This is a genomic window from Stenotrophomonas sp. YJH_SMC_12-1 (assembly GCF_059370935.1).
In genome coordinates this window covers 113,965-168,874 of the sequence record NZ_JCAFUD010000010.1, presented here as the reverse complement: position 1 = coordinate 168,874, position 54,910 = coordinate 113,965, and the positions used below count along the sequence as shown (strand labels likewise).

The following is a 54,910-nucleotide window of genomic DNA, read 5'->3' as shown; positions in this document are numbered from 1 at the left end:
CAGCGAAAGCGTTCCATTCACCGCTGGGCACCTGGTGGCACTACTTCAACATGGCGCGCTCGAACCATCGCGGCTACCTGCGTGGCGAAACGGTGCGCACCAAGAAGTACCTGTACGTGCTGCGCCCACTGCTGGCCTGCCAGTGGATAGAGCACGAACAGACACCCCCGCCGATGGCCTTCGAGGATCTGCTGGACCGGCTGCTGCCAGACGGTGCGGTGCGTGAAGTCATCGATGCCCTGCTGGCGGTCAAGCGGGCCAGCGCCGAGGTCGCCGCCGGGCCGCGCATTGCGGCGATCAGCGACTACATCGATCGTGAACTGGCCATCCGGACTGCGCAGGCGCCACAGCTGCCCGCCGGACGAGGTGATGCTGCGTGGCTGGATGAGCTGTTCCGGCAGATGCTGGCCGAGCACGCGCCTGAATGAAGAGCCGCACCTGCCTCTGGTAGTGCCGGCCGCTGGCCGGCAACCGCGCGGCACGCCTGGATTTCCGTGGTTGCCGGCCAGCGGCCGGCACTACCCGCGGCAGGCACGCGGCGTGCGGACCACGCGGGTATCATCGTCGCGAACGCCCTGATTTCCGGAAACCCCGATGAACCCGCTGCGCCCCTTCCGCGACAAGATGCCCGTTCTCGGCGAGCGCGTGTACATCGACCCGTCGTGCACGATCATCGGCGACGTGGAACTGGGCGACGACGTGTCGGTGTGGCCGGGCACGGTCATCCGCGGTGACGTCAATTACGTACGCATCGGTGCACGCACCAACGTGCAGGACGGCACCATCATCCACGTCAGCCACCACAGCCCGTACAACAAGGCCGGCTACCCGACCCTGATCGGCGAAGGCGTGACCGTCGGCCACGGCTGCATCATCCACGCCTGCACGATCGGCGATTACAGCCTGATCGGCATGGGCGCCTGCATCCTCGACGGTGCCCGCGTGGAGCGCCATGGCTTCGTCGGCGCCGGTGCGGTGATCGGCCCCGGCAAGGTGGTGGGCGAAGGCGAGCTGTGGGTCGGCAACCCTGCCCGGCCGGCACGCACGCTGAGCGACAAGGAGATCGAGTCGCTGCAGTACTCGGCCGACCACTACGTGCGGCTGAAGGACGAATACCGGGGCTGAGCAGCCAACGCTGCCGCGCGGCTCTGCTAAAGTCTGGGCCCGACCAGGATCTGTCGAGACCCCCATGCCTGTGGTTGCCAGCCGGAGAGGACTCCGGCGCCCACAACGAAGGCCACCGCGCTGATGGCCGCACCGATGCTCGATACCTACCGTGAGGTGGTGACGCCAGAGGGTGTGCTGCTTCAGTTGCCGGTAGCCGGACCGCTGCCGCGGGCCATGGCCTGGCTGGTCGATCTTGGCGTGCGCATCGCGGTACTGGTGCTGATGGCGATTCCGCTGGCGGTGCTGGACGAATTCGGCTCCGGCCTCAACCTGGTGCTGATGTTCCTGGTCTACTGGGTCTACCCGATCGTGTGCGAGGCACTGTGGGGCCGCACACTGGGCAAGCGCGCGCTGGGCCTGCGCGTGCTGTCCCGCGATGGCGCGCCCGTGGGCTGGATGGCGGCGATCACCCGCAACCTGCTGCGCACGGTGGACATGCTGCCGTTCGGCTATGCACTGGGCCTGGTCAGCAGCCTGTTCGATCCGCACGGCCGCCGCCTCGGCGACCTGGTGGCCGGCACCGTGGTGGTGCACGCGCCTGTGCTGTACCTGCCGCCGCCACCTACCATCGACAGCGTGCTGGCCCCGCCGCAGCCACTGCGGCCGGAGGAACAGGCCGCGCTGATGGCCTTCGCCGAGCGCGCGCCACGGCTGTCGGCGGCCCGCCAGCAGGAGCTGGCCGGCATTGCCGAGCCCCTGACCGGTACCCACGGCCAGGTCGCCGTGCTGCGCCTGTACGCCATGGCCAACTGGCTGCTGGGGCGGCGATGAAACAGGAACAGTTCGTCGCCCGCTACCAGCAGGAATGGCAGGAGCTGGAACAGTGGCTGCTGCTGCGTGCCGGCGCCTCGCGCCGCGCGCGCCGCAAGGCCAGCGGCCTGGCACTGGACGATACCGCCGTCCCGCAGCGCTACCGGCGCCTGTGCCAGCAGCTGGCGCTGGCCCGCGAGCGCGGTTACAGCCCGCAGCTGCTCCAGCGCCTGCAGCAGCTGATGCAGCAGGGCCACAGTGTGCTGTACCGCACACGGCCGACGCGCTGGCGCGCCGCGCTGGAATTCCTCGTGGCCGACTTCCCGCTGCTCGTGCGCAGCCAGGCACGCAGCATGTGGGTGGCGCTGGCGATGTTCGCGCTGCCGGCAATCGCCTGCTTCGTGCTTGTACAGGTCTACCCGGACCTGATCCACACGTTGATGGACAACCGCCAGATCGCCGCGATGGAGCGCATGTACGACCCTGCCGCCGAACGACTGGGCCGCGACAGCGGTACCGACTGGATGATGTTCGGCCACTACATCCTCAACAACATCAGCATTGCCCTGCGCACCTTCGCCAGCGGCCTGCTGGCCGGGCTGGGTACGCTGCTGGTGCTGCTGTTCAACGGCGTCACCATCGGCGCGGTGGCCGGCCACCTGCAGCACATCGGACACGGTGGACCATTCTGGCGCTTCGTGGCCGGCCATGGCGCGTTCGAGCTGACCGCGATCGTGATCGCCGGCGGTGCCGGCCTGCAGCTGGGCATGAAGCTGCTGGCACCGGGCCGGCGCAGCCGCCTGGACGCGCTGGTCGACGGTGGCCGCATCGGTGCGCGGCTGTGCCTGGGCGTGGCGTTCATGCTGCTGGTCGCAGCCTTCATCGAAGCGTTCTGGTCGTCGATCGCGGAAGTCCCCGCATGGACCAAGCTCGGCGTCGCCGGAGTGCTCTGGACCGGCGTGCTGCTGTGGCTATGGCGTGGCGGGCGTGGAGGCGGCCATGCGCATTGACCGTCTGGACGTAGTGCTGCGTGCACGCAGCGGCTGGGAAGCGATGGAGCTGGGCAGTGCCCTCGCCCGCCGCCATGCGCGCGCCGTGTGGGGCAGCTGGCTGCTGGCCAGTGCTCCGTTGTTCGTGATCTTCAACGCGCTGGGATGGTGGCTGGATGCCTTCGGCTGGGCCTGGCTGGCGATGTGGTGGTGCAAGCCACTGTTCGAGCGTGCGCCGCTGTATGTGCTATCGCGCGGCATCTTCGGCGAACCGGTCAGCACACTTTCGGCCCTGCGTGCGCAGCGCCACTGGGGCAACACTGGTTCCTGGGGCTACCTGGGCTGGCGTCGCTTCAGCGTGCTGCGCAGCCTGTGCCTGCCGGTGAACCTGCTGGAAGGCAACGCACCGGGCCAGCGCGGTCCACGCCGCCGTGCGGTGGCTGCCGGCGCCGCAGGTGCGGCGACAGTGCTGACCGTGACCTGCATGGCGTTCGAAGCGGTGCTGGTATCTGGTGCCATCGGTGCAGTGTTCATGTTCATGCCACTGGACCTGATGTCCGAATCCTGGCGTGCGGCGTGGGACATGATCGGCAAGGACACGCCGGCATGGGCACGCTTCGGTTTCAATCTGGCCTGCTGGCTGGCCTCGGCGCTGATCGGCCCGTTCTTCGTCGGTGCGGGCTTTGGCCTGTACTTGAACCGGCGTACGCAGATGGAAGCCTGGGACGTCGAAATCGCCCTGCGCCGCCTGCGCGATCGCCTGCTGCCGGCGGCATCGACGCTGGCGCTGCTGCTGTGCCTGGCACTGCCGCTGGTCTCCGCCCCGGTGCATGCGCAGGACGCAGATGCCGAGCCCGGGCGCGCAATGGGCAAGCCCAACGCCAATAACATCGCCGCCGAAGACGACGACGATGAACCGACCATCGACCCGGCCAACACGCCGGCCACCATCTTCGGTGGCACGCCGGTGGACACCGCCGGTTTCCGTCAAGCGGTTAACCGCGCCTATGAGGACCCGCTGCAGCGCCCGACCCGCGAGGTCACCCGCTGGAAGCCGATCGAGCAGGCCGAGGAAAAAAAGAAGGAAGACAAGCAGCTGCAGCGTGACACCAACAGCAAAGGTGAACGCAAAGCGCGCAGGGACGGCATCGCCTGGCTGGCACGGCTGGCCGAATGGGGCCTGTGGGGCCTGCTCGGCATCCTGCTGCTGGTGCTGCTGCTGACCGCGCGGCTGTGGCTGCCATGGCTGCGTGGCAGTGGCCGGCGCAAGGCCGACGCTGCACCGAAGGTGCTGGAGGAACAGGTGGAGTTGCCGGTGGTGCTGCCGCCGGACGTGGCCACCCAGGCTGGCCTGCTCTGGGACCAGGGCCGGCCGCGGCAGGCGCTGGCCCTGCTGTACCGCGCCAGTGTGCGCACGGTGGGCGAGCGCAGCGGTATCGCGCTTCCACCTGGTGCCACCGAAGCGCAATGCCTGCGCGCGTCGCGGCGCATGCCTGATGCCACCGATCGTGACCTGTTCGCGCGCATCGTGCGCATGTGGCAGTACGCCGCCTACGGTGGCCGCCTGCCCAGCCGCGCCGATTTCGATGCATTGGCCGATACCCTGCGCCAGCAGTACGGGTGGCAGGCATGAGTCCGCGCCTGTTCTGGTCGCTGCTGCTCGGTGCATTGGTGCTGTTCGGTGTACCGCTGACCATCCTCTACCTGCGCACGCACGAACGGGTGACCGAGACGATCCGGCTGCCGCCACAGGGCGAAGCCGCCTACAACCCGCTGTACGTACTCGGCCAGGCCCTGCGCGCCGATGGCATTGACGTGCACTCGCGGCCACGGCTGGAACTGCAGCAGATGGCACTGGGGCCGAACGATACGGTGGTGCTGCTGCAGGACAGCAGCGAACTGCCGCCGCCCGTTGCCAGCGCGCTGCTGGACTGGGTCGACGGTGGCGGCCACCTGCTGGTACGTACACCGCCGCCGGCCGAGGACGATGCCGGCAGCACGCAGGGCCCCTTGCTGGACCGGCTGGGCGTGGACAGCCTGTTCCAGCGCAGCGACTGCCAGCCGTTCCATGTCGACGACGATCCTGGCCACGTCGAATTCTGCGGTGGCCGTCGCTTCACCCTGGGTTTTGCCGCCAGTGCGCAGGCCGAACGTCGCTGGGGCACGGATCGCGACCTGGTGTTCGCGCGCCTGCGCCATGGCCAGGGCAAGGTGAGCGTGCTGGCCGACATGGAGTTCATGCGCAGCGAGGTGGACTCACCGGCGGCGCGCCTGGCCTCCGCAGGGGGCAAGGCCAGCGACGGCCTGCACGACGCGTCGCATCGCGACCTGACCCGCTACCTGCTCGATCCGAACTACGGCAAGGGTGCGGTCTGGCTGGTCTATGCCAGCCGCCCGCCGTCGCTGTGGTCGCGCATGTTCTATCAGGGTTGGCCGCTGTGGGCACCGTTGCTGCTGGCCCTGCTGGGTTGGCTGTGGGGCCGCTCGCAGCGCTTCGGCAGCCTGCTGCCGTCGCCGGTTCTGGAACGCCGTTCGCTGCTGGAGCACGTGCGCGCCAGTGGCGAACTGCTGCTGCGTTTCGGCCACGGCGCGCGCCTGTACGAGGCCGTACTCGCCCTGTTCCTGCACCGCCTGCGCCTGCGCGCACCGGTTGCCGCCGCACTCGATGGCGCGCCGCGCGATCAGGCCATCGCCGAGCTGCTGAAGTGGCCGCAAGGCCGCGTTGCCAGCGCGCTCACGCCCCCTCCGCCGCACGATTCCTCCGCCCTGCGCGAGCGCATCCGCTTGCTGCTCCAGATGAGATCCCTGCTATGACCGAAGTCCCCGAGCTGCCGGCGGCCGCCAACGCCCGCCTGATCGAACGCGTCGATGCCATCCGCGATGCCGTCGGCCACGCCTTCATCGGCCAGGCTGATGTGCTGGACCAGATCCTGGTGGCCCTGCTGGCCGGTGGCCACGTGCTGATCGAGGGCGTGCCCGGGCTGGGCAAGACCCTGCTGGTGCGCGCGCTGGCCCAGGCACTTGAGCTGGACTACGGTCGCGTGCAGTTCACCCCCGACCTGATGCCCAGCGACGTCAGCGGCCACGCGGTGTACGACCCGAAGACCGAGAGCTTCAAGATCCGTCGTGGCCCGGTGTTCACCAACCTGCTGCTGGCCGACGAGATCAACCGCGCACCGGCCAAGACCCAGTCGGCGCTGCTGGAAGTGATGCAGGAAGGCCAGGTGACCATCGAAGGCAAGGCCTTCACCCTGGCGCCGCCGTTCATGGCGCTGGCCACGCAGAACCCGCTGGAACAGGAAGGCACCTACCCGCTGCCGGAAGCGCAGCTGGACCGCTTCCTGCTGAAGGTGCTGATCGACTACCCGCAGCTGGAGGACGAGAAGCGCATGGTGACCGCGATCACCAGCGGCCGCGCCGCCAGCGATTTCGACCTGAGCCAGGTGCCGCGCGTGCTCGGCGCCGGTGAGCTGCTGGAACTGCAGCGCGCCACGGCGGCGATCACCGTCGATGACGAAGTGATCGACTACGCGGTGCGGATTGTGGCGGCCACGAGGCAGTGGCCGGGTATCGCGGTCGGCGCTGGCCCGCGTGGCAGCATCGCGCTGGTACGTGCCTCGCGCGCGCAGGCGGTGTTGGCCGGCCGTGACTTCGTCACCCCCGACGACGTGCGCGACATCGCGCGCCCCGCGCTGCGCCATCGCATCGCGCTGGCACCGGAACTGCAGATCGAAGGCCAGGACGCCGACGACGTGCTGGGTGCACTGCTGGCCAAGGTGGAAGCACCGCGCCGATGAGGCCGGCCCCGCTGCTGCTGGCGCTGCTGCTGGCCTGGGCCGCCCTGGGTGGCCTGGTGCTGGGCGGCATGCTGCCGCGCTGGAGCTGGGCGCTGGCCGCGGTGGCGATTGCCGTGCCAGCGTTGATGGATCTGTGGCGGCAGACGCGGCGTCCATCGCCGCAGATCCAGCGTGAGCTGCCCGAAGCACTGGCACTGGGCGTGCGCCGCGAGGCCGCGCTGCGGCTGCAGGCGGACGCATCGATGACGGTGCAGGTGTTCGACCTGGTCCCCGGCGGCTGGCCGCTGGAATCGCTGCCGCAGCGCGTGCGCCTGAAGCCCGGCAGCGCCTCCACCCTGCACTACCACCTGCAGCCGCTGCAGCGTGGGCGCTTCCGCTTCGACGGCGTGCATCTGCGCATGCGCTCGCCATGGCGCCTGTGGTGGCAGCAACGCACGCTGCCTCCCGCGCTGGACGTGCGGGTCTATCCGAACTTCGTACCGCTCACCCGCTTCGCCCTGTTCAGTGCCGACCAGGCCTCGCGGCTGGTCGGTGCACACGTGAAGCGCCGCCGCGGTGAAGGCACCGACTTCCACCAGATGCGCGAGTACCGCATCGGCGACAGCCTGCGCCAGCTGGACTGGAAGGCCACCGCGCGTGCGCGCAAGCTGGTCTCGCGCGAGTACCAGGACGAGAAGAACCAGCAGCTGCTGCTGATGCTCGACAGTGGCCGCCGCATGCTGGCCAGCGAAGGCGGGCTCTCGCACTTCGATCATGCATTGAACGCCTCTCTGGTGGTGGCCTACCTGGCGCTGCGCCAGGGCGATGCTGCCGGCCTGTTCGCCACCGGTGGCGAGCGCCGCTGGGTGGCACCGCAGCGTGGCATGGGCACGGTCGAGCACCTGCTGCGTGCCAGCTACGACCTGCAGCCGCGCGCGGTGGCCACCGACTACCTGGCCGCCGCCACCGAAGTGTCGCTGCGCCAGCGCCGGCGCGCGCTGGTGATGCTGGTCAGCAACGTACGCGATGAGGACATCGAAGACCTGCTGGCGGCGGTGCGCCTGCTGCAGAAACGCCACCTGGTGTGCGTGGCCAGCCTGCGCGAGCGCGAACTGGATGCTGTCCTCGATGATGAGGTGCAGTCGCTGGAGGACGCGGCACAGGCCGGCGCCGCGGCGCTGTACCTGCAGCAGCGCGCGAAAGCGCATGAAGCGCTGCGCAGCGAGAAGGTGATGGTTCTGGACGTGACCGCCGACGCCCTGCCCGGTGCACTGGTGGAGCGCTATCTGGCGGTGAAGCGCGAAGGGTTGCTCTGATACCAGGAACGATTGCCGGCCAGCGGCCGGCACTACCCCCCCTGTAACAACCGCCACATCGCCCTGGTGGGTGCCTACCTTGGTTGGCACGAAACTCACGGCGCCGACCAGGGCCGGCATCTACCAACGGCGGTTGCCGGCCAGCGGCCGGCACTACCCCTGCAACAATCGCCGCTGCAATCGCTCCACCGCGCGCTGCAGCAACACCCGGTTGCGGGCCAGCTTCATCCACTGCGGCAGGCGCGAGAACATGGATCGGTGATGGCCGCGGCTTTCGCGCAATGTCGCGCTCGCGTACTCGTGCAATGCCTGCAGATGTTCAGCGTTATAGGCCCAGAGCAGGCCTGCGCGGGTCGGTTCGACCAGGCACAGCGGCAATCCGAAGTGCGGATCGGCAGGCTCGGCATCACGCAACGGACGCACCGAGACCGAAACATCGGTACTGCGATCACATTGCGCACATCGAGCAGCGAAGGACGCCGGCGCAGGGATGCCAGCGGGAACCCGACGACGCACGTGCAGCCACTGATGCCCACAGAATCCACAAGGTTGGCGGCCCAGCATGTAGACCGCACCGACCCAGTCACCACTGTCCAGTGCAGAACTGCAGCCGGTGCAGCGGAATCGCGCGGTCCACCGGTAGGGTTTCCAGCTGGCGACCACCCAGCCGGGGGTATCGCAGCGATGGCAACGCACCGCGACGCGGTCCGCGAAGGCCTGCAGGCTGCGCCCGTCATCGAAATGCCGGCCCGGCACGGGCGTGGGACGCCCATGCCGGCCAGGCCAACGCCGCACCGTCATCAGACGTAGATCCGCGTCGGCGCCTCGTCAACGATCGCATGCGGCACGAAGCGCGCACTGTCACGGGTGATCGCGCTGTCGTCCTCGCGGATGCCAATGCCGCAGGCGTGGTCACCCACCACCCAGCTGCCGATCAGCGGATAGCCGCCTTCGAAGCGGGTGAGCGGATGGGCGCGCTGGATGATCGCCGGGCCATCGTAGGGACCGTCGCTGCGCTGGGTGCTGCCATCGGCCAGATGCATCTCGATGTTCGCGCCTTCGCGCGAGAACAGCGGCTTGCGCACCCAGCCCGACGCCAGCGTGCTGCCGTCATCGAAATGCGCTTCCAGCAGGTTCGGATGGCCCACGTTACGCTGCCACAGCAGCGGCAGGATGCCCTTGTTGCTCAACACCGCCTTCCACGCCGGCTCCAGCAGCTGCACGCCCGAACCGGGCAGCGCGCGACCGAATTCCTCGGCCATCAGGTCTTCCAGCGGGTACAGCTTGAACAGCGTGCCGATCACCGAATCGTCCAGCGCGGTGAAGCGGCCGTCCTCGGACAGGCCAATGTCCTCGATGGCGATGGCCTGGCCATGCAGGCCGGCCTGCGATGCACAGTCGCGCAGATAGTCGACGGTGCCGCGGTCTTCTTCGGAGCTGCCCACGGCACTGAAATACAGCGGCGGCGGCAGCTGCGTGGCCAGTTCGCCGAAACGCTCGACCAGCGTTTCGTGGATCGCGTTGAACTGGTCGGCGTGCTGCGGCAGGCGACCGGCGTTGCGCTGGTCTTCCAGCCACTGCCATTGGAAGAAGCTGGCCTCGAACAGCGAGGTCGGCGTGTCGTAGTTCAGTTCGTACAGCTTGGCCGGACCGGTACCGTCGTAGGCCAGGTCCAGGCGACCGTACAGATGCGGCTGGCGCTGGCGCCAGCTGTCGGCGATCCAGTCGCGGTAATGCGACGGAATCGCCAGCTGGTCCATCAGCCGTTCGCTGGCGATGACATCGCCGACCAGGTCCAGCGCCATCTGGTGCAGCTCGGCGCTGGGGTCTTCGATGTCCTGCTCGATCTGGCGCAGGGTGAACGCGTAGTACGCGCTTTCGTCCCAGTACGGCTGGCCGTCGATGGTGTGGAAGCGGAAACCCGCCTCTTCCGCGCGCGCCCGCCATTGGGCACGCTCGGCAATCCGGATGCGCTGCATGGGTCGATCAGCCGCCGTAGCTGCCGCTGCTGCTGCGGCGCGCGCTGGTGTTGCCGAAGCCACCACGGCTGGCAGTGACCGCACGGTTCGGTTCGCTGGTGACCGGGGCCAGGCCGGCCTTGCCCGCGCCGATGCCGCTGGCGGTGTTCAGGCCACCAGTGCCACCCGGTGCCGGGCGCGCCCAACCCGCGTTCTTGTCCTGGTAGGCCGGCGCCGACGCCGGTGCCTGCGGTGCCAGGCCTCCGCGGTTACTCAGCATCTGCGACATGAAGAAGCCCATCATCATCGGGCCGATGAACGAGGTACCGGCCGAGGTGTGCTGCTGCACGCACTGCTCCGGCTTGTAATCCTTCTCGCAGGCTTCCCTGCTGGCGTACTTCGGCGCCGCATCGGCGGCCTGCTTCTGCGCTTCGGCGAAGGCATTGCGGCACGACGACGGATCGCCGGTGGCCTCGGTGCAGGCCTCGACCGACGTGTACAGGCCTTCCTGCACCTTCACCTCCGGCTCCTTCTGGCAGGCGGTGAACAGCAGCGGCGCGGCGCTCATCAGCAGCAGCGCGGTGGTGCGGGAACGTTTCATGGCCTCATGCCCTGTCGACGGATCAATGCCCCAATGATGCCAAATCCGGGCCAGCAACCGGAATCGGCAAAGTCCGAAAGATGAACGGACTTTCATTTTCGTCGGCATTGGGGTCAGAGCCCATCGCGCCGCGATGGGATCCGACCCCAGGCGACGCACCGCTCTGGTAGGTGCCAACCTTGGTTGGCACACATCCCGCGGCGCCCGGTCATGCCCGGCGCGCGCAGCCAAGTCTCCGGCAAGAAGCCCCCTTGTTGTTCAAGGGGGGCGCGCCGAAGGCGCGGGGATAAGGGGAAATGCGCGGACCACCAAGCCGCTGCAAGCGGTGAAGGTGGTTGCAGCAGCAACCGAAAAAATTGGCCATGATCGGCTGACCCCCACGTCGTACGGCCCGCCCGTTCCGCCAGCCATGCCCGAATACCGTTCCCGCACCTCCACCGCCGGCCGCAACATGGCCGGCGCCCGCGCCCTGTGGCGCGCCACCGGCATGAAGGATGGAGACTTCCACAAGCCGATCATCGCCATCGCCAACTCCTTCACCCAGTTCGTGCCCGGCCACGTGCACCTGAAGGACCTCGGCCAGCTGGTCGCGCGCGAGATCGAGCAGGTCGGCGGCGTCGCCAAGGAATTCAACACCATCGCCGTGGACGACGGCATCGCGATGGGCCACGACGGCATGCTGTATTCGCTGCCCAGCCGCGAGATCATCGCCGACGCCGTGGAGTACATGGTCAACGCGCACTGTGCCGACGCGCTGGTGTGCATCAGCAACTGCGACAAGATCACCCCCGGCATGCTGATGGCAGCGCTGCGCCTGAACATCCCGGTGGTGTTCGTTTCCGGCGGACCGATGGAAGCGGGCAAGACCAAGCTGTCCGAGCACAAGCTGGACCTGGTCGATGCGATGGTGGTGGCTGCCGATGACAGCGCTTCCGACGAGAAGGTGGCCGCGTTCGAACGCAGCGCCTGCCCCACCTGCGGCTCCTGCTCGGGCATGTTCACCGCCAACTCGATGAACTGCCTGACCGAAGCACTGGGCCTGTCATTGCCCGGCAACGGCACCACGCTGGCCACCCACGCCGACCGTGAGGCGCTGTTCCGCCGTGCCGGCCGCCTGATCGTCGAACTCTGCCATCGCTGGTATGGCGGCGAAGACCCGAGCGCGCTGCCGCGCGGCATCGCCACCCAGGCGGCGTTTGCCAATGCGATGACCCTCGACATCGCCATGGGCGGCTCCACCAACACCATCCTGCACCTGCTGGCCGCCGCGCAGGAAGCGGAGGTCGACTTCAACCTGACCCACATCGACGCGCTGTCGCGGCGCGTCCCGCAGCTGTGCAAAGTGGCGCCGAACACGCCGAAGTACCACATCGAGGACGTGCATCGCGCCGGCGGTGTGTTCGGCATCCTCGGTGAACTGGACCGCGCCGGCCTGCTCGAAACCACGGTGCCGACCGTGCACAGCGCCAGCCTGGCCGAAGCACTGGAACGCTGGGACGTGGTGCGCAGCGACAACGACACCCTGCATACCTTCTTCAAGGCCGGCCCGGCCGGCATCCCCACCCAGGAGGCCTTCAGCCAGGCCACGCGCTGGCCGACGCTGGACGTAGACCGCGCCGAGGGCTGCATCCGCTCGCTGCAGCATGCGTATTCGCTGGAAGGTGGGCTGGCCGTGCTGCGCGGCAACCTGGCCGTGGATGGCTGCGTGGTGAAGACCGCCGGCGTGGACGAGTCGATCCATGTGTTCGAAGGCCCCGCGCGCGTCTATGAAAGCCAGGACGCCGCCGTCGCCGGCATCCTCGCCGACGAAGTGCAGCCGGGCGAGGTGGTGGTGATCCGCTACGAAGGCCCGAAGGGCGGCCCCGGCATGCAGGAAATGCTGTACCCGACCAGCTATCTGAAATCGAAGGGGCTGGGCAAACAGTGCGCACTGCTCACCGATGGCCGCTTCTCCGGCGGCACCTCCGGCCTGTCGATCGGCCATGTCTCGCCGGAAGCCGCCAGCGGGGGTGTCATCGGCCTGGTGGAAGATGGCGACCGCATCCGCATCGACATTCCGGCCCGCCGCATCGACCTGCTGCTGGATGAGACCACGCTGGCCCAGCGCCGCAGCGACGCCGATGCGCGTGGTTGGAAGCCGCGCGCACCGCGCCCACGCAAGGTCACCAGCGCGCTGAAGGCTTATGCACTGCTGGCCACCAGCGCCGACAAGGGTGCCGTACGCAACACCGCGCTTCCGGGCGATTGACCGCCATACGGTAGTGCCGGCCGCTGGCCGGCATCTGGGAAAAGGGGCTGAGGGAATTAAGTCGTTTGTGCCTAAATCGACTTAATCCCCTCCGTCCCCTTTTTGCCGGCCAGCGGCCGGCACTACCGGTCAGCCGATCACACGCTTGAACGGTGGCAGCGCGTCGATGATGCGCTTGCCGTAGCGGCGGGTCAGCAGCCGCGAATCGAGGATGATCACGCGGCCGGTGTCGGTGGAAGTGCGGATCAGGCGGCCTGCGAACTGGGTCAGCGTGCGCAACGCATGCGGAATGGCGATCAGATTGAAGGCATTCAGCCCACGCCCCTCGAACCATTCGCTGAGGGTGGCGGTCTGCGGATCGGTCGGCACCGCGAACGGCACCTGGGTGATCACCACCGTGGTGCAGGCTTCACCGGGCAGGTCGAGACCTTCGCCGAACGAATTCAGCCCGAACAGCACCGAACCCTCGCCTGCGGCCACGCGGCGCAGGTGCTCGTCGATCAGGCGGGTCTTGGACATCTCGCCCTGAACCAGCACCTGCTTGCGGCGCGCGGCCGACATCAGCCCGGCCACCTTCTCCATCTTCCAGCGCGAGGTGAACAGCACCATCGAGCCTTTGGCCCAGTCCAGCTCGGTGTCGAGGTAGCGCGCCACTTCGCGCGGATGGCCTTCGCGGTCGTCCGGAGTGACCGGGAACTTCGGCACGATCAGTTCGGCCTGGTTGGGCAGGTCGAACGGTGACGACAGCGAGACCATCTCGGCCTCTTCGGGGATGCCGTTGTCGATCGCCAGCGACTGGAAATCGCCGCCACCGGTCAACGTCGCCGAGGTCATCACCACCGAGTCCACTTCATCCCACAGCAGCTTGCGCAGCACGTGCGCGGCCGACACCGGCGAGCCGTGCAGCACCAGATCGCCGTCGCGGGTGGCGGTGACCCAGCGCGCCATCGGCGGCGCACCGTCCTTGTCTTCGCGGCGCCAGGCCTGCCACAGGTTGTACTGCTGCTCGATCATCTCCAGCGCCATGCCCAGGTTGCGCTGCAGGCGCTCGCGCGCGGCATCGTCCGGCTTGCCCTTGGCTACCTGGGCGGTGGCGGCGTGCGCCCAGTTGTAGAGGCTGCGGGTATCGTCAGCCAGTGCTTCGATCGGCTCGCGCCAGGCCTCGGGCAGTCGCCCATTGGCCGCGCGCCACATCGGCTCTTCGTCCGCCGGCGCCGGCATCCACACGCGCTCGATATGATCGCGGAACGCGCGCAGCTGCTTGGCCACGTTGCTGGCCACCTCGATCGCTTCGTTCGGCAGCAGGTTGCCGAGGCGATCCTTGTCGACCGCGCGGTAGGCGCCGGCGATCAGGATCTGCAGGCGACCGGTGCGTTTGGCCATCTCGTCCAGCGCCAGGCTGGCCGCGCCCTGGTCGATCGCCACGTTGCCGATGTGATGGCCTTCGTCCAGCACCAGCAGCATGTCCGACGGCGGTGCGATCAACGGCTGGCCGTTGTCGCTGTCGCCGATCGACAGCGCCGACAGCAGCAGCGCGTGGTTGGTGACCACGATCTGCGCATCGCGCACGGTGTTGCGCGAACGCAGCACCGCACACTGCGCCGAATAGGCACAACGGCGCCCGGCGCAGCCCGAAGCCGGCGTGGTGATGCGGCTGCGCAGGCCGGGGCTGATCGTCTCCGGTGCGTTGTCGATGTCGCCATCCCAGCTGCCGCCGGTGAAGGCATCGGTCAGGCGCTTGGCGATGTCCATCTCGATCGGCGCCAGTGGCCGGTCGAACAAGGGCGCGTCGTCCTCGAACATTCCGCCCTGCGAGCCCTCGCCCTGCGCCTCGGCGGCATTGCGCGTGCACAGGTAGCGGGTACGGCCCTTGGCCAGCGCCACGGTCGCCTCCAGGCCGGTGGCTTTCAGGAAATTCGGGATATCGCGCTCGACCAGCTGCGACTGCAGCGCCACGGTGCCGGTGCTGATCACCAGCTTCTTCTTGCTGGCCAATGCGATCGGCACGCCTGCGGTGAGGTAGCCCAGGCTCTTGCCGACGCCGGTGGGCGCCTCGACCACGCCGACGCCACCACTTTTCGACAGCGCACGCGACACCACGCCGATCATCTGGCTCTGCGAGCGACGGGTGGAGAAGCCGGGGGTATTGGCCTGCAGCGTCGTGTACGCCTTGCGGATCGCGTCCTTCAAGGTGTCATCGAGGGTGCGCGGAGCGGCGACGGTTTCGGTCACGCCGGGAATTACCGTAGCTGGATCAGGCCGGGCATTGTCGCATGGCCGGCCGCATTCACCGCCGCTGGGACCCTGAACGGGCCAGCGACGACGCCCGCTGGCGGTCCCGGTCCAATGGCCGGACCATCCAAGGGGCAGATACGCCGGGCATGGCCCGGCGCGACCGGTCAGGCGGCCGGGAGCGTACGGGTACGCAGCAGGCGCACCAGCGCCCACACCACCAGCACCACACCGATGGCCTCGACCATCGCCAGCGCGAAATGCAGCACGCCGAGGATGGCACTCAAGCTCGACACGGCACTGAAATCACCGCTGCGGACCATCCACATCGGCAGGATGCCCGCCGCCATGCCGCCGAGGCTGGCCAGCAGCAACAGCAGCAGGCCGACCAGGGCACCGGTGCGGGTGGCATCGCGCGGTGCGCCGACCACCCAGACCAGGCCCACGCACAGCGCGATCAGCACCGGCAGGCGCACGCCCACCATGCTCAGCACCGTGACCAGCAGGGTTGTGCCGTCCATCGATCAGTCCTCGCCGGCCAGCACGGCCGAGCCCTGGCGCAGCGACTGGTAGACCTCGTCGGTCTGCGGGCGCACACCGTGCCACTGCAGGAAACTCTCAGCGGCCTGCTCGACCAGCATGCCCAGGCCATCGACCGTATTGCGGCACTCTGCGGCGCGCGCCCAGGCCAGGAAGGCTATCGCCACTTCGCCGTAGTTGAGGTCGACGGCGGTGGTCATCGAGTTGACCAGCGACAGCGGCAGCTTGAACTCGACGTCGCGGTCGCGGCCGGCCGAGGTGGCGTTGACGATCAGTTCGAAGTCACCCAGATCACGCAGGTCTTCCCAGTAGCGGCTGATCGCGCGACCCGGCTCACCCATCGCATCGATCAGTTCATCGGCGCGTTCCGGTGTGCGGTTGACCACCACCAGCTCGGTGATGCCGGCATCAAGCAGCGCCGGGGCGACGCTGCGCGCGGAGCCACCGGCACCGATCAGCAACATGCGGCGGCCACGCAGGTCCAGGCCATGGCGGTCGGTCAGGTCACGCACCAGGCCGATGCCGTCGGTGGTGTCGCCATGCCAGCGGTCGCCCTTGCGCAGCAGCGTGTTGACCGAACCGGCGCGGCGCGCGCGTGCGGTCAGGGTGGTGCACACCGAGAACGCGGCCTCCTTGTGCGGCGAGGTGACGTTGGCGCCGACACCGCCGTCGGCGGCGAAGGCCTCCAGGCCGGCCAGGAACGCCTCCGGGGCCAGGTCGATCGCGCGGTAATCCACCGCGATGCCTTCCTGGCGACCGAACGTCGCGTGGATCTGCGGCGACTTCGAGTGGGCAACGGGGTGTCCGAAGACGGCGTAACGGTCGGTCATGGAATCCTCAAGCTGGCTAGACTGATGCTCTTTCGTGCACGGACCCGGATGATGCGCATCACCCCGCCCCTGCTGGTGCTTGCCGCCAGTCTACTCTCTGCCCCCGTGGCGATGGCGTTGAACGAGTACGGCATCGAAGGCATGGGCGTGGTCTCGACCCGCGCCGACGAGGGCCGCGCCACGATCAGTGCCGATGGCCGGCGCATCGTCTTCGCCCGCCGCGGCGAAGCCGGCTGGGGCCTGTGGGAGGCGCGCGTGGTCGATGGCCGCTGGCAGCAGGCGCAGGCCCTGCCGGTAGGCGTGGCCGGCGAGGCCCGCGATCCCTACTTCAGCCGCGACGGCCGCTGGCTGTTGTTCGCCGCCGGCCGCGAAGGCGCGCTGGCGCTGTACCGGGCTGCGGTGGAAGCAGATGGCCGGCTGGGCAAGGCGCACCCCATGGCCGGCGACGGTGGACGCCACGAAGAGCGCGGGCCGGCCCTGAGCGCGGACGGCACGCGGCTGCTGTTTGCCCGCCAACAGGGCCGTGGCGCCGGCTGGAACCTGTTCGTGGCGACGCTGGATGCGCAGGGCATGCGCGGCCCGGCCACCGCATTGACAGCGTTGAACAGCGCCGACGACGAGACCGACGGCGACTGGCTGGGCAACGATGGCGCGGTGGTGTTCAGCCGCGGCAACGGCGCAACCGCACAGGTGTGGAGCAGCGGCTGCGCGTGGAGTGGCGCGCCCCTGCAACCGTTGGGACTGTCGTTCAACCAGACCGGCGGCTGGACCGGCGCGCCGGTGATCGACAACGCCAAGCCAGGCGAAATGATGGTGGCCAGCAGCGCGGCCAGGGCACCGCGTGCCGGTGGCGTGGACGTGTACCGGTTGGCGGTGCCGAAGGTGGCGGCGGTGGCCGGGTGCGTGCGGTAGATCCACGCCGCGCGTGGATGGCGCCCGCGAAGGGGATCAGAGCCCTTTCCTGCGGAAAGGGATCCGACCCCGGGCATTGCCCGTCAGCGCGACAACACCTTGGCGCGCAACTGCTCGTACTCCATCTCGCTCAGCTGGCCATTGTCCTTGCGCTGGTTCAGCGCGGCCAGCTCGGCCTGCACGCTGTCCGGCAGGGCCTGCTCACGGGCCACGTGGCGGGCGGCGGAGAGCTGCTCCGGTGGGCGCTTGCCCGCGCGCCAGGCGGCGATGAAGACACCGACGATGATGGCGCCGAACACCAGCGTGCCGGTGCCCCAGATCAGCCATTGCATCCATCCCAGTTCGGGTCCCATCGCGCAGTCCTCCGTCTATCGTGGCGCTATTGTCAGCGCTCGCGCAGCCATCGCGCCACCTGCGGCGCGAAATAGGTCAGCACGCCATCGGCACCGGCCCGCTTGAAGCCCAGCAGCGACTCCAGCACGCAGGCGCGCTCGTCCAGCCAGCCGTTGGCGAAGGCGGCCTTCATCATCGCGTACTCGCCACTGACCTGATAGGCGAAGGTCGGCACGCCGAATTTTTCCTTCACCCGGCGCACCAGGTCCAGGTACGGCATGCCCGGCTTGACCATCACCATGTCGGCGCCTTCTTCCAGGTCCAGCGCGATCTCGCGCAGGGCCTCGTCGCCGTTGGCCGGGTCCATCTGGTAGGTCTTCTTGTCGGCCTTGCCGAGGCTGGCCGCGCTGCCCACCGCATCACGGAACGGACCGTAGAACGCCGAGGCGTACTTGGCCGAGTAAGCCATGATGCGCACGTTGACGTGGTTGTCGGCATCCAGCGCACGGCGGATCGCGCCGATGCGGCCATCCATCATGTCCGACGGCGAAACGATGTCGACGCCGGCTTCGGCATGCGACACCGACTGCTTGACCAGCGCTTCGACGGTGATGTCGTTCAGTACATAGCCCTTGTCGTCGATGATGCCGTCCTGGCCGTGGGTGGTGTACGGGTCCAGCGCCACATCGGTCATCACCCCCAGTTCCGGGAAGCGCGACTTCAGCGCGCGGATCGCGCGTTGCGCCAGGCCGTCCTCGGCCCACGCCGCCGATGCATCCAGCGATTTCAGCGACGGGTCGATCACCGGAAACAGGTCGATCACCGGAATGCCCAGCTCCAGCGCCTCTTCGGCCACCTTCAGCAGTTCTTCGATCGACAGCCGCTCCACGCCCGGCATCGACGGCACTGCGGCGCGGCCGGCCAGTTCGTGCACGAACACCGGGTAGATCAGGTCGTCGGTGGTCAGCGTGTTCTCGCGCATCAGGCGGCGCGAGAACTCGTCGTGGCGCATGCGGCGCGGGCGATACAGTGGGTGGGACATGGCAGGCTCCGAGGAGTGGCTATTGCAACAGGTAGCCCTGCGGCAGCAGGGGTTCGGGCAACGGGCGTTCGCCGAGCGCATCGAGCTGGTCGATCTCGATCGTGCGCACCAGCGCGTCCAGCGGCAGATCGTTCGGCTCAAGGCCGAAGGGGTCTTCCATTTCTTCGCCCAGCTGGTCCAGGCCGAAGAAGGCATAGGCCAGCACCGCCGACAGCACCGGCGTGCCCCAGCCCAGCGAACTGGCCAGGCCGAACGGCAGCAGCACGCAGAACATCCACGCGCAGCGGTGCAGCAGCAGGGTGTAGGCGAACGGCAGCGGCGTGGTGAGGATGCGCTCGCAGCCGGCCTGGATCGACGACATCGCGTGCAGGCGCTCTTCCAGCTGGGTGTAGAGGATGGGCTCGAGCTGGCCGGCGCGCAGCACATGCGCCAGTTCGGCCGCGATCATCGCCAGCAGTGCATCGGGCACGTTCTCGCGCTGGCCCAGCTGTTCGCGCTGGCGCTTGTCCAGCCACGGCAGTGCTGCCAGGGCGACGATGCGACCACGCAGTCGCGCCGCCAGCGCATGGGCGAACGCGGTGGTGAGGTAGGCGACGCGACGACGACGGCCCGCGTCGTCGGCCAGCAGCAGGTTTACCTGGCGCGCCAGCGAACGCGATTCGTAGATCAGCTGGCCCCACAGCTTGCGTCCTTCCCACCAGCGGTCGTAGCAGGCGCTGTTGCGGAAGCTGAGGAAGATCGACAGCACCAGGCCAAGCAGGGTGAACGGGGTCACCGACACGCGTTCGATGCCGGTCGGGGGCGCCAGTTCGACCACCGCAGCCACGGCGATGGACAGGATCAGGATGGCCAGCACCTTCGGCGCGATCGCTTTGACGATCGAACCGCGCAGGATGTACAGCAGTTGCCAGCCGTGGGGACGGGGTCGGATGATCATGGGGCAGCCGCGCGGGGCGCGGATTCACAGGCACGCGGGGGGCTCGCGCAGCCATTCATTGTACGCCCCCGCCCGGCCATCGGCCGTGTGCCTGCGACGCCCTGTCGCACCCGGGACCGGGCTCAGACCACGCCGCCGCCCAGGCCAAGACGCAGGATGCCGACCACCACCACGATACCGTTCAGGACCAACCCGGCCCACGCCCGGCCACGCTTGCTCGGGTGGGTGAACAGGATGCCCAGCGCGGCGATCACCGCACCGACCGCAGCGAACGGGATCAGGAACCAGTTGCCCCAGCCCAGCAGCGGAATCAACGCCAGGATCATCCACAACAGCGCCAATACGCCCCACAACAGACTGATCACACCCATGCCGCTCTCCCGCAGTTGGTTCCTGGCCCCACCATAATCGTTCCCGTTGCCGCCGCCTACTGCCATTGGCGGGGCTGTCACCCGGCCCGTGCTAGCGTGCTGTCGTGCGTGCCCTGGCCCGGGTGTTGGCGCCGATTCAGAGTGGCCCGCCGATCATCGCAACCAGTCCTGCAGGGGAAGTGCCATGAACATCCGTTGGGCCGCGTTGGCGGCCATGCTGCTGGTCGCCGCCGGCTGTGCCAGCACCTCCAAGGTGATGCTGGGCCGCGCGCGCGCACCGATCGATCCGGCGCTGGTGCAGATCTATTCGACGCCACCGGCCGGCTCCCAGGAAATCGCCCAGCTGGAATCGTCTTCCGCCGTCGGCTTCGGCACCCAGGGCCAGACCGACGCCGCCGTGGCCCGCCTGAAGCGTGAAGCCGCAGCGCTGGGCGCCAACGGCGTGGTGCTGATGGGCGTGGGCAGCAGCGGTTCGCCGGTAGGCATGTCGGTGGGCGCGGGCACGTTCGGCTCGCACGTCGGTGGTGGCGTCGGGATCGGGATTCCGACCACGCAGAAGCGCGCCGCAGGCGTCGCGATCTGGGTGCCGAATCCGGCACCGCCGGCGCGGTTGCCGACACAGGTGATTACCCCGCAGCGGTGACGCAGCAGCGTCACCGCAGGTAGTGCCGGCCGCTGGCCGGCACATCCCTGCAACAGCCAACACATCACTCTGGTGGGTGCCAACCTTGGTTGGCACGAACCCACAGCGCCGACCAAGGTCGGCATCTACCCACACCGGTTGCCGGCCAGCGGCCGGCACTACCCGGTGATGCTCAGCGCTTGTACTTCGGCACGAACACCTTGTTCACCGCGTCGGCCAGCTGGTCCGGCGGCAGCAGGCCCTGGTCGAGCAGGAAGTTGTTGAACGCCAGGCGGTCGAACTTCGCACCCAGCGCCAGTTCCGTCTGCATGCGCAGTTCCAGGATGCGGGTGTAGCCGTAGAAGTAGCTACCTGCCTGGCCCGGCATCCGCACCATGTAGCGGTCCAGTTCCTGGGTGGCCATCGCCTTGGACAGGCCGACCTGCTCCATCAGCACGCGCTCGCCGTTGGCACGGTCGGTCAGGCCGAGGTTGAGCATCGGGTCGAGCATCGCGCGCGCGGCGCGCAGCAGGCGGAACTGCAGGGCGATCATCTGCCCGTCCAGCGGCTCGTACGGCACCATCTCGGCTTCGGCGTACAGCGCCCAGCCTTCCACGTTCACCGAATTGAACGCGAACATGGTGCGTGCCAGCGACACACCACGCTCGACCATCGCGGTGAACTGCAGCTCGTGGCCGGGGCGGCCTTCATGCGCGCTCAGCGTCCATGCTGCCGCACCGAAGTTGAAGTCGTCGTACTGCGCGCCCGGGCCCGCTGCCGGGTTGCCCAGCGGCAGCACGAAGGTGCCCTGCTGCCCGGTGTTGTTGACCAGCGGGGCCGGCAGGAAGTGCGGAGCCGGGCTGGCCGCACTCTCGGCGGCCGAGCCCAGGCGCATCTGCATGGCGCGCTTGGGCACGTCGACGATGGCGTGCTCGCGGATCAGCGGATCGATCGCATCGATCACCTTGCGATAGTGACCTTCCAGATGGTCGTCGGCGATCTTGTCGGCCTTCAGCGCGCGGATCACCGCCACCGGATCGCTCGGGTCGGCCACCTTCAGCCCCTTGTCCTTCACCACCAGCGGTGCCAGCTGCTGCATCGCCGAGCGGGTTTCCATGAACTCCAGCTGCGCGCGCTGCATCAGCAGCTTCGGGTCGATGTCGATGCCGACCTGCTTGAGCTGGTAGGCGTACAACGGCGCCGGCAGGCGTGCGTCGGCACGTGACTTCGGCAGTACCTCCTTGCGGGTCCAGGCGGCGTAGTCCTTCATCTGCCCGGCCAGCGCCTTCATTGCTTCATCGGCGCCGGCAATCTGGTACTTCTTCAGCAGCGACTCGATACCGGTGATGTAGGTCTCGACGTTGTCCAGCGATTGCTGCACTTCAATCTTCGTCGGCTGCAACAGGCTGCTGTCCTTCAGCCGTTCCTCGTAGCGCTGGCGCGCCAGCGTGGTGAAGGCGGTGCCGCCCGGCTGCAGGCCGGCATAGGCCTTGAGGCGGTCGACCGCCTTGGCCCGGCGCTCCGCTGGCACCTGGTCGGACAGCAGCAGGTTGAGGCCGCTGAACACGGTCTGCGGCGCATCGCTCCACGGCAGCAGGTACTTCTCGTTGAGCTCGCTGCCTTCGATGTTCTGGCTGGCGGCGTGGATCATGATCTCCAGGTCCTGGCGGACATTGGGATCCTTCTCGACGGCCAGCTTTGCCTTCAGTTCGTCACGTGCCTTGGCCATGGCAGCGCGGTAGCGCTTGCCGTTGTCCGGGCCGAGATCGGCCACCTTGTCGTCGTAGCCGGGCACGCCGAAGAAGCCGGTTTCCTCCGGCTGGAACGGGCCCTGGGCGTCCAGCAGAATCTGCGCCAGCGCATTGCTGCGGGCGACCCAGGCCGGGCTGGCCGGGGTGGCGGCCTTGGCGGAGGGTGCCGCCAGCGCCGGTGGTGCGGACAGCAGCGGTGCGGCAGTCAGGGCCAGGGCAACGGCGAGCGCAATCGGCTTCATGGGACACTCCAGCAAAGGGTTGCCCGCACCCTACGCGCTCACGGCGATGGCGACAATCGGCGGGAAGTCATGGCGGGCTGGTTGTGCAGCCGGGCTCCGCGGAAACCTGGCGGGGGTAGAGTCGACTGTCAGTCGACTATCGCGCGCAGCGCGGGGTTTTTCGCTGTCTGATCGAAGAGCAGTCGACTGACAGTCGACTCTACCCAGTCGACGTCCCGCAGTCGCTTGCCCCCGGAGATCACAGCGCGGCGGTCAGCGGGCATTCGCCGCGATCACGGCAGGCCTTCAGCTCGCACTCCTGCGCGGCCTCGTCGTCATCCAGCGCCGTCAGGTCGAAGGTCTGCTTGTCCTCGCCCAACACGTACATCACCGGGTAGTCCCACACGTCATCGCGACGGGTACCCTGCACGAACAACCGTCCGTGCGCATGCGGTCCTTCCAGGGCTACGGTCAGGCCGACATCACGCTGGCCGTTGATCGCAGTCTGCATGCTGCCCAGCGGCATCGACTCGATGTTCAACGGCTCACCGAACGCTTCCACCAGTTCAATACTGCAGCCCGCGCGCCGCAGCGCCTCGCGCATCGGCGGGCTCTCGCGTGCCGCCTCGCTCCAGCGCAGCACGCTCCAGGTCACCACACCCCCTGCACCACCCAGCACCAGCACCACCATCAACGGCATCGCCCAGCGCCAGTGGCGGCACCACCAACCGGCGGATGCCGGGTCATGGGCGGGAATCGGCGGTGGCAGGGTCATCGGCGGGCTCCTTCCCGTTGCTGGATCAGGGCTTGAGGCAACGTCCCAGGAAGGCTTCGGCCACGCGGTAGCGATGCAGGGCATCGGCGCCGGACAGGCCATGCTTGGCACCCGGGTAGGTCATCAGCTCGAACGGCTGTGCACGCTTCTGCAACGCGCTCATCAGGCTGGTCGAATTGGTGAACAACACGTTGTCGTCAGCCATGCCGTGGATCAGCAGCAGCGGCGAGCGCAGGCCATCGATATGGGTCAGCACGCGCGCTTCGCGGTAACCCGCTTCATTGCGCGCCGGCAGGTCCATGTAGCGTTCGGTGTAATGGCTGTCGTACAGGCCCCAGTCGGTCACCGGCGCACCGGCCACGCCACAAGCGTACTGGTTCGAAGCCTTGGCCAGCAGCATCAGGGTCATGTAGCCGCCGTTGGACCAGCCCTGCACGCCGATGCGCGCCGGGTCCACCCATGGCTGCTGCTTCAGCCAGGCCACGCCGCGCAGCTGGTCGGTCACTTCCACCGTGCCCTGCTTGCCATACAGCGCACCACCGAAGTCGCGGCCACGGCGCGGGGTGCCACGGTTGTCCAGCGAGAACACCACGTAGCCCTGCTGGGCCAGGTACTGGTTGAACAGGTGGTCGCCACGGCCGGGCCAGCTGTCGGTGACGGTCTGGCTGGCCGGGCCACCATAGACGTACACGGCCACCGGGTAGCGCTTGGACGGATCGAAGCCGGCCGGCTTGATCACGCTGTAGTTCAGCGGGGTCTTGCCGTCGGCAGCCATCAACGTGCCGAACTCCACCGGGCGCTGCGCATCGCGGTAGCGCGCATACGGATGCTTGGGATCGGCCAGGTCGTTCTCGAGCAGGGTGGCGATCTTCTCGCCATTGGCGCGGAACAGTTCGATCTGCGGCGGCGTGGTGCTGTTGGACCAACTGTCCACGTAGACGCTGGCGTTGCGGGCGAAGCTGGCGCTGTGCATGCCCGGCGCCTTCGACAGGCGCTGCGGCTCACCGCCCTGCAGCGACACCGCGTAGATCTGGCTTTCGCGCGAGGTCTCGATGCCGGCGCGGAAGTAGGCCTTGCCAGCCTTTTCATCAACCGCCAGCAGCTCGTCCACCGGCCAGTTGCCGTGGGTCAGCGCAGTGGCCTTGCCCTTGCTGTCGATGCGGTAAAGGTGCTGGAAGCCGGTGCGTTCGGACGACCACAGCACGCTGCCATCGTCGAGGAAACGCAGGCTGTTGTGCAGCGGCACCCAGGTCGGGCTGGTTTCGTGGGCGAGCACGCGCTGGCGGTTGGAGTCGAGTGCCACTTCCACCAGGTCCAGCTGCTTCTGGTCACGCGACTGGCGCTGGAAGCTCAGGTGCTGCGCATCGCGCCAGTCCACGCGGGCCAGGTAGATGTCCTGTTCCTTGCCGAGGTCGACCCAGCGCGGCTGCGCATCGGCGGCCGGTGCGATCACGCCCAGCTGCACGCGCACGTTGGCATCGCCGGCGGCCGGGTAACGCTGCTCGATCACGTCGGTGCGGTCGGCATAGACCTCATAGCGCTTCTGCACCGGTACCGGCGATTCGTCGATGCGGGCAAAGGCAATCGCCGAATCGTCCGGCGCCCACCAGTAACCGGTGTGGCGATCCATTTCCTCGTCGGCGACGAACTCGGCAACGCCGTTGCCGATGGTGGTGCTGCCGTCGCGGGTCAGCTGCAGCTGCCTGCCGCTGGCCAGGTCGATCACCCACAGGTTGCGGCCGCGGATGAAGCTGACGAAGCCGCCCTTGGGCGACAGCTTGGCGTCGGTGGCGAAGCCTTCACCATGGGTCAGCTGGCGCACCGCCGCCTGGCCCTGCTGCTTGAGGTCGTACAGGTACAGCTCGCCGCCCAGCGGGAACAGCAGGCGCTGCGCGTCCGGCGACCACTGGTAATCGACGATGCCGGTCATCGCGGCGATGCGCTGGCGCTCGCGGCGGGCCTTCTCCTCGTCGCTGAGGGTCTCGGTGCCGGGCAGCACCACCTTGGAATCAACCAGCAACCGGGTCTGGCCACTGTCGATGTCGTAGGTCCACAGGTCCAGCTGGTTGCGGTCGCTGTCCTTGCCGCGCAGGAAGCTGACCTGCGAACCGTCGGGCGCCACCTTCGGCTTCATCAGGGTCGGGCCGGACAACGGCAACGGGCCGGTGATGGCTTCCAGGGTCAGCTTTTCAGCGTGGGCGGCGGTACTGGTGGCGAGCATGAGGGCGAGCGAAGCGAACAGGTGGCGCATGGAGGATCCCGGCAAACGGCAGGTCCGCCCCCGCGATGGACGCGGAGCGGTCGTCCCCCATCCTAACCAAGCCTGTGCGGGAAGGCAGCATGACCTTCTGCCCATGCCGCGGTGCTGGGGTCGGAGCCCTTCGCGCTGCAAAGGGATCCGACCCCGAGGCGGTCAGCGCTGGCCGAACAGGTGCTTGCGCTCCTCGTCGCTGAGCGGCTTGCCGGCGTTGGGGTTCACCTGCTGGCGCAGGGCATAGGCGCGCTGGGTGGCCGGGCGTGCGGCAATGGCTTCATGCCAGCGCTTGAGGTTCGGGAACGCGGTGAAATCCACCGGCAGCTTGTCGTAGGCGCCGATCCACGGGTAGCTGGCCATGTCGGCGATGGTGTACTCGTCGCCGGCCAGGAAGGCGTGCTGGGCCAGGCGCTTGTCCATCACCCCGTGCAGGCGGCGCACTTCGTTGTCATAGCGCTCGATGGCATACGGGATCTTTTCAGGCGCGTATACGTTGAAGTGGCCCATCTGGCCGCTCATCGGGCCCAGGCCGGCCATCTGCCAGAACAGCCACTCCAGGGTGGTGACGCGGCCGCGGGGGTCGCTGGGCAGGAAGCGGCCGGTCTTCTCGGCCAGGTACAGCAGGATCGCGCCGGACTCGAACACGCTCTGGGGAGCACCGCCATCGGCCGGGGCCTGGTCGACGATGGCCGGCATCTTGTTGTTCGGCGAGATCGCCAGGAATTCCGGCTTGAACTGGTCGCCCGAGCCGATGTTGACCGGGTGGATGCGGTATTCCAGGCCGGTTTCTTCCAGCAGCAGGGTCACTTTGTGGCCGTTCGGGGTGGGCCAGTAATACAGGTCGATCATGGCGGCGGCTCGGGGTGCGGAAAGGAACCTGAAGTCTAGTGCGTGAGTTGGGTTGGCACCGTCATGGCGGGCCGGTAACCTCGCCTCTCCCCCGCAACGCAGCATCCCTCGCATGAGTGCAAACCGCCCGCCGCTCTCCCCCTTGTCCACGCTGATCTTCGCCTCGCGCTGGCTGCAGCTGCCGCTGTACCTGGGTCTGATCGTGGCGCAGTGCGTCTACGTGTTCCTGTTCGGCAAGGAACTGTGGCACCTGATCTCGCACTCGGTGTCGATGGGCGAGCAGCAGATCATGCTGATCGTGCTGGGCCTGATCGACGTGGTGATGATCTCCAACCTGCTGGTGATGGTGATCGTCGGCGGCTACGAGACCTTCGTCTCGCGCCTGCGCCTGGAAGGCCACCCGGACCAGCCGGAATGGCTGAGCCACGTCAACGCCAGCGTGCTCAAGGTGAAGCTGGCGATGGCGATCATCGGCATCTCCTCGATCCACCTGCTGAAGACCTTCATCGCCAGCGGTGCGCTGGGCGGCATCCCGCTGTGCACGCCGGAGCAGATGAGCGTGGCCGCTGCCAACATCGGTGTCGCCCGCTGCTCGATGCTGACCCAGGATGGCGTGCTGTGGCAGACCATCATCCACTGCGTGTTCATCCTGTCGGCGATCGGCATCGCCTGGACCGACAAGCTGATGTCCAACAGCCACAGCAGGTCGCACGACAAGGCACACGACCACTGAGGTCGCCGCCGCCAGCGGCTTGACCGCCGCTGCCCCATTCCGGCCACCGTCCCTTGTGCGCGGCGGTGGCCGGGATGCTAGATTGCACCCTCGCCGTTGCCGGCGGTGGCGTCGGGAAACGTCACCCTGCCGCGCCCGGACCGCAGGTCCCGGCCATGCGTATCAATGATTTACGTCACGTCGTCTTCTAGAGGGGAGCAGGATGTCGCACGTCTCAACGATCACCGCCGCGCGCCGGTGGCTGCCGGTTGCCCTGGCACTGGCACTGGCCGCCTGCTCGGGCAAGGAAGAATCCGCAGCGCCTGCTGCCGCCACGGCGCCTGCCGCTGCCGCACCCGCCGCACCGGCGGTTGCTGCCAAGGTGCAGTCCATGGGCACCGAGCAGCTGCGCGAGTCGGCCAGCCAGGCGCTGCGCGAGAACCGCATGTATGCACCGGCCGGCGACAACGCCATCGAGTACTACCTCGCCCTGCGTGACAAGACGCCGGACGACGCCTCGGTGAAGAGCGCACTGACCGACCTGCTGCCGTACACCCTGATCGCCGCCGAGCAACACCTGGGCCGCGAGGACTACACCGAAGCGCAGCGCCTGGTGGCACTGATCGAGAAGGTGGATGCATCCGCGCCGGCCCTGCCGCGCCTGAAGGACGGCCTGGCCAAGGGCGTGCAGAACGCAGCCAAGCGCACCGAAGCGGAAGCCGAGAAGGCCAAGAAGGACGCCGAGGACCGCAGCAAGCAGCAGACCGAGCAGCAGCGCCTGAGCGAGCAGCGCGCCAAGGAAGCCGACGCCGCCAAGCAGATTGCCGCGCAGCAGGATGCCGCGCGCCGCGACAACGAGCGCCAGGAAGCCGAGCGCCAGGCCGCCGCCCGCCGCGAGGCCGAGCAGAAGCAGCAGCAGGCTGCCGCCCAGCAGGCCAGCGCCGCACGCCAGGCCGCCGCACCGGCAGCGCCCACCCTGCGCCCGGTCAGCACACCGGCGCCGCGCTATCCGGGCGAAGCGCTGCGTTCGGGAACCTCCGGCGAAGTGCTGGTGGAGATCACCGTCGGCACTGACGGCTCGGTGGTGAACGCTCGCGTGCTGCGCGCGACGCCGGGACGCGTGTTCGACCGTGAAGCCCTGAACGCGGTCAAGCGTTGGCGCTTCGAGCCGGTCAGCGCGCCGGTGACCACCCGCCGTACGCTGGTGTTCGCGCCGGGCAACAACTGAACGAAAAAGGGGACGGAGGGGATTAAGTCGTTTCTGCCCCTGCAATGACGCCAAGGCCCGGCATGTCCGGGCCTTGTCCGTTTCAGGCCGCTCCATCGATCAGTCGTTGCAGTGCCGGATCGCGCGCCGTCAGTACCTGGAACAGGCCCAGCGCGTGCAGGCCCGGCAGCAGCGCACGCAGATCGGCTTCGGCAGTGGCACGCCTTGCGGGATCGCTGGCGGGATCCTGCCAGTCACGGACGCTGGCCAGGAAGGCGCCGACACTGCCCTTGCGCACGGTGAGGCCGTTCACCTGCACGTCGTTCTGATGGTCGGAAAGAATGTCCTGTGGCTGCATGGCGAAGCGCTCCGTTGAGGTGGGCTCCAGTGTCGGGGCACGGACGCGACGTTTCTGCCGTATAACTGCCAATCGATATGGCAGATCAGACAACCGCCGCATTGCTCGACCCCGCGCTGGCCGATGCCACCGATGGACCGGCGGTGCTGGCGGCCCGGCTGCGCCAGCTCGGCAAGCGTCGCACGGCCCGCCACCGGCATGCGCGTGGGCAGCTGCTGGGTGCGTACCAGGGGCTGCTGCGGATCGCCGCCGACGACCTGCACTGGCTGCTGCCCGCAGGTCACGTCGCCTGGATACCGCCCTTGCTGCCCCACGCGCTGCTGGGCGCAGACGGGTTCAATGGCTGGAGCCTCTACTTCAACGCGGAGGCCTGCCTGGGTCTGCCCGCCACACCACGCATCTTCCAGCCCAATGCGCTGCTGCAGGCGGCGACAGCACGTGCGCTGCAATGGCCCCATGCGCCACTGGATGCTGCGCAGGCACGCCTGGCCGGCGTGATCGCCGATGAGATTGCCGCCAGCACGCCGCTGCCGCTGGCCCTGCCACAACCGCGTGACCGGCGCCTGGGCCGGATCGCCGCCGCGCTGGCTCGCGCGCCGCACGACAACCGCAGCGTCGAGGACTGGGCCGCCAGCAGTGGCCTGTCCGGCCGCAGCCTGGCCCGCCACTGGCTGGCCGAGACCGGCATGACGCTGAGCCAGTGGCGGCAACGCCTGCGGGTGCTGCTGGCGCTGCCACGCCTGCTGTCCGGCGAGCCGGTGATCAGCGTCGCGCTGTCGATGGGGTACGACACGCCCAGCGCCTTCATCGCCGTGTTCAAGCGCGAGATGGGGGTGACGCCTGCGCGGTATGGAAAAGGGGACGGAGGGGATTAAGTCGCTTCTGCCCTCCCCCACGCCATCTCGCGGCATCGCCTGATGCCCTTCAAGGTCACGGAGGCGGCAGTCTGATGAATTCTTGAAGCCCCGAACTGCCATGCCTCGACAAGCGCGCCTGATGTTGGCCGAACAGCCGTACCACGTAACCCAGCGCGGTGTGAACAAGGGGGCGATCTTCGTTGACGATATCGACCGTCAGCTGTTTCTGCACCTGCTGCACAGCGCGTTCCTGAAGCATCAGGTCGCACTGCATGCCTACGTATTGATGGGCAATCACGTTCATCTGTTGGCCACACCTTCCACGCGTGTTCGCTTGGCGAATGCGATGCGGATGCAGGGCAACAACTATGTCCAGGCGTTCAATCAGCGGCATGAGCGCAGCGGTCCGCTCTGGCAGGGCCGCTTCCATTCTTCGATGGTGGGCAGCGACGCCTATCTGCTCAGCGTCTATCGCTACATCGAACTCAATCCGGTTCGTGCAGGCATGACTGCCGCCCCGGAAGATCACCCATGGTCGAGCGTGCATGGAAACCTGCAGCGGCGCCACGATCCGATGCTGACAGAACATCCCGCATTCCAGGCGCTCGCCCCGACCAAGCGACAGCGGGCAATGCTCTATGCGGAGTTTCTGCAGGACATGAACGCGTCCGCTGACCTGCCGGCAATCCGTGCGCACAGTGCCGGGCAGCATCCGTTGGGAAATGCAGCTTACCTGCGAATGGTGGAACAGACCCTGGGTCGCCCCGTGATGCTGCGCAAGCGTGGGCGCCCTCAGAAGAAGGGGGTGGAGGGTTAGAAACGACTTAATCCCCTCCGTCCCCTTTTGCGGTCAGCCGGAGATGGCCAGGCGCTCGTTGTGATACCGGCGCACGGCGGCGAACCACAGCACGGCGGCCAGGCCGAGGCTGGCGCCGAGGTAGATGGCCCAGACCGCGGGTGTGATGGTCTCGTGGCGGATCACCTTCAGCAGCATCTGGTTCTGCGACAGGAACGGCACGGCGTACTGCCACAGCTGGCTCTTCACCGGGTAGGCGATCAGCGCATAGCCAGGCAGCATCGGCAGAAGCATCAACCAGGTCATGTGGCTCTGCGCTTCCTTCATGCTCTTGGCCGCTGCGGCCAGGAAGGTCAGCAGCGAGGTGCCGATCAGCAGCATCGGCAGCATCACCAGCAGCATCTGCACCATCGCCATGATGTTCATGTTGAGCTGGCGGCCGATATTGCCGGGGGCGATCTGCGCGCTCACCTTGAACGCGGCCAGGGTCAACAGCAGCGACGCAAAGCCGACCATGCAGGCGGCGGCGATCTTGCCGCTGACAATGGCACTGCGCGACCCCGGCGTGGCCAGCAGCGGCTCCAGCGACTGCCGCTCACGCTCGCCGGCGGTGGTGTCCATCACCAGGTAGGCACCACCGAGGAACGAGGTGAGGGTCAGCAGGATCGGCAACAACGCCGACAGCATCAGGCCACGCTTGGCTTCGGCACTGGCCATGTCCTGGCTGGCCACGTCCAGCGGCCGTGCGACCTGGGCGTCGACGCCCCGCGCCATCAGCCGCAGCGCCCCTACCTGCCCGTTGTACGTGGCCAACGCCGCCTGCAGGCGCGCAGTGGGCACCTCGGCGGCACGTCGTGTGCTGTCACTGATCACCTCCACCAGCGCCGGCTTGCCATCGGCCCAGTCCCTGCCGAAGTCCGGGCTGATGCGCAGCGCCACGTCGATGTCCTGCGAACGGATGGCCTCGGCCAGGTCCTTCGGCGCAGCAGCGGTATTCAGGCCCTGGGCAGCCAGGAAGCGCACCAGGTTCGGCGCATGTTCGGCGCCGATGGTGGGAATCTGCAGCGGCTGCTCGATCTGCGTGCGCACGCGGCTTTCGGACAGCTTGCCCATGCCCAGGATCAGCAGCGGGTACAGCAGCGGCCCGAACAGCAGGGTCAGCGCCAGCGTACGGCGGTCGCGCGACAGGTCACGCAGCTCCTTGCGCATCACCGTCATCAGGGTCGACATCATGCTCATGCGTGCAGGCCCTCTTCGCTGCCGATCAGTTTCACGAACGCATCCTCCAGGTTGGATTCGCCGGACTGCGCGCGCAGTTCATCGGCGCTGCCGGCGGCCATCACCGTGCCCTTGGCGATGATCACGATGTGATCGCACAGCGCGGCCACCTCCTGCATGATGTGGCTGGACAGGATTACGCAGCGGCCTTCTTCGCGCAGGCCCAGCAGGAAGCGGCGCAGTGCGCGGGTGGTCATCACGTCCAGGCCGTTGGTCGGTTCATCGAGAATGACGTTGCGCGGGTCGTGCACCAGTGCGCGGGCGATCGCGGTCTTGGTGCGCTGGCCCTGCGAGAAGCCATCGGTCTGGCGGTCGAGGATGTCCCCCATGTCCAGCGCGTGCGACAGCACCTCGATGCGCTCGCGGATGCGCTCGGCCGACAGGCCATGCAGTTCGCCGAAGTAGGCGATGTTCTCACGCGCGGTCAGGCGCTTGTAGACGCCACGCGCGTCGGGCAGCACGCCGAGATGGCGACGCACTTCCACCGGATTGCGCGCAGCATCGACACCATCGACGCTGATGCTGCCCTGGTCGGGGGTCATCAGCGTGTACAGCATGCGCATGGTGGTGGTCTTGCCAGCACCATTGGGCCCCAGCAGGCCGGTGATGCGGCCATCCTCGGCGCGGAAGCCGACGTTGGACACTGCCTGGATACGGCCGGTGCGGGTGTCGAAGGCCTTGTGCAGGTTGTCGGCGACGATCATGGTTCCCATCCGTTGAACGAGGTGAACGCCGGCACGTAGCTCAGCGTGTCCAGGCAGCCGGCATCCAGCGCCTTCGCATCGGTCGTGTCGATGAACTGGCCGAGCAGGCGCGGCATGCAGCCGGCGGTCAGCGTGCCGTGGCCCTGGCCACGGGCGACCAGCGCGCGTCCATTGGGCAGGCCCTTGAGGACCTGCTCGGCATAGCGCGGCGGGGTCACCGGGTCCAGTTCACCAGACAACAGCAGCGCCGGTACGTCACTGCGCAGCGGCACGGCATTGGCTGCCGGTGCCGGCCGGTGCGGCCATGCCGGGCAGGCGGCAAAGAAGGAACTTGCCACGTCGTTGCCGAACAGGCGCCCGGGATCCTCGGCCGGCGCCTGGTAGCGCGGCGCGTCTTCGCTGCATATCACCGACCAGTGCATGCCACGGTTGATCTGGAAATCCATGCTGCGGTTCGCACCGCGCGCCAACGAGGCGAGCGGCGCGTAGCGGCCGTGCGCGGCTTCATCAAGAACCAGCGGCAGCAATGAGGCGTACTGGGGTACGTAGGAAAACGCAAACGCCAGGCCCACCACACTGTCCGGTGTCAGCACATCCTTCCGGGTGTCGTAGGTGCCGGGATCGCGATACTCGACCGGAACCGGTGCACGGCGCAGGGTCTCGACCACGCTGCGCAGCTGCGCACGGGTATCGGTCGGGAAGCGCCTGCTGCAGGCAGCGTCCTTGCGGCACTGCGCCGACTGCAGGGCGATCGCGTCTTCGAACGTCCTGGCGAAATCGCCGCCCACCACCAGCTCATTCGGCACCACGCCATCGATGACGATGCTGCGGGTGTGCTGTGGATAGGTACCCGCATAGCGCTGGGCCACGCGGGTGCCGTAGGACGCACCGATCAGATTGACCCGGTCCACGCCCAAGGCCTGGCGGACCGCGTCCAGGTCGGCAATGGCTTCGGTGGTGGTGTAGAAACGTGCGTCCGCACGTCCCCGCAGGGAAGCCGCGCATCGCTGGGCATAGTCGCGCAGCAAGGCTTCGGAGGGCGCCGCGTCCTCGTCCATCGGCAGTTCCTTTCCGTCCGCGCCGAGGCAGCTGAGCGGGTTGGAGCCGCCGGTGCCGCGCTGGTCGACCAGGAAGATGTCCCGCTGCTTGCGCACCTGGCGCAGCGCGGTATCGACGATGACGGCCACTTCGCTGGCGGCCTGGCCGGGGCCACCGGCCAGGAAGAACACCGGGTCGGGCTGGCTGGAGCCGCTGCTGCCCGATTCCAGCCAGGCGATGCGCAGGCCGATGCGCCGGCCAGCGGGCTGGGCCCGGTCCTCCGGCACCTGCAGGGTGGCGCACTGCGCTTCCACGTTGGCACTGGCACCTACCGTGGACAGCGTGCAGGGCTGGAAGTCGATCGTGCCGAAACGACGGCTGGGTGCATCGCTGGCGCCTTCGGCGCCGGGTGACGGTGACTGGCTGCAACCGGCAAGCATCAGGCTGGCCAACGCTGCGGCCAACGCGAGGTGGTGTCTTTGCATCGTGCTCGTTTCCCCTGGAGGACGTTCCTGGCAACCACGACGGGCTGCCGCGGAAGATGTGACTCAACTTACACGGGCACGGCGTCGTCGGCGATGGGCAGACGCGAAATCTCCGCCGGCGTGGCGCAGGCCAGGCGATCGCGGCCGGCGGCCTTGGCCCGGTACAGCGCCGCGTCTGCCGCTGCCAGCAGCGTGGACAGCTCGCCCTGGCCGTCGTCCATCGCCAGGCCGATGCTGGCAGTGAACGTCACCGGCCCGGTGGCCAGCCGCGCCGGCTTCTGCTGCAGAGCGGTACGGATCGCCGCAGCCCGCGCCATCGCTTCCACCTGCGCGCTGCCGGCCAGCACCAGCACGAACTCCTCGCCACCGTAGCGGCCCAGCAGCGTGTGATGGCCCTGCAAACCGAGCTGCATCAACGCAGCGAAGTGGCGCAGTACCTCGTCTCCGGCCAGATGGCCCCAGCGATGCAGAGCAGGAAGCCAAGCACGGTGAGGGTGGGGAAATCCACGGACATGCGGCGCTCATCGGCCGGGGCGGCGCGCGCATCTTGGCGCCTTGTGCTGCGTTCCCCGTGGCGCTGCCTGGCCCGATCGAGATGCGGGGTCTGAAAACGGCGAGCACGGCGGCCGGTGCCTGCGCAGAATCCGTGGGAAACCAAGGAGACGCCCATGCATGCCTGGTACCTCGGTGGCATCGACCACCGCCCGTTCCTGCACCTGTTCGAAAAGAGCGACACCGCGCTGGCTGCCCTGGGCATCCGGCGTCGCTGGGCCGGCGAATCAGGAGGACACCCCTGCCGGATCAGCCTGAGCGATCCGCTCGGTGGCAGCGAGCTGCTGCTGTTGTCCCACGTGCACCTGCCCCTGCACTCGCCCTATCACGCCTCGGGCCCGATCTTCGTGCAGCGTGGCGTGACCCGCTGCGTGCTGCCGCCGGGCGAAGTACCCCCGTACGTGCAGCGCCGGATGATCTCGTTGCGCGCCTATGACCAGGCTGCATTGATGCTGGCCGCCGAGATCAGCGCAGGCACGGATGTCGGCGCTCGGCTGGACGCGCTGTTTGCCGACCCTGCCGTGGCCTTCGTGCAGCTGCACAACGCGGCCCACGGCTGCTTCTCGTGCCAGGCGGATCGCGTCGGCATGACACCGACATGGCCGGATCTCCACGACGTGATCGTTGCCACGCCGGACACGTGATCGCCAGCGCATCCGTTCAGGCCCACGTGAAGCCCGCGGGAAGGGCTTCACACCCACAGTCACGGATCAGCATTTCCATGGTTCCGCACCCGGCACCGCAACTCGATACTCGCCATGGTGCCGCCGAAAGTCCGCCGCGCAGCGCAACTCTGCGGTCACCGCTCTCTTTCGACGACCACAAGGAAGCGCCATGTCATTCCAATCCACACCGCTGCTGCTGGCCACCTCGTTCGCCGCTGCAGGCCTGTGCCTGGCCGGCAACGCGTTCGCCCACGGCACCATGACCACGCCGGTCAGCCGCGTCTATGCCTGTTTCCAGGGCAATCCGGAGAACCCGACCAACCCGGCCTGCGCTGCCGCGAAAGCGGTGGGCGGATCGCAGGCGTTCTACGACTGGAACGGCATCAACCAGGCCAACGCCAACGGCAACCATCAGGCGGTGGTGCCCGACGGCAAGCTGTGCAGCGGCAACAATCCCACCTTCCGCGGCCTGGACGTGAACCGCAGTGACTGGCAGACCACGCCGATCCACGCCGATGCCAATGGCAAGTTCACCTTCGTGTTCAAGGCAACCGCGCCGCACGCCACGCGCGACTGGCGCTTCTTCGTCACCCGCGACGGCTGGCAACCGGGCAGCCCGTTGCGTTGGGCCGACCTGCAGGAGTTCTGCACGCTGGGCAATACACCGCTCTCTGCCGATGGCACCTACAAGCTGCAGTGCACGCTGCCGCAGCGCACCGGCCAGCATGTGATCTACAACACCTGGCAGCGCTCGGATTCGACCGAAGCGTTCTACACCTGCATGGACGTACGCTTTGAAGGCGGCGGCGGTGGTACGGCGCCGGCACCGCAATGGCAGGATGCCGGCCCGGTCACCGCCCGCGGTGAATTGCCGGTCGGTACGACGCTGGCACTGCGCGTGTTCAATGCCAGCGGCAACGATGTCGAACGTGTGGAAGCGACGCTGGCCAGCGGCCAGACCTCGGCCGCGCAATGGCCCTTGGCGCTGGCCCGCAAGGTCAATGCCAGTGCCCGGCATGCGCGCGTGGGCGTGCTTGCCAATGGCGTGATCACGCCGTCGGCGTCGGCCACCGACAATCGCGTGTACCTGAAGGACGGCAACCGCTTCCAGCTCGATACCCAGGTGCCGGACCCGGGTACGCCATCGCCGGGTGGTGATTTCGACCACGTGTACCCGGCGGGCATCGGCAGCTATGTGCCGGGCCAGACCGTGGTGAAGAGCAGCGACGGCAAGCTGTATGCCTGCCGCCCGTTCCCGGAGGGTGCATGGTGCAACGTCAATGCCGAGGCCTACCGGCCGGGCGTGGGCGCGGCCTGGCGCGATGCGTGGATCGCGTACTGACGCAGTGATGTGGGAGGCGGTGCACATCACACCGCCTCCTGGCTCCCCTGCCGCGCAGTGGGGCGCGCGTTGCGGAAACAGAGGAACGCAGCAGCCTTTCAAACTTGTCTGATGGGCATATGGCGGCTACATGGGAAGACTCCGCGAGGTTTCCAACACTTCGCAAAGGAGTTCCTGCATGCACCTGTCCCATCGGGCCGTCCTCGCACTGTCCGCCGTTGTCGGCCTGGCACTGTCCGGCAACGCCTTCGCCCACGGCACGCTGTCCAAGCCGCTCAGCCGCGTGAAGCAGTGCCACGAGGGCAATCCGGAGAATCCGACCAACCCGGCCTGCGCCGCCGCCAAGGCCATCGGCGGCGCCCAGCCGTTCTACGACTGGGCCGGTGTCAACCAGGCCAACGCCAACGGCAACCATCAAGCGGTGGTTCCAGATGGCGAGTTGTGCAGCGGCGGCAACAGCAAGTACCGCGGCCTCGATCTGAACCGCAGTGACTGGCCGACCTCGCCGATCCGCGCCGATTCGCGCGGGCGCTACACCTTCAAGTTCAAGGCACCGGCCCCGCATGCTACCCGCGAGTGGAGTTCTACGTCACCCGCGACGGCTGGCAGCCGGGCAGTCCGCTGCGCTGGGCCGACCTGCAGGAATTCTGCACGCTGGGCAACGTGCCGGTCTCCGGCGACGTCTACAAGCTGGATTGCCCGCTGCCCAAGCGCAGCGGCCAGCACATCATCTACAACACCTGGCAGCGCTCGGATTCCGGTGAAGCGTTCTATACCTGCGCGGACGTGCGCTTCGAGGGCGGTGGTGGCGTTGAACCGCCGCCGCAGTGGCAGGACGCCGGCCCGGTCACCGCCCGCGGTGCGTTGGAAGAAGGCACCACCCTGACGCTGCGCGTGTTCAACGCCCAGGGCAATGATCTGGAGCGTCCGGAGATCACCCTGGCCGCAGGCCAGACCGCTGCGAACCAGTGGCCGCTGGCGCTGGCCCGCAAGGTCAACGCCAGTGCACAGCAGGCGCGTGTGGGCGTGATGAGGAACGGCGTGATCACGCCGGTCGCCTCGGCCACCGAGAACCGCGTCTACCTGAAGCCGGGCAACCTGTTCCAGATCGATACCCGGCTGCCGGGCCCGGTCGATCCGGTCGATCCGCCGCCGGGTGACGACTACGACTTCGTGTATCCGGCCGGTATCGGCAGCTACACGCCGGGCGAAACCGTGGTCAAGGGCACCGACGGCAAGCTCTACGCCTGCCGGCCGTTCCCGGAGGGTGCGTGGTGCAACATCAACGCCGATGCCTATCGCCCGGGCACCGGTTTTGCCTGGCGCGATGCCTGGGTCGCGTACTGAGGCAGGCGACCGGGGGCGGCGTGGCGCCGCCTCCGGTTCTTGGAGTTGCCGGCCAGCGGCCGGCACTACCAGGGTTCGTGGGGCTGCCGGCCAGCGGCCGGCACTACCCTGACTTACTTGCTGCTGACGTACTTCTCGCGGCGGATCTGCGGGTTGCCAAGGCCGGCGGCCTTCAGCAGCTCGGCACAGGCATCGACCATGTCCGGGTTGCCGCACAGGTAGGCGATGTCGGTGGCCGGGTCCGGCATGAAGCCGGCCAGCGCCTGCTGCACGTAGCCGTGCTGTACGTCCGGGTGCGGATCAGCCGGGAGTTCACGCGACAGGCACGGAACATAACGGAAGTTCGGGTGCTTTTCGGCGAAGCTGTAAAAATCTTCGCTGTACAGCAGCTCGCCCGGGCTGCGCGCGCCCTGCAGCAGCACGATCTGCACACCGCGTTCGGCCATGGCCTTTTCCAGCAGCGGCAGCATCGAGCGGTACGGGGTAACGCCGGTACCGGTGGCGATCAGCAGGTAACGGGCGTTGTGGTCACCGGGATTCAGGCAGAACCGGCCATAGGGGCCGGACGCACTGATCTGGCCGCCCTGCTCCAGTGCCTCGAACAGGGCCGTGGCGGCGCCACCGGGCACGAAACTGACGGCGATATCCACCGCCTCGCCTGGGCCCAGCGCGTGGTCGTGGATGGTCGCCAGCGAGTAGCTGCGCTTGGTTTCGGTGCCGTCGGCGTAGCTGAAATGGACCTGGATGAACTGGCCGGGCTGGAAATCCAGCGGCTGCCCATCGTCACGCACGAACTGGTAGTGGCCGACGGTCGGGGCCAGCATGCGGCAGCCGACCAGCTTGAGGGGGAATTGAACAGGCACGACTTTTCGGGACAGTGTGTAGCCGGGGCAAGCCCTCGGGGTCTTCTATAATAGCCCCTCCCCGCCCCTCTCCAGCGCCAGCCCATGGGCGCGAAGGCTTCGAGCTTGGCATCCCAGAACGATACGGCGCCCGCCCTGCGCGTGCGCGACCTGCGCAAGACCTACGACAACGGCACCCAGGCCCTGAAGGGGGTTTCCCTGGAAGTGGCCCCGGGCGACTTCTTCGCCCTGCTCGGCCCCAATGGCGCCGGCAAGTCGACCCTGATCGGCATCATCAGCTCCCTGGTCAACCTCAGCGAGGGCCAGGTGGAAGTGTTCGGCAGCGACCTGGTGCGCAACCGCAGCGCCACCATGCGCCTGATCGGGCTGGTGCCTCAGGAAATCAACTTCAACCTGTTCGAGAAGCCCTTCGACATCCTGGTGAACTACGCTGGCTTCTATGGCGTACCGCGCGAGGAAGCCGAGCAGCGCGCCGAAGAGGAACTGAAGCGCGCGCACCTGTGGGAAAAGGCACAGGTGATGAGCCGCACGCTGTCCGGCGGCATGAAGCGCCGGCTGATGATCGCCCGCGCGATGATGACCCGCCCGCGGCTGCTGATCCTGGACGAGCCGACCGCCGGCGTGGACATCGAGATCCGCCGCGACATGTGGCGCGTGCTGAAGGAGATCAATGCCGCAGGCACCACGATCATCCTTACCACGCACTACCTGGAAGAAGCCGAGTACCTGTGCCGCCACCTGGCGATCATCAACCATGGCCAGATCGTCGAGCAGGGGCCGATGCGCACCCTGCTGGCCAAGCTGGACGTGGAAGGCTTCCTGCTGGACATCGACGGTGACCTGCCGGCACAGCTGCCGGTGATCGAAGGTGCGACGCTGACCGCGCCGGACCCGCACACGCTGGACATCGACATGCCGCGCGCAATGGACCTCAACCGCGTGTTCGCCACGCTCAACGAGGCCGGTATCCGCGTGCGTTCGATGCGTACCAAGAGCAACCGCCTGGAGGAGCTGTTCGTGCGCCTCACCGGCAACCTGGAGAAGCCTGCATGAGCACCACCGAGCTGACCGACGGCCAGCGCAACCGCATCGCGCTGATGACCATCGTGCGCCGCGAAGTCGCCCGCATCATGCGCATCTGGGGCCAGACCCTGGTGCCACCGGCGATCACCATGACCCTGTACTTCCTGATCTTCGGCAACCTGATCGGGTCGCGCGTGGGTGACATGGGCGGCTACACCTACATGCAGTTCATCGTGCCGGGCCTGGTGATGATGAGCGTGATCCAGAACAGCTACGGCAACATCAGTTCCTCGTTCTTTGGCGCCAAGTTCGGTCGCCACGTGGAAGAACTGCTGGTCAGCCCGATGCCGAACTGGGTGATCCTGTGGGGCTACGTGGCCGGCGCCGTGCTGCGCGGCCTGATGGTGGGCGTGATCGTGCTGATCATCGCGATGTTCTTCACCCCGGTGCGCATCCCGCACCCGCTGGTGATGCTGACCACGGTGATCCTGGGCGCGACGATCTTCTCGCTGGCCGGCTTCATCAACGCGGTGTATGCGAAGAAGTTCGATGACGTGGCGATCGTGCCGACCTTCATCCTGACCCCGCTGACCTACCTGGGTGGCGTGTTCTATTCGGTGAAGCTGCTGCCGGGCTGGGCCGAAGCGGCCACGCACGCCAACCCGATCTTCTACATGGTCAACGCGTTCCGCTATGGCCTGCTGGGCAGCAGCGATGTACCGCTGCCGGTGGCCTACGGCCTGATGATCGGTTTCGTGGTGGTGCTGACGGCGTTGGCGCTGTGGCTGCTGCGTCGCGGCGTGGGCATGCGCAGCTGAGTTTTGCCTGCAGGGCCTGCGGCCCTGCACCCGCTGAATCAACGTCAACGTCAAGTTCAACGGCAAAAGCTGACTAGCCGGAGGATGGCGGGGTGCGTCCGGTTGCGGGGGACGCCGTAAACCCATCCTGGGGGCTTGGCCGCGGCATCCATGCCGCGGACACCCCCGCAACCGGACCCACCCCGCCTTCGACAGATTGCCGCTGCTGTGGGTGGGTGTCGACCTTGGTCGACACGATGGATCCACGCCATGCGTGGATGGAGCGTTCACGGTAAGGCCGACGCCCGGATCTTTTCGTTCGGGATTGCGGCTAGGCTGTGGCGATGAAGATCACTTCCATTCCATTGGACAAGGCCGTGTCAGACGGCCCCATCGATGCCTTCAGCCATGCGTTGCTGGGCGATTCACCCTCGTTGGATGAGATGCTGGAATACCTGGCGTCACTACAAACGGCTGATCCCCGGTATCGCTACCTGTGCACGCTCGATGATGTCGGCCAATGCCGCTACACCAGCATGCATGCGTCCGACGACGCGCGCATCGCGCTGTACGAGGACGAAGATCCGGAAACCCCCGAAGATGCATTGGCGGCACGCGAGCGGTTGCTGGCGCATGTGGTCGCGCAGCTCGAGCATTCCTCTCATCGGCTGGAATGGAGCGCGCTGCTGGGCACGCTGATGTGCAGCGACGAGGACATCGAGGCGCTGGTCGCCGCCAATGCAACGCCGGACCTGATCGTCGACGAGGTGGTCTGCGTGCAACAGGTGCCGGTGGACCGCGATGACCTGCTGATCGCCGCCCTACCCAACGGTTACTTCAGCGCGGACTGGGACATCTTCCAGAATCACGCCCTGATCCGGCACCTGCAGGAACACCATGACTACCGCTTGTTCGGACTCGGCGCATCGTGGCTCGGCTTCCAGCGCGACAGCGCGCCGTCGCCTGCACAGGCAAATGCGTTGGTCGCGGACCTGCAGCGCGTCTACGCGGCCGGAACGCATGACACGTGGTCAAAACTGGCTGCAACCCTGGCCACCCGCACCACGCTGCTGTTGGGCTACACCGAAGACTTCAGCGAACAACTGCCCTGAGCACCGCTCTACACGAGCGAGCGCAGCGAGCGACCCGCTTCCGCTCCTGATCTGTTTTCCGTGGTGGCCGCACCCGGAAACTGTCAGGGGTCGTGTGCAATGGGCTCGCGGGGGTATCCGCGCCATGGATGGCGCGGCTAAGCCCCCAAGGATGGGTTCACGGCGTCCCCCGCGAACCCATCGCACACGACCCAGCTCATGAAACCAACTGCGCGAACCACCACGAGGGGCTCCGCCGTTGGCCGCAATCTCCGGCACAATCGCAGATCTGATTCCCCCAGAAAGCGGTGAACGTGCAATGCGCATCCTGATCCTCGGCGCCGGCGGTACCGGCGGTTACTTCGGTGGTCGCCTGGCCCAGGCCGGTGTGGACGTGACCTTCCTCGTGCGCCCCGCGCGCGCCGCACAGCTGGACCGCGATGGCCTGGTCATCCGCAGCCCGCTCGGCGATGCCAGCTTCCCGGTGCAGCACGTCACCGCCGATGCGCTGCCCGCATTGGCCGCGCAGAAGCCGTTCGATCTGGTCATCCTCAGCTGCAAGGCCTACGACCTCGACAGCTCGATCGACGCCATTGTTCCAGCCGTGGGCGCGAACACCACCGTGCTGCCGATCCTCAACGGCCTGCACCACTACAACGCGCTGGACCTGCGCTTCGGCCGCGACGCCGTGCTCGGCGGCCTGTGCTTCATCAGCGCCACCAAGGCCCCCGACGGTGCGGTGCTGCACCTGGGCAAGCCGGCCAAGCTCACCTTCGGCGAGCGCGATCGCGGCGCTGCGTCCGCACGCGTGCGTGCCTTCGCCGCTGCCTGCGCGCAGGCCCATCTTGATCACCTGGCGAGCGAACACATCGGCCAGGAACAGTGGATCAAGTACACCTTCCTGACCGCGCTGGCCGCTGCTACCTGCCTGCTTCGCGCGGATATCGGCACCATCGTCGCCACCGATGATGGCGAGGCGATCGTGCGCGGCCTGTACGACGAATGCCTGGCCGTGGCCGAAGCTGCCGGTGAGCCGATTCCCGATGCCGCGCAGGACACCGCACGCGGCACCCTTACCCAGGCGGGCTCGGCATTGAAGGCGTCGATGCTGCGGGATCTGGAAGCCAGCCAGCAGGTAGAGGCCGAACAGATCGTCGGCGACATGCTGGCGCGTGCACGCAAGGCCGATCAGGAAGCCCTGCTGCTGCAGGTCGCCCACAGCAGCCTGCAGGCCTACCAGGCACTGCGCGGCGCGTGAGCCTCCCGTTGCGGGCCAGCGCGCTGCCTACGCGGGTGCTGATCCTCGGTATGGGCTGGAGCGGATGCGTGCTGGCCACGCAGCTGCAAGCACGGGGAGTGCACGTCATCGGCACGGTGCGTGACCCCTCGTCGGCGCCGGACGATGGCCTGCTGCGGCATCAGCTGCACGCTGACTCCCCACCGTCGCCCGCCCTGCTCGATGAGGTCGCGCAGGCCGAGGCCGTGCTGTGCAGCGTGCCGCCAGATGCCGCGGGCGACCCGGCACTGCGCCTGCTGCTGCCGGCTCTGCGGGCCAGTCCGGCACTGCGCTGGGTGGGCTATCTGTCGTCCACGTCGGTGTATGCCGATCGGGCCGGCGGCTGGGTTGACGAGCACAGCGCAGCCGATGCCACCGAAGCAGCCGGCGTGCAGCGCCTGCGTGCCGAAGCGCAATGGCGTGCGCTTGCAGAGGAACGTGGCATCGCTTCAGCGGTGTTCCGCCTGCCCGGCCTGTACGGGCCGGGGCGCAATGCGTTGCTGCAGCTGTCACAGGGCCGTGCCCGCCATGTGATTCGGCCGGGCCTGGCGTTCAACCGCCTGCACGTAGAGGATCTTGCGGCAGTGATCATCGCGGCGATGCAGCGACCGGTAGCGCAGGGGATGTACCTGCCCAGCGATGACGAGCCGGCACCGCCGCAGGACGTGCTGGCCTTCGCCGCGCAGCTGGGCGGGTTTGCGATGCCACCTGCCGCGGCATGGGACGACCCTGCACTCAGCCCGACGCTACGCCGCTTCTACGAGAGCAACAAGCGCATCGACAGTCGTGGCACGCGTGAAGCGCTGGCGTGGCAGCCGCGCTTCCCCAGCTACCGTGAGGGCCTGCGCGACCTGCTCCGGTAGTGCCGGCCGCTGGCCGGCACTACCGTCAACCCGCGTCGGGCAGGCGGAAGAACGCACGCGTGGCGGCAGTCGCATTGGCCGCCGTCACTGCAACGTCCTCACCACGGTCACGTGCCAGTTCTTCCACGATGTGCGAAAGGAACATCGGTTCGTTGCGGCGGTCCTTCGGCATCGGCTTCAGCGTGCGTGGCAGCAGGTAGGGCGCATCGGTCTCGATCATCAGGCGGTTGGCCGGGATGTTCTTCACCAGTTCGCGCAGGTGCGCGCCGCGGCGCTCGTCACACAGCCAGCCAGTGATGCCGATGTACCAGTCCTGGTCCAGGTAGTCGAACAGCTCATCGCGTTCGCCGGTGAAGCAATGCACCACCGCCGGGCCGATGCGGCCTTCGAAGTTCTTCATCTGCGACATGAAATCGGCGTGCGCGTCGCGCTGGTGCAGGAACAGGGGCTTGCCGTTGTCTGCCGCCAGCTGCAGCTGGCGCTCGAACGCACGGTGCTGGGCCGGACGCGGCGAGAAATCACGGAAGTAGTCCAGCCCGCACTCGCCCACCGCCACCACTTCCGGGTGGTCATGCAGCGCGCGCATCTCGGCATCACATTCCTCGGTGTACTCCACCGCATGATGCGGGTGCACGCCGGCGGTCGCGTACAGGAAGCCCGGGTGCTGCTGCGCCAGCTGCACGGCCAGCGGCGAGTGCTCGCGGCTGGCACCGGTGATGACCATCTGCACCACGCCGGCCTGCCGTGCGCGGTCCAGCACGGCATCGCGGTCGCGGTCGAAGGAGTCGTGGGTCAGGTTGGCGCCGATATCGATCAGGTGCATGGTCATCGCGGGGGAAAAGTGCCCGCGCATTGTACCTGCGGCCGCCATGGCCCCTTATCCTTTGCCCATGAATGCCCCGCTCTTCCCGATTTCCCCGCTGCTGCCGCAGATCCAGCAGCACCTGGCCGTGCAGCCACGGCTGGTGCTGGAAGCCCCGCCCGGCGCCGGCAAGACCACCCAGGTACCACTGGCCCTGCTCGAAGCGCCATGGCTGCAAGGCCGGAAAATCATCCTGCTGGAGCCGCGCCGGGTCGCCGCACGCAGCGCCGCGCTGTTCATGGCACGGCAGCTGGGCGAAGAGGTCGGCGGCACGGTCGGCTACCGCATCCGCTTCGAGAACAAGGTCTCGGCACGCACCCGCATTGAAGTCGTCACCGAGGGCATCCTGACCCGCATGCTGCAGGACGACCCGATGCTGGAAGAAGTCGGTGCGATCCTGTTCGACGAATTCCACGAGCGCCATCTCAGCGGTGACCTCGGGCTGGCGCTGGCGCTGGACGTGCAGGCGCAGCTGCGCGATGACCTGCGCCTGGTAGTGATGTCGGCCACGCTGGATGGCGAGCGCCTGGCACGCTTCCTCGATGCGCCGCGGCTGAGCAGCGAGGGCCGCAGCTACCCGGTGACGGTCAGCCATTTCCCGGCGCGTCGCGATGAGACGCTGGAACTGCAGGTGCGCCGCGCGGTGCAGCAGGCCCTGGCCGATCACCCCGGTGACCTGCTGGTGTTCCTGCCCGGCCAGCGCGAGATCGCTCGGGTGCAGGCTGGCCTGCAGGAATCGCTGGATGCCGGCGTCGAAGTACTGGCCCTGCATGGTGAGCTGCCGGTGGAACAGCAGGCGCGCGTGCTGCAGGCCGCCAGCGATGGCCGCCGCCGCGTGGTGCTGGCCACCAACGTGGCCGAGTCGTCGGTGACCCTGCCCGGCGTGCGCGTGGTGATCGACAGCGGCCAGGCGCGCGAGCCGCGCTACGACCCCAACAGCGGCTTCACCCGGCTGGACGTGGTGGCCATCGCACAGGCCTCGGCCGACCAGCGCGCGGGCCGTGCCGGTCGCGTGGCCGAAGGCGTGGCTTGGCGGCTGTGGCCGCAGTCGCAGCGATTGGAGCCGCAGCGCCGCGCCGAGATCGACCAGGTGGAACTGGCCGGACTGGCGCTGGAACTGGCCGCGTGGGGCAGCAGCGACCTGCGCTTCCTCGACCCGCCACCGGCCGGCCCGATGGGTGCGGCGCGCGAACTGCTGCAACGCCTGGGTGCACTGTCGGACTCGGGCGCGATCACAGCACTCGGGCACCGTGTACTGGCGCTGGGTACGCACCCGCGGATGGCGGCGATGCTGCTGGCAGCGCCCGATGCCCGCGCGCAGGCGCTGGCCACCGATCTGGCCGCCTTGCTGGAAGCGCGCGACCCGCTGCGCCAGGGCGGTGACGCGCTGGCGAGCCGCTGGCGCGCACTGGCTGCGTTCCGCAATGGCCGCATACCGGGCGATGCCAACCGCAGCGGGCTGGCCGCCATTGATGCCGCCGCCAAGCAGTGGCGTCGCCGCCTGCGCTGCGACGCCACGTCGCCGGCCAGCATCGAGGCGCACGAACTGGGCGATCTGCTTGCACACGCCTTTCCCGACCGGATCGGTTTCCAGCATCCCAGCGATCCGCTGCGCTACCTGCTGGCCAATGGCCGCAGCGCGCGCCTGCACGAACTGAGTGACCTGCGCGGTGAGCCGTGGCTGGTGGCCAGCGAACTGCGCTTCGAGGCGCGCGATGCGCTGCTGCTGCGTGCCGCACCGGTGGATGAAGGCCAGCTGCGCAAGGCATGGCCGGAGCGCTTCGTCACCGAAGACGTGGTGCGCTGGGACAGCGAGCGACGCGCCTTGGTGGCGCTGCGCGAGACCCGTTTCGACCGGATCGTGCTGGACAGCCGCTCGGCCGGCCGGGTCGATCCGCAGCACGCCGCGCAGGCGCTGACCGATGCGGTGGCCGAGCTCGGCCTGCAGGCGCTGCCGTGGACCGAGGGCCTGCGCCAGTGGCAGGCACGGGTGGAATCGCTGCGGCGCTGGATGCCCGAGCTCGGCCTGCCCGACTGCAGCGACGACGCCCTGCTGGCCAATCGCGCGCAGTGGCTGCAGCCCGCGTTCGCCGGCAAGACGCGACTGGATGCGCTGGACGAATCCAGCTTCGGCGAAGCGCTGAAATCACCACTGGAGTGGCCACAACGGCAGCTGGTCGAGCGTCATGCGCCGACCCGCATCACCGTGCCGTCCGGACTGGAGCGGCCGATCACCTATGCGCTGGACAGCGAGAGCGGCGACCCGCTGCCGCCGGTGCTGGCAGTGAAGCTGCAGGAACTGTTCGGCCTGGCCGATACGCCGCGCATCGCCGATGGCCGCGTGCCGCTGACCCTGCACCTGCTCTCCCCCGGCGGCCGCCCGCTGCAGGTCACCCAGGATCTGCGCAACTTCTGGGAAAGCACCTACGCCGAAGTGAAAAAGGAGATGAAGGGCCGTTACCCGCGCCATCCGTGGCCGGATGACCCGTGGACGGCCACGGCCACGCATCGGGCCAAGCCGCGCGGGACGTAGCCGGACCCTGCCTGATCCTGAATGGCTGCGGTAAAGTCACACCGCGTGCCACCTCGACTGACATACCGTTTACGGGCAACACGCGACACTGGACTTCGACCCGAGGCAAAGGACCCCCGCATGAGCAAGCTGACCGTAATCACCGACCGCGCCCTGGAGCGCGCCCTGGACCTGGCCCACAGCGCCGGCGACGGCCTGAAGAGTGCCGGTGGCAGCCTGCGCCACCTTGGGCCGCAGGCCAGTGACTGGATCAAGACCGGCGCGGCGCTGGGCGCCGTCAAGACCGGTGGCAAGGTGGCCACCAAGTTCGCCCGGCGCAACCCGGCGGTGACCATTGCCGCCGCTGCGGTGGGTGTCGGCCTGCTCGGCTATGCGCTGTACCGCAAGCAGCAGAAGAAGAAGGCCGCCAACGGCCACGTGGTGAATGGCCAGGCGCAGCGCATCAATGCGCGTGACCGCCGCAACGACACCGTGGTGGACGAGCACAGCGATATCGGCAGCGACGCCTGAGTCTGCCGGGGTCGGCTTCCTTCCGCAGGAACTGAGCCCATCAGCCCGCTATGAGGGCCGGATACCGTAGGGTATCCGGCCCTTCCTGTTTCAGCCGATCTGCCGCCACTGCCCCGGCTGCAGGTCGTCCAGGCGGTAGGGTCCCATCGACACGCGGACCAGCCGCAGCGTCGGCAGGTTCACCGCCGCGGTCATCCGCCGCACCTGGCGGTTGCGGCCCTCGCGGATCGTGATCGCCAGCCAACTGTCGGGCACGGTCTTGCGGAAGCGCACCGGCGGATCGCGTGTCCACAGCGACGGCGCCGGATCGAGGCGCTCGATCTTCGCCGGCAAGGTCGGTCCGTCATTCAGCTCCACCCCATCGCGCAGCCGTTGCAGCTGCTCATCGCTGGGCGTGCCTTCCACCTGCACCCAGTAGGTCTTGTCGGCCTTGTGCCTGGGGTCGGTCAGCTTGTGCGCCAGCGCACCGTTATCCGTCAGCAGCAGCAGGCCTTCGCTGTCATGGTCCAGGCGACCGGCGGCATACACGCGCGGCGGCAGGCCGAACCCGGCCAGCGTCGGCCGCGGCGGTACGCTGCGGTCGGTGAACTGGCAGAGCACGTTGAAGGGCTTGTTGAAGGCGATCAGCATTGCGGGCACTACGGGCGGCAGGTGCAGCATTGTCCCATGCCGCGCAACCTCGGCCGAGCGCGGCCCCGGTGCTGCCGGGCATTACGCCGGCCGAGGCTGCGGCGCGATCAACCGAAGACCTTCCACTCCAGCAGGAAAGAGCCCAGCACCAGTGCGATGCCGCACGCCGCGATGACATTGGCCCGGCGCCGCAGGCGAACCGGCGGCGGATTCATGGCACGCGCACGCTCCTCCAGCAGCGCACCGGCAAACAGCACGGCAAACCCCACGGTCGCCACCAGGTCGTAGGCATGGCCACCGTAGAACACGAAGTCAATCAGCCGCGCCAACACCAGCACTGCAACAGCGATATAGAACACCTTCTTCAACTGTCCACTCCATTGGCAGCAGGGCCGGACCACGCCCGGCGGATACACGTTACGTCCATTGTGACGCCGCAGCGCTCACCGGGCGCAGCCCGGCGCCGCCCGCTACGGCTTGATGAAGCGCAGGGTCATGCGGTCGCTTTCGCCGATCGCCTGGTACTTCGCATCGTCGGCCTTGTTGTGCTGGTTGGTCGGCGGCAGCGTCCACACGCCGTTCGGGTGGTCCTTGGTGTCACGCGGGTTGGCGTTGACCTCGCTGCGCGCATCCAGCTTGAAACCAGCCGCCTCGGCCATCGCGATCACCTGCTGCTGGCCGACATAGCCGGTGTCATCATCGTCGGCTACGTCGGCCTTGGCACGATGCTCGACCACGCCCAGCACGCCGCCCGGCTTGAGCACGTTGAAGAAGCCCTGGAACATGCCCTGCGCCTGGCCGGCCTTGCGCCAGTTGTGCACGTTGCGGAAGGTCAGCACCACATCGGCTGAACCGGCCGGGCCGAACACCGGCTTGGCCGGATCGTAGGCCACCACGGCAGTCTTGCCGAACTGTGCCGGTGCAGCGGCGTACTTCTTTTCCAGGCTGTCGCGGCTGCGCTGCTGGTAGTCGCGTCCACGACCTTCGGGCACCGCCATCGGATCGACCACCGCAGCAACGTAGTGGCCCTTGTCGTGCAGCAGGGGCGCCAGGATCTCCGAGTACCAGCCGTTGCCGGGGGTGATCTCGATGACGGTCTTTTCCGGCGTCACCTTGAAGAACGACAGCGTCTGCGACGGGTGGCGGAAGCCGTCGCGCTTGACGTTGTTGGCATCACGGGTGGGTGCCTTCACCGCCGCGTCGATGGCCGGCGACACCTGGATCTTCGCCGGCGCCACCGTGGCCGGTGCGGCGAACGCGGGAACAGCGGCAAACAGGGCCGAAGCAAGCAGCAGGCGGCAACCACGCAGGGACGAAGCAGGCATCATCGGAGTGACTCCAGCGGAAGATGGGGCGAGACTAGCAGCCGCGGCGTCCCAGGTGTTCACAAAACGTTAGCGGCGTGCGTATCGCGGAACACTGTTTTGTGGTCGCCGCCGCAGCACGGTCACACTACGCGTTTTATTCTGGAGCACTTCCCCCAAGGAGTCCGTGCCCATGACGGCAACCCGCGAACTGGGCCGTTCCGGCCTGCATGTACGTCCGCTCGCCTTCGGTGGCAATGTGTTCGGCTGGAGCGCCGATGAGAAGGCCAGCTTCGCCCTGCTCGATGCCTTCGTCGACGCCGGCTTCAATCTGGTCGACACCGCCGATGTTTATTCGGCCTGGGTGCCGGGCAATGCCGGCGGCGAATCGGAGACGCTGATCGGCAAGTGGTTTGCCCGCAGCGGCAAGCGCGACAAGGTGGTGCTGGCGACCAAGGTGGCCAAGTGGGCCGAACGCCCCGGCCTGACCCCGGACAACATCAATGCGGCGGTCGAGGATTCGCTGCGCCGCCTGCAGACCGACGTGATCGATCTGTACCAGGCCCACGAGGATGACGAGTCGACGCCGCTGGAAGCGACCCTGGCTGCATTCGGCCGGTTGATCGAAGCTGGCAAGGTGCGTGCGATCGGTGCGTCCAACTACAGCGCCACGCGCCTGGCCGATGCGCTGAAGGTGTCCACCGACTACAAGCTGCCGCGTTACGAAACCCTGCAGCCGGAGTACAACCTGTATGACCGCGCCGGCTACGAAAAGGAACTGGAACCGCTGGTGCAGCGCGAACAGATCGGCGTGATCGGCTACTACGCGCTGGCCAGTGGCTTCCTCAGCGGCAAGTACCGCACGCCGGCCGATGCGGCCAAGAGCCCGGCACGTGGCGAGAACGTGGTGAAGCGCTATCTGAATCCGCGTGGCCTGCGCATCCTGCAGGCACTGGATGACGTGGCCAGCAAGCACAACGCCAGTGCCGCGCAGATCGCACTGGCATGGCAGATCGCACGGCCGTCGATCACCGCACCGATCGTCAGCGCGACCAGCGTCGAACAGCTGCACGATCTGCTGGCAGCGGCCAACGTAACGCTGAGCGTGCAGGATGTCGCGCAACTCGACGCCGCCAGCACGGAAGACTGAGTTGTAGTGCCGGCCGCTGGCCGGCATTGCACAGTCCGGTAGTGCCGGCCGCTGGCCGGCATTGCACAGTCCGGTAGTGCCGGCCGCTGGCCGGCATCGCGCGGTAAAGAAGAAAATAATTGAACAAAATGGTTGCGCACGACTAAATCGTGGTTTATCGTGCGCACCTCGTTTCAACAACCACTGGAAACTTCCCTTGAACGCGCATTCCGTCGCCATCGCCAAACTGCTGCCATGCCTGCGCATGGACGGGCCGGCGCGCGCGTTCGGCAAGGAAGACCAGCTGACAACGGCCTGATACCCGCCCTGCGGAGATCGGCCACCCCGATCTCCGAGGCCTGACGACGCCCTCGGAACGCAAGTCCCGGGGGCGTTTTCGTTTGCGTCGACACAAGGACCCGCGATGCCAGAACTACACCCCGCGCGGCGACCCGCCGCTCACTGACCCAGGCTTTTCCCGCCCCGCCGAAGGATTTACTTCGCGCGACTGGCAGCGCCTGGACATTATCTGCATCGCATCAGAACATTATCGCTCGCCGATAATGTCGGTGGCCTGCACCCTCGATTATCCAACGGTCCCGTTTCAACCACGGGCTGGTGCGCGCGGCGTTGCCGTGGCGTATGCCGGAGGTCGCGGACATGCCATCGCCTGGATCGCCTGCTGGAGGCAGGCGCCGGTTCGCCGGTACGCGGTTCGATTCCGCGCGGCCCCCAACTGGATAGCTCAGCTTGGTCAGAGCAACGGATCCGTAATCCGTCTGTCGTGGGTTCGATTCCCACTCCAAACCACATGACCTGTCACGTCATGACTTGAAGCAACACCCGGGGCGCAAGCCCCAGCGGCCATCGTCGCCGTCCACCGACATCGCCTTCGGGCAGGAACGTGGAAGGCAACGGACCTCACGCCGGGCCCCGGCCCGCCGCCACTGCCAGCCACGTTCCGCACCGGTGCTGCCTGCCGGGAACGACGATGGCAGCACTGCCGGCGCATCGAAGGCTCCGCGCGCGGACCGTCCGCCGATGGCCGCCCTCTTCCGCCGCCTGCACGTGATGTGCAGGCAGCCTCGCCACGACCGGATCGACCCGGGTCATGGCGATTCATCCGCAACGGGTCGAACCACCAGAGCCATACAAGGAGAGACTCCCATGTTCTGGACCATCAAGGTCGTGATCGGCGACGGCGAGCGCGGCCTGGTGTATCGCAACCGTCGTTTCCAGCAGATCCTGCTGCCGGGCGTGCACCGCCTGTCGCCGTTCGGCGGCCGGCCGCACGTGGACATCCACACTGCATCGAAGGGCGCGGCCTACACCGGCAGCGACCAGGACAGCCTGATCGAGGCACTGGGCGCGACGCTGGACACGCACTTCGTGCTGGCCAACGTCGGCGCCAGCGAGGTCGGCCTGTTGCTGCGCAACGGCCGCATCGATGAAGTGCTGCCGCCGGGCAGCCGCCGTCTGTACTGGCGCGGTTCGGTCGATACCCAGGTGCAGGTAATGGCGTTGGGTGACGAGCCGCGCATTCCGGCCGACGTGCAGCAGCGGCTGGGTCAATTGGGCGTGCTGCCGCGTGTGGCGGTGATCAGCACGGTGCCGAGCGAGTCGGTCGGCCTGCTGTTCATCGATGGCACGCTGCGGCAGACGCTGGACGCCGGCCTGCACGCGTTCTGGAACTTCAACGGCAACGTGTCGGTGGAGCGTGTGGAACTGCGTGCACGTTCACTGGACGTGTCCGGCCAGGAACTGCTCAGCCGCGACAAGGTGACCCTGCGGGTGAACCTGGCCGCGACCGTGCAGGTGGTCGACCCGGTGCGTGCGCACCGCACGCTCAGCAATGCCGATGAGTTCGTCTACCGGCAGCTGCAGTTCGGCCTGCGCCAGGCAATTGCCGCGCGCAGCCTGGACGAGCTGCTGGGTGACAAGGCGGCACTGGACGGCGAGATCGCTGCGCATGTGCAGGCGGCGATCGAAGGCCACGGCGTGCGCTTGCTCGGCGTCGGCATCAAGGACGTGATCCTGCCGGGCGAGATGAAGGAGATCCTCAACGGCGTGGTGCTGGCCGAAAAGCAGGCCCAGGCCAGCGTGATCCGTCGCCGCGAGGAGGCCAACGCCACGCGTTCGCAGCTCAACACCGCAAAGCTGATCGAGGACAACCCGGTGCTGATGCGCTTGAAGGAGCTGGAGGCACTGGAGAAGGTCACCGAGAAGATCGACACGCTCACCGTGTTCGGCGGCCTGGATGGCGTGCTGAAGCAGCTGGTGACGATCAGGTAGGGGGTCGCGGTGGCGCAGGGACGCGCCGCCGGCCCATCAAGGACATTAAAGAAGACATGGACACTCAACAGAACTATCAATGGCTGCATGCCGAGGGCACCACGCCGATCAAGGGCTGGGTCAACGGAGTGCCGCTGGAAGCGCAGGCACATGAGCAGCTGCGCAACATCGCCGCGATCCCGTTCGTCGGGCCGTGGGTGGCCGTGATGCCGGACGTGCACCTGGGCAAGGGCGCGACCGTCGGCTCGGTGATCCCGACCCGCGGGGCGATCATCCCGGCCGCGGTCGGCGTCGACATCGGCTGCGGCATGGCGGCGGTGCGTACCACGCTGCGCGCCGATGACCTGCCCGATGACCTGCGGCAGCTGCGCAACAGCATCGAGCGCAGCATCCCGGTCGGCAATGGCCGTGGCGGCGAACATCACCGCATGCCCGACAGCATCCACACCCGGCTGGTGCAGTCCGGGCTGGCCGCCGGCCTGGAGAAGATCAAGGACAAGCACCGCAGGATCCGCACCGACAAGCTCGACCGCCAGCTGGGTACGCTGGGCGGCGGCAACCACTTCATCGAACTGTGCCTGGACGAGACGGACACGGTGTGGGTGATGCTGCACAGCGGCTCGCGCGGCACCGGCAACCTGATCGGCACCTACTTCATCGAGAAGGCGCGCGAGGAACTGGCGCGGCGCGTGCTGGGCTTCCACCTGCCGGACAAGGACCTGGCGTTCTTCATGGAAGGCGAGCCGCTGTTCGATGACTACGTTGAAGCGGTGTCGTGGGCGCAGGACTACGCCCGGCAGAACCGCGAGGCGATGATGTCGCGCGTGCTGGCCGAGATGCGCCACCGGCTGCCGAAGTTCCAGCTGGCGGCGATGGCGGTGAACTGCCACCACAACTACGTGCAGAAGGAGACGCACCACGGGCAGGAACTGCTGGTGACGCGCAAGGGTGCGGTCAGCGCGCGTGAGGGCGAGCTGGGCATCATTCCCGGCAGCATGGGCACGCGCAGCTACATCGTGCGCGGCAAGGGCAACGCGGACAGCTTCCACAGCTGCAGCCACGGCGCCGGCCGGGTGATGAGCCGTGGCACGGCGCGCCAGCAGATCACGCTGGCCCAGCACCGCGAGGCCACCGCGCACGTGGAATGCCGCAAGGACAGCGGCGTGCTGGACGAGTCACCGGCCGCGTACAAGTCGATCGACGATGTGATGGCCGCGCAGCTGGACCTGGTCGAGGTGGTGCACACCCTGCGGCAGGTGCTGTGCGTGAAGGGGTAATGGAGCGGTGCCGGCCAAGGCCGGCCTCTACCAGAGCAACACGTGGCGTCGGGGGTCAGATCCCTTTCTGCGAAAGGGATCTGACCCCGGCACATTCAGCGCGGCACGCTGTCCTCGGCCACCAGCGCATGGTGCACGCCGATGCCCGCGCGCACGCCTTCGGCCATGGCCAGGGTGATGTTGCCCACCGTGGTCGCATCGCCTGCGGCATACACGTTCGGCACCGAGGTGTGCTTCATCGCATCGACCTCGATCAGCACGCCCAGCGGGCTCTCGACCAACGTGCAGCCCAGCTGCTGCACCAATGGCGTGGCCATCGCCTGGGTGGCCGGCACGAACAACGCACGCTGGGCGATTCGGCGGCCGTCGGCCAGCTCCACTTCCAGCCAGGTCGGCTGGTCGCCCTGCACGCCCAGCACGGGTGACGTCTCGATCTGCACGCCGCGCTGCTGCATGGCGGCGCGCTCCTCATCCGTGATGTCCAGTCCCATGCTGAAGAACGTGACATTGCCCCAGTCCGCGAACAGCGGCGCCTTGCTGGCGGACATCGGATGACCACCAAGCAGGCCAATGGCACCACCACCCACTTCATAGCCATGACAGTACGGGCAGTGCAGCACGGTGCTGCCCCAGCGCTCGGCGAGG

Annotated in this window: 52 protein-coding genes, 1 tRNA gene and 1 pseudogene (2 of these 54 running past the window's edge); 29 read left to right on the top strand and 25 right to left on the bottom strand. The window is 67.7% G+C overall.

The genetic code is table 11. The features are described 5' to 3' along the window. The 8 genes from AC5P8Y_RS18140 to AC5P8Y_RS18105 all read left to right on the top strand — a co-directional run. Positions 1–428, top strand: partial view of a nucleotidyltransferase domain-containing protein gene (locus AC5P8Y_RS18140; RefSeq protein WP_005414810.1) — the 3' portion only. The gene continues 394 nt to the left of window position 1, outside the view; 428 of the gene's 822 nt are visible here — the last part of the coding sequence; its start codon lies beyond the left edge, outside the window; its stop codon occupies positions 426–428. Positions 429–594: 166 nt separating this feature from the next. Then, the gene (locus AC5P8Y_RS18135) at positions 595–1,125 is read left to right on the top strand and encodes a gamma carbonic anhydrase family protein (protein ID WP_033833769.1); all 531 of its coding nucleotides are present in this window, start codon (positions 595–597) and stop codon (positions 1,123–1,125) included. 123 nt (positions 1,126–1,248) lie between these two features. Next, positions 1,249–1,938, top strand: a complete 690-nt coding sequence (locus AC5P8Y_RS18130) for an RDD family protein (RefSeq protein ID WP_005414811.1) — start codon at positions 1,249–1,251, stop codon at positions 1,936–1,938. Further along, on the top strand, positions 1,935–2,927 hold the full coding sequence (locus tag AC5P8Y_RS18125; RefSeq protein ID WP_495202120.1) for a stage II sporulation protein M: 993 nt from the start codon (positions 1,935–1,937) through the stop codon (positions 2,925–2,927). Before AC5P8Y_RS18130 ends, AC5P8Y_RS18125 begins: the two co-directional genes overlap by 4 nt. Next, positions 2,917–4,539: a DUF4129 domain-containing protein gene (locus AC5P8Y_RS18120; RefSeq protein ID WP_049403685.1), complete on the top strand. Its 1,623-nt coding sequence runs from the start codon at positions 2,917–2,919 to the stop codon at positions 4,537–4,539. Before AC5P8Y_RS18125 ends, AC5P8Y_RS18120 begins: the two co-directional genes overlap by 11 nt. Then, the gene (locus AC5P8Y_RS18115; protein WP_033833771.1) at positions 4,536–5,720 is read left to right on the top strand and encodes a DUF4350 domain-containing protein; all 1,185 of its coding nucleotides are present in this window, start codon (positions 4,536–4,538) and stop codon (positions 5,718–5,720) included. Before AC5P8Y_RS18120 ends, AC5P8Y_RS18115 begins: the two co-directional genes overlap by 4 nt. Beyond that, a complete protein-coding gene (locus tag AC5P8Y_RS18110; RefSeq protein WP_033833772.1) occupies positions 5,717–6,703 on the top strand; it encodes an AAA family ATPase in 987 nt (328 codons plus the stop codon). Before AC5P8Y_RS18115 ends, AC5P8Y_RS18110 begins: the two co-directional genes overlap by 4 nt. Further along, a complete protein-coding gene (locus tag AC5P8Y_RS18105; protein ID WP_049403678.1) occupies positions 6,700–7,998 on the top strand; it encodes a DUF58 domain-containing protein in 1,299 nt (432 codons plus the stop codon). Before AC5P8Y_RS18110 ends, AC5P8Y_RS18105 begins: the two co-directional genes overlap by 4 nt. A 153-nt stretch (positions 7,999–8,151) precedes the next feature. On the opposite strand, the gene AC5P8Y_RS18100 is transcribed toward AC5P8Y_RS18105, so the two are convergent. The 3 genes from AC5P8Y_RS18100 to AC5P8Y_RS18090 are packed head-to-tail and all read right to left on the bottom strand — an operon-like array spanning position 8,152 to position 10,557. Beyond that, positions 8,152–8,799 (bottom strand): hypothetical protein, encoded by a 648-nt coding sequence (locus AC5P8Y_RS18100; RefSeq protein ID WP_049403677.1) that lies wholly within the window; start codon positions 8,797–8,799, stop codon positions 8,152–8,154. Then, on the bottom strand, positions 8,799–9,977 hold the full coding sequence (locus AC5P8Y_RS18095) for a glutathionylspermidine synthase family protein (RefSeq protein ID WP_012481554.1): 1,179 nt from the start codon (positions 9,975–9,977) through the stop codon (positions 8,799–8,801). The genes AC5P8Y_RS18100 and AC5P8Y_RS18095 overlap by 1 nt, the downstream gene beginning before the upstream one ends. Positions 9,978–9,984: 7 nt before the next feature. Further along, complete coding sequence (locus tag AC5P8Y_RS18090; protein ID WP_005411539.1) at positions 9,985–10,557, bottom strand: DUF1190 domain-containing protein; 573 nt, start codon at positions 10,555–10,557, stop codon at positions 9,985–9,987. 409 nt (positions 10,558–10,966) lie between these two features. On the opposite strand from AC5P8Y_RS18090, the gene ilvD reads away from it, so the two are divergent. Next, entirely contained in the window at positions 10,967–12,805 is a 1,839-nt protein-coding gene (gene ilvD, locus AC5P8Y_RS18085; RefSeq protein ID WP_495202119.1) for a dihydroxy-acid dehydratase, read from the top strand. Between the two features lie 129 nt (positions 12,806–12,934). Here ilvD and dinG read toward each other — a convergent pair whose 3' ends face one another. From dinG to aroE, 3 genes are all read right to left on the bottom strand, one after another. Then, a complete protein-coding gene (gene dinG, locus AC5P8Y_RS18080) occupies positions 12,935–15,037 on the bottom strand; it encodes an ATP-dependent DNA helicase DinG (RefSeq protein ID WP_033833777.1) in 2,103 nt (700 codons plus the stop codon). 167 nt (positions 15,038–15,204) lie between these two features. Then, positions 15,205–15,558, bottom strand: coding sequence for a hypothetical protein (locus AC5P8Y_RS18075; protein WP_005411542.1), 354 nt, complete (start codon positions 15,556–15,558; stop codon positions 15,205–15,207). 3 nt (positions 15,559–15,561) lie between these two features. Then, entirely contained in the window at positions 15,562–16,407 is an 846-nt protein-coding gene (gene aroE / locus AC5P8Y_RS18070; RefSeq protein WP_495202118.1) for a shikimate dehydrogenase, read from the bottom strand. Positions 16,408–16,455: 48 nt separating this feature from the next. Between aroE and AC5P8Y_RS18065 the strand changes: the two genes are divergently transcribed. Continuing rightward, positions 16,456–17,319, top strand: coding sequence for a TolB-like translocation protein (locus tag AC5P8Y_RS18065; protein ID WP_049403673.1), 864 nt, complete (start codon positions 16,456–16,458; stop codon positions 17,317–17,319). An 83-nt stretch (positions 17,320–17,402) separates the two neighbouring features. On the opposite strand, the gene AC5P8Y_RS18060 is transcribed toward AC5P8Y_RS18065, so the two are convergent. The 4 genes from AC5P8Y_RS18060 to AC5P8Y_RS18045 all read right to left on the bottom strand — a co-directional run bounded on the left by AC5P8Y_RS18060 (position 17,403) and on the right by AC5P8Y_RS18045 (position 20,002). Beyond that, on the bottom strand, positions 17,403–17,672 hold the full coding sequence (locus AC5P8Y_RS18060) for a hypothetical protein (RefSeq protein ID WP_005411545.1): 270 nt from the start codon (positions 17,670–17,672) through the stop codon (positions 17,403–17,405). Positions 17,673–17,704: 32 nt separating this feature from the next. After that, complete coding sequence (hemB, locus tag AC5P8Y_RS18055) at positions 17,705–18,694, bottom strand: porphobilinogen synthase (RefSeq protein ID WP_049403672.1); 990 nt, start codon at positions 18,692–18,694, stop codon at positions 17,705–17,707. A gap of 19 nt (positions 18,695–18,713) precedes the next feature. Next, the gene (locus AC5P8Y_RS18050; protein ID WP_111109185.1) at positions 18,714–19,631 is read right to left on the bottom strand and encodes a bestrophin family protein; all 918 of its coding nucleotides are present in this window, start codon (positions 19,629–19,631) and stop codon (positions 18,714–18,716) included. Positions 19,632–19,753: 122 nt separating this feature from the next. Next, entirely contained in the window at positions 19,754–20,002 is a 249-nt protein-coding gene (locus AC5P8Y_RS18045) for a hypothetical protein (RefSeq protein WP_005411548.1), read from the bottom strand. Positions 20,003–20,186: 184 nt separating this feature from the next. On the opposite strand from AC5P8Y_RS18045, the gene AC5P8Y_RS18040 reads away from it, so the two are divergent. Further along, complete coding sequence (locus AC5P8Y_RS18040; RefSeq protein WP_024958198.1) at positions 20,187–20,645, top strand: hypothetical protein; 459 nt, start codon at positions 20,187–20,189, stop codon at positions 20,643–20,645. Between the two features lie 172 nt (positions 20,646–20,817). Here the strand turns inward: AC5P8Y_RS18040 and AC5P8Y_RS18035 are convergent, their stop codons facing one another. The 4 genes from AC5P8Y_RS18035 to AC5P8Y_RS18020 all read right to left on the bottom strand — a co-directional run bounded on the left by AC5P8Y_RS18035 (position 20,818) and on the right by AC5P8Y_RS18020 (position 26,474). Beyond that, entirely contained in the window at positions 20,818–22,617 is a 1,800-nt protein-coding gene (locus AC5P8Y_RS18035; protein WP_012481559.1) for a DUF885 domain-containing protein, read from the bottom strand. A 238-nt stretch (positions 22,618–22,855) separates the two neighbouring features. After that, on the bottom strand, positions 22,856–23,371 hold the full coding sequence (locus AC5P8Y_RS18030) for a cytochrome c oxidase assembly factor Coa1 family protein (RefSeq protein WP_049403671.1): 516 nt from the start codon (positions 23,369–23,371) through the stop codon (positions 22,856–22,858). A gap of 25 nt (positions 23,372–23,396) precedes the next feature. Next, the gene (locus tag AC5P8Y_RS18025; protein ID WP_024958200.1) at positions 23,397–25,622 is read right to left on the bottom strand and encodes a S9 family peptidase; all 2,226 of its coding nucleotides are present in this window, start codon (positions 25,620–25,622) and stop codon (positions 23,397–23,399) included. Between the two features lie 162 nt (positions 25,623–25,784). After that, complete coding sequence (locus AC5P8Y_RS18020; protein WP_005411553.1) at positions 25,785–26,474, bottom strand: glutathione binding-like protein; 690 nt, start codon at positions 26,472–26,474, stop codon at positions 25,785–25,787. Positions 26,475–26,586: 112 nt separating this feature from the next. Here AC5P8Y_RS18020 and AC5P8Y_RS18015 point away from each other — a divergent pair, with 112 nt between their 5' ends. Then, a complete protein-coding gene (locus AC5P8Y_RS18015; RefSeq protein WP_012481561.1) occupies positions 26,587–27,207 on the top strand; it encodes a TIGR00645 family protein in 621 nt (206 codons plus the stop codon). Positions 27,208–27,409: 202 nt separating this feature from the next. After that, complete coding sequence (locus AC5P8Y_RS18010; protein WP_005414830.1) at positions 27,410–28,414, top strand: energy transducer TonB; 1,005 nt, start codon at positions 27,410–27,412, stop codon at positions 28,412–28,414. Between the two features lie 82 nt (positions 28,415–28,496). Here the strand turns inward: AC5P8Y_RS18010 and AC5P8Y_RS18005 are convergent, their stop codons facing one another. Further along, positions 28,497–28,751, bottom strand: coding sequence for a hypothetical protein (locus AC5P8Y_RS18005; RefSeq protein WP_033833784.1), 255 nt, complete (start codon positions 28,749–28,751; stop codon positions 28,497–28,499). Positions 28,752–28,828: 77 nt separating this feature from the next. Here AC5P8Y_RS18005 and AC5P8Y_RS18000 point away from each other — a divergent pair, with 77 nt between their 5' ends. Then, positions 28,829–29,626, top strand: coding sequence for a helix-turn-helix domain-containing protein (locus AC5P8Y_RS18000; protein ID WP_049433063.1), 798 nt, complete (start codon positions 28,829–28,831; stop codon positions 29,624–29,626). A gap of 100 nt (positions 29,627–29,726) precedes the next feature. Further along, positions 29,727–30,425 (top strand): transposase, encoded by a 699-nt coding sequence (locus tag AC5P8Y_RS17995; protein ID WP_495202117.1) that lies wholly within the window; start codon positions 29,727–29,729, stop codon positions 30,423–30,425. Positions 30,426–30,458: 33 nt separating this feature from the next. On the opposite strand, the gene AC5P8Y_RS17990 is transcribed toward AC5P8Y_RS17995, so the two are convergent. From AC5P8Y_RS17990 to AC5P8Y_RS17975, 4 genes are all read right to left on the bottom strand, one after another. Then, positions 30,459–31,643, bottom strand: a complete 1,185-nt coding sequence (locus AC5P8Y_RS17990; protein ID WP_033833787.1) for an ABC transporter permease — start codon at positions 31,641–31,643, stop codon at positions 30,459–30,461. Beyond that, positions 31,640–32,386 carry an ABC transporter ATP-binding protein gene (locus AC5P8Y_RS17985; protein WP_005411560.1) on the bottom strand — a complete coding sequence of 249 codons (747 nt, stop codon included), beginning with the start codon at positions 32,384–32,386 and terminating at the stop codon, positions 31,640–31,642. Before AC5P8Y_RS17985 ends, AC5P8Y_RS17990 begins: the two co-directional genes overlap by 4 nt. Further along, on the bottom strand, positions 32,383–33,909 hold the full coding sequence (locus AC5P8Y_RS17980) for an alpha/beta hydrolase (RefSeq protein WP_049433065.1): 1,527 nt from the start codon (positions 33,907–33,909) through the stop codon (positions 32,383–32,385). Before AC5P8Y_RS17980 ends, AC5P8Y_RS17985 begins: the two co-directional genes overlap by 4 nt. 68 nt (positions 33,910–33,977) lie before the next feature. Continuing rightward, positions 33,978–34,361 carry a GGDEF domain-containing protein gene (locus AC5P8Y_RS17975; protein WP_495202122.1) on the bottom strand — a complete coding sequence of 128 codons (384 nt, stop codon included), beginning with the start codon at positions 34,359–34,361 and terminating at the stop codon, positions 33,978–33,980. 216 nt (positions 34,362–34,577) lie between these two features. Between AC5P8Y_RS17975 and AC5P8Y_RS17970 the strand changes: the two genes are divergently transcribed. The 3 genes and pseudogenes from AC5P8Y_RS17970 (at position 34,578) to AC5P8Y_RS17960 (ending at position 37,815) form a co-directional block, all read left to right on the top strand. Next, positions 34,578–35,105, top strand: coding sequence for a DUF1203 domain-containing protein (locus AC5P8Y_RS17970; protein ID WP_495202116.1), 528 nt, complete (start codon positions 34,578–34,580; stop codon positions 35,103–35,105). 190 nt (positions 35,106–35,295) lie between these two features. Then, the gene (locus AC5P8Y_RS17965) at positions 35,296–36,468 is read left to right on the top strand and encodes a lytic polysaccharide monooxygenase (protein ID WP_033833790.1); all 1,173 of its coding nucleotides are present in this window, start codon (positions 35,296–35,298) and stop codon (positions 36,466–36,468) included. A 178-nt stretch (positions 36,469–36,646) separates the two neighbouring features. Beyond that, a pseudogene (locus AC5P8Y_RS17960) lies at positions 36,647–37,815 on the top strand (lytic polysaccharide monooxygenase). A gap of 113 nt (positions 37,816–37,928) precedes the next feature. Here the strand turns inward: AC5P8Y_RS17960 and AC5P8Y_RS17955 are convergent. After that, entirely contained in the window at positions 37,929–38,678 is a 750-nt protein-coding gene (locus AC5P8Y_RS17955) for a ferredoxin--NADP reductase (protein ID WP_495202115.1), read from the bottom strand. An 84-nt stretch (positions 38,679–38,762) separates the two neighbouring features. Here AC5P8Y_RS17955 and AC5P8Y_RS17950 point away from each other — a divergent pair, with 84 nt between their 5' ends. The 5 genes from AC5P8Y_RS17950 (at position 38,763) to AC5P8Y_RS17930 (ending at position 43,728) form a co-directional block, all read left to right on the top strand. Beyond that, complete coding sequence (locus AC5P8Y_RS17950; protein ID WP_005411567.1) at positions 38,763–39,731, top strand: ABC transporter ATP-binding protein; 969 nt, start codon at positions 38,763–38,765, stop codon at positions 39,729–39,731. Next, positions 39,728–40,519, top strand: a complete 792-nt coding sequence (locus AC5P8Y_RS17945; RefSeq protein ID WP_005411568.1) for an ABC transporter permease — start codon at positions 39,728–39,730, stop codon at positions 40,517–40,519. Before AC5P8Y_RS17950 ends, AC5P8Y_RS17945 begins: the two co-directional genes overlap by 4 nt. A gap of 323 nt (positions 40,520–40,842) precedes the next feature. Continuing rightward, positions 40,843–41,610 carry a hypothetical protein gene (locus AC5P8Y_RS17940; RefSeq protein WP_495202114.1) on the top strand — a complete coding sequence of 256 codons (768 nt, stop codon included), beginning with the start codon at positions 40,843–40,845 and terminating at the stop codon, positions 41,608–41,610. Between the two features lie 298 nt (positions 41,611–41,908). Further along, the gene (gene panE, locus AC5P8Y_RS17935) at positions 41,909–42,847 is read left to right on the top strand and encodes a 2-dehydropantoate 2-reductase (RefSeq protein ID WP_495202113.1); all 939 of its coding nucleotides are present in this window, start codon (positions 41,909–41,911) and stop codon (positions 42,845–42,847) included. 50 nt (positions 42,848–42,897) lie between these two features. Beyond that, positions 42,898–43,728, top strand: coding sequence for an NAD-dependent epimerase/dehydratase family protein (locus tag AC5P8Y_RS17930; RefSeq protein WP_049433066.1), 831 nt, complete (start codon positions 42,898–42,900; stop codon positions 43,726–43,728). A 25-nt stretch (positions 43,729–43,753) separates the two neighbouring features. Here the strand turns inward: AC5P8Y_RS17930 and AC5P8Y_RS17925 are convergent, their stop codons facing one another. Beyond that, complete coding sequence (locus AC5P8Y_RS17925; RefSeq protein ID WP_049403684.1) at positions 43,754–44,551, bottom strand: TatD family hydrolase; 798 nt, start codon at positions 44,549–44,551, stop codon at positions 43,754–43,756. 67 nt (positions 44,552–44,618) lie between these two features. On the opposite strand from AC5P8Y_RS17925, the gene hrpB reads away from it, so the two are divergent. Continuing rightward, the gene (gene hrpB / locus AC5P8Y_RS17920; protein ID WP_049403660.1) at positions 44,619–47,123 is read left to right on the top strand and encodes an ATP-dependent helicase HrpB; all 2,505 of its coding nucleotides are present in this window, start codon (positions 44,619–44,621) and stop codon (positions 47,121–47,123) included. A 120-nt stretch (positions 47,124–47,243) separates the two neighbouring features. Then, positions 47,244–47,633 carry a hypothetical protein gene (locus AC5P8Y_RS17915; protein WP_019661686.1) on the top strand — a complete coding sequence of 130 codons (390 nt, stop codon included), beginning with the start codon at positions 47,244–47,246 and terminating at the stop codon, positions 47,631–47,633. A gap of 90 nt (positions 47,634–47,723) precedes the next feature. On the opposite strand, the gene AC5P8Y_RS17910 is transcribed toward AC5P8Y_RS17915, so the two are convergent. The 3 genes from AC5P8Y_RS17910 to AC5P8Y_RS17900 form a co-directional block, all read right to left on the bottom strand. Next, the gene (locus AC5P8Y_RS17910; protein ID WP_231522515.1) at positions 47,724–48,263 is read right to left on the bottom strand and encodes a pseudouridine synthase; all 540 of its coding nucleotides are present in this window, start codon (positions 48,261–48,263) and stop codon (positions 47,724–47,726) included. A gap of 107 nt (positions 48,264–48,370) precedes the next feature. Next, on the bottom strand, positions 48,371–48,622 hold the full coding sequence (locus tag AC5P8Y_RS17905; protein WP_224329425.1) for a hypothetical protein: 252 nt from the start codon (positions 48,620–48,622) through the stop codon (positions 48,371–48,373). 111 nt (positions 48,623–48,733) lie between these two features. Next, positions 48,734–49,591 (bottom strand): class I SAM-dependent methyltransferase, encoded by an 858-nt coding sequence (locus AC5P8Y_RS17900; RefSeq protein WP_495202112.1) that lies wholly within the window; start codon positions 49,589–49,591, stop codon positions 48,734–48,736. A gap of 169 nt (positions 49,592–49,760) precedes the next feature. On the opposite strand from AC5P8Y_RS17900, the gene AC5P8Y_RS17895 reads away from it, so the two are divergent. The 4 genes from AC5P8Y_RS17895 to AC5P8Y_RS17880 all read left to right on the top strand — a co-directional run bounded on the left by AC5P8Y_RS17895 (position 49,761) and on the right by AC5P8Y_RS17880 (position 54,265). Then, positions 49,761–50,717 carry an aldo/keto reductase gene (locus tag AC5P8Y_RS17895; protein WP_111188133.1) on the top strand — a complete coding sequence of 319 codons (957 nt, stop codon included), beginning with the start codon at positions 49,761–49,763 and terminating at the stop codon, positions 50,715–50,717. A gap of 715 nt (positions 50,718–51,432) precedes the next feature. Next, a tRNA-Thr gene (locus AC5P8Y_RS17890) sits at positions 51,433–51,506 on the top strand. 357 nt (positions 51,507–51,863) lie between these two features. Then, the gene (locus AC5P8Y_RS17885) at positions 51,864–52,988 is read left to right on the top strand and encodes a slipin family protein (protein WP_111188134.1); all 1,125 of its coding nucleotides are present in this window, start codon (positions 51,864–51,866) and stop codon (positions 52,986–52,988) included. A 56-nt stretch (positions 52,989–53,044) separates the two neighbouring features. Further along, positions 53,045–54,265, top strand: a complete 1,221-nt coding sequence (locus AC5P8Y_RS17880) for an RtcB family protein (protein WP_049406694.1) — start codon at positions 53,045–53,047, stop codon at positions 54,263–54,265. 95 nt (positions 54,266–54,360) lie between these two features. Here the strand turns inward: AC5P8Y_RS17880 and AC5P8Y_RS17875 are convergent, their stop codons facing one another. Then, positions 54,361–54,910 carry the 3' portion of an NAD(P)/FAD-dependent oxidoreductase gene (locus AC5P8Y_RS17875; RefSeq protein WP_012481581.1) on the bottom strand. It continues 356 nt past the right edge of the window, so only the last 550 of its 906 coding nucleotides appear in the window; its start codon lies off the right edge, out of view; the stop codon is at positions 54,361–54,363.

Excerpts from the sequence above, each read along its gene's own strand:
- AC5P8Y_RS18135 (WP_033833769.1), top strand. The coding sequence starts at position 595 with ATGAACCCGCTGCGCCCCTTCCGCGACAAGATGCCCGTTCTCGGCGAG.
- AC5P8Y_RS18130 (WP_005414811.1), top strand. The coding sequence starts at position 1,249 with ATGGCCGCACCGATGCTCGATACCTACCGTGAGGTGGTGACGCCAGAG.
- AC5P8Y_RS18125 (WP_495202120.1), top strand. The coding sequence starts at position 1,935 with ATGAAACAGGAACAGTTCGTCGCCCGCTACCAGCAGGAATGGCAGGAG.
- AC5P8Y_RS18120 (WP_049403685.1), top strand. The coding sequence starts at position 2,917 with ATGCGCATTGACCGTCTGGACGTAGTGCTGCGTGCACGCAGCGGCTGG.
- AC5P8Y_RS18115 (WP_033833771.1), top strand. The coding sequence starts at position 4,536 with ATGAGTCCGCGCCTGTTCTGGTCGCTGCTGCTCGGTGCATTGGTGCTG.
- AC5P8Y_RS18110 (WP_033833772.1), top strand. The coding sequence starts at position 5,717 with ATGACCGAAGTCCCCGAGCTGCCGGCGGCCGCCAACGCCCGCCTGATC.
- AC5P8Y_RS18105 (WP_049403678.1), top strand. The coding sequence starts at position 6,700 with ATGAGGCCGGCCCCGCTGCTGCTGGCGCTGCTGCTGGCCTGGGCCGCC.
- AC5P8Y_RS18100 (WP_049403677.1), bottom strand. The coding sequence starts at position 8,799 with ATGACGGTGCGGCGTTGGCCTGGCCGGCATGGGCGTCCCACGCCCGTG.
- AC5P8Y_RS18095 (WP_012481554.1), bottom strand. The coding sequence starts at position 9,977 with ATGCAGCGCATCCGGATTGCCGAGCGTGCCCAATGGCGGGCGCGCGCG.
- AC5P8Y_RS18090 (WP_005411539.1), bottom strand. The coding sequence starts at position 10,557 with ATGAAACGTTCCCGCACCACCGCGCTGCTGCTGATGAGCGCCGCGCCG.
- ilvD (WP_495202119.1), top strand. The coding sequence starts at position 10,967 with ATGCCCGAATACCGTTCCCGCACCTCCACCGCCGGCCGCAACATGGCC.
- AC5P8Y_RS18075 (WP_005411542.1), bottom strand. The coding sequence starts at position 15,558 with ATGGACGGCACAACCCTGCTGGTCACGGTGCTGAGCATGGTGGGCGTG.
- aroE (WP_495202118.1), bottom strand. The coding sequence starts at position 16,407 with ATGACCGACCGTTACGCCGTCTTCGGACACCCCGTTGCCCACTCGAAG.
- AC5P8Y_RS18065 (WP_049403673.1), top strand. The coding sequence starts at position 16,456 with ATGATGCGCATCACCCCGCCCCTGCTGGTGCTTGCCGCCAGTCTACTC.
- AC5P8Y_RS18060 (WP_005411545.1), bottom strand. The coding sequence starts at position 17,672 with ATGGGACCCGAACTGGGATGGATGCAATGGCTGATCTGGGGCACCGGC.
- hemB (WP_049403672.1), bottom strand. The coding sequence starts at position 18,694 with ATGTCCCACCCACTGTATCGCCCGCGCCGCATGCGCCACGACGAGTTC.
- AC5P8Y_RS18050 (WP_111109185.1), bottom strand. The coding sequence starts at position 19,631 with ATGATCATCCGACCCCGTCCCCACGGCTGGCAACTGCTGTACATCCTG.
- AC5P8Y_RS18045 (WP_005411548.1), bottom strand. The coding sequence starts at position 20,002 with ATGGGTGTGATCAGTCTGTTGTGGGGCGTATTGGCGCTGTTGTGGATG.
- AC5P8Y_RS18040 (WP_024958198.1), top strand. The coding sequence starts at position 20,187 with ATGAACATCCGTTGGGCCGCGTTGGCGGCCATGCTGCTGGTCGCCGCC.
- AC5P8Y_RS18035 (WP_012481559.1), bottom strand. The coding sequence starts at position 22,617 with ATGAAGCCGATTGCGCTCGCCGTTGCCCTGGCCCTGACTGCCGCACCG.
- AC5P8Y_RS18030 (WP_049403671.1), bottom strand. The coding sequence starts at position 23,371 with ATGACCCTGCCACCGCCGATTCCCGCCCATGACCCGGCATCCGCCGGT.
- AC5P8Y_RS18025 (WP_024958200.1), bottom strand. The coding sequence starts at position 25,622 with ATGCGCCACCTGTTCGCTTCGCTCGCCCTCATGCTCGCCACCAGTACC.
- AC5P8Y_RS18020 (WP_005411553.1), bottom strand. The coding sequence starts at position 26,474 with ATGATCGACCTGTATTACTGGCCCACCCCGAACGGCCACAAAGTGACC.
- AC5P8Y_RS18015 (WP_012481561.1), top strand. The coding sequence starts at position 26,587 with ATGAGTGCAAACCGCCCGCCGCTCTCCCCCTTGTCCACGCTGATCTTC.
- AC5P8Y_RS18010 (WP_005414830.1), top strand. The coding sequence starts at position 27,410 with ATGTCGCACGTCTCAACGATCACCGCCGCGCGCCGGTGGCTGCCGGTT.
- AC5P8Y_RS18005 (WP_033833784.1), bottom strand. The coding sequence starts at position 28,751 with ATGCAGCCACAGGACATTCTTTCCGACCATCAGAACGACGTGCAGGTG.
- AC5P8Y_RS18000 (WP_049433063.1), top strand. The coding sequence starts at position 28,829 with ATGGCAGATCAGACAACCGCCGCATTGCTCGACCCCGCGCTGGCCGAT.
- AC5P8Y_RS17995 (WP_495202117.1), top strand. The coding sequence starts at position 29,727 with ATGCCTCGACAAGCGCGCCTGATGTTGGCCGAACAGCCGTACCACGTA.
- AC5P8Y_RS17990 (WP_033833787.1), bottom strand. The coding sequence starts at position 31,643 with ATGAGCATGATGTCGACCCTGATGACGGTGATGCGCAAGGAGCTGCGT.
- AC5P8Y_RS17985 (WP_005411560.1), bottom strand. The coding sequence starts at position 32,386 with ATGATCGTCGCCGACAACCTGCACAAGGCCTTCGACACCCGCACCGGC.
- AC5P8Y_RS17980 (WP_049433065.1), bottom strand. The coding sequence starts at position 33,909 with ATGCAAAGACACCACCTCGCGTTGGCCGCAGCGTTGGCCAGCCTGATG.
- AC5P8Y_RS17970 (WP_495202116.1), top strand. The coding sequence starts at position 34,578 with ATGCATGCCTGGTACCTCGGTGGCATCGACCACCGCCCGTTCCTGCAC.
- AC5P8Y_RS17965 (WP_033833790.1), top strand. The coding sequence starts at position 35,296 with ATGTCATTCCAATCCACACCGCTGCTGCTGGCCACCTCGTTCGCCGCT.
- AC5P8Y_RS17950 (WP_005411567.1), top strand. The coding sequence starts at position 38,763 with ATGGGCGCGAAGGCTTCGAGCTTGGCATCCCAGAACGATACGGCGCCC.
- AC5P8Y_RS17945 (WP_005411568.1), top strand. The coding sequence starts at position 39,728 with ATGAGCACCACCGAGCTGACCGACGGCCAGCGCAACCGCATCGCGCTG.
- AC5P8Y_RS17940 (WP_495202114.1), top strand. The coding sequence starts at position 40,843 with ATGAAGATCACTTCCATTCCATTGGACAAGGCCGTGTCAGACGGCCCC.
- panE (WP_495202113.1), top strand. The coding sequence starts at position 41,909 with ATGCGCATCCTGATCCTCGGCGCCGGCGGTACCGGCGGTTACTTCGGT.
- AC5P8Y_RS17930 (WP_049433066.1), top strand. The coding sequence starts at position 42,898 with ATGGGCTGGAGCGGATGCGTGCTGGCCACGCAGCTGCAAGCACGGGGA.
- AC5P8Y_RS17925 (WP_049403684.1), bottom strand. The coding sequence starts at position 44,551 with ATGCACCTGATCGATATCGGCGCCAACCTGACCCACGACTCCTTCGAC.
- hrpB (WP_049403660.1), top strand. The coding sequence starts at position 44,619 with ATGAATGCCCCGCTCTTCCCGATTTCCCCGCTGCTGCCGCAGATCCAG.
- AC5P8Y_RS17915 (WP_019661686.1), top strand. The coding sequence starts at position 47,244 with ATGAGCAAGCTGACCGTAATCACCGACCGCGCCCTGGAGCGCGCCCTG.
- AC5P8Y_RS17910 (WP_231522515.1), bottom strand. The coding sequence starts at position 48,263 with ATGCTGATCGCCTTCAACAAGCCCTTCAACGTGCTCTGCCAGTTCACC.
- AC5P8Y_RS17900 (WP_495202112.1), bottom strand. The coding sequence starts at position 49,591 with ATGATGCCTGCTTCGTCCCTGCGTGGTTGCCGCCTGCTGCTTGCTTCG.
- AC5P8Y_RS17895 (WP_111188133.1), top strand. The coding sequence starts at position 49,761 with ATGACGGCAACCCGCGAACTGGGCCGTTCCGGCCTGCATGTACGTCCG.
- AC5P8Y_RS17885 (WP_111188134.1), top strand. The coding sequence starts at position 51,864 with ATGTTCTGGACCATCAAGGTCGTGATCGGCGACGGCGAGCGCGGCCTG.
- AC5P8Y_RS17880 (WP_049406694.1), top strand. The coding sequence starts at position 53,045 with ATGGACACTCAACAGAACTATCAATGGCTGCATGCCGAGGGCACCACG.